Below are 55,504 nucleotides of genomic sequence, written 5' to 3' on the forward strand. Positions count from 1 at the left end.
GGGTGCGAAGCATCCATGATTGAACCAAATTGCGTTGGTGTAACATGAGGGCTACGCCCTCGGCGTCAGATTCGCTTCGCGAACCGTGACCTACAAATCACCCAAAATCCATGGCGATCATTTGCCGCCAATCGTAGGGCGCCGTTAGGCCGAAGGCCGTAATGCGCCGCTGGGTGCGAAGCGCCCATATAACCAACATTGGACGTATCGGTTGTGATTATCCATTAACCTGCGCCTGTCTCGTACCTCGACGCGTCGGCGCCTGCGTAAGTGCATAAACGCAACCTATTATATTTTACCGCATCCCCCAATGGTAATGCGCCGTGGATGCGAAGCACCCATGATTGAACCAAATTGCGTTGGTGTAACATGAGGACTACGCCCACGGCTGTAGGGCGCCGTTAGGCCGAAGGCCGTAATGCGCCGTGAGTGCGAAGCATCCATGATTGAACCAAATTGCGTTGGTGTAACATGAGGACTACGCCCACGGCTGTAGGGCGCCGTTAGGCCGAAGGCCGTAATGCGCCGCTGGATGCGAAGCACCCATGATTGAACCAAATTGCGTGGTGTAACACGAGGGCTGCGCCCTTGGCGTCAGATTCGCTTCGCGAACCGTGACCTACAAATTGCCCAAAATCCATGGAGATCATTTGCCGCCAATCGTAGGGCGCCGTTAGGCCGAAGGCCGTAATGCGCCGCTGGGTGCAAAGCGCCCATATAACCGATATTGAACATATCGGTTGTGGTTATCCATTTACTTGCGCCTGTCTCGTACCTCGACGCGTCAGCGTCAGCGTAAATAAATAACCGCAACCTATTATATTTTACCGCATCCCCAATCGTAGGGCGCCGTTAGGCCGAAGGCCGTAATGCGCGGCCGGGCGCACAACCCCCATGATTTAACTGTACTACCAAACCGATGGGATGTCTTTCCATTTTGTTGTATAAGCAGGGGAGAGGTACTCTCTTTTCATTGACCACTGAGGAGTGACACCTTGAGCGGCAAAGAAAACGTTACCTAAACCACTTTGGTTAATGGTATCTATGACTTGCATTAATTTGCTGGCACCAGAAGGGGGTGTGTTGTGAAAGAGATCTTCCTGTAACCTATTGCTAGCATAGAAATCACTCAACATGACACCAGCTTTAGCGTAACGAAATCCCGGCTGAAATATTTTTTCAAATAAGCTATTTGCAGCAGCTAGTAGTGTTCGCGTGTCGTTTGTAGGATAGGTTAGTTCTATACTCAATGCTTTGTTATAAGCGGGTTCATTGGGGTTAAATCCCCCCGTACGAATAAAAACTTGAATTACTTTTGCAAGTTGCTTCTCTTCTCTTAACTTTTCTGCTGCACGTGATACGTATTCGGCTATAGCCTCTCCTAACTCTGATTTAAGCGTAATTCTATGGCCAAACGAACGGCTGCAAATAATTTGTTTTTTAGTGGTTGGGATATTCTCTAGTTCAAGGCAAGAGGTGCCATTGAGCTCGTGGATTGTACGTTCTAGGACGATTGAGAATTGCCTTTTCAATTCCCGTGGGTCACTATCAGCAAGGTCTAAAGCGGTGTGAATACCCATTGTGCGAAGCTTTTCAGAGAGCCGTCTGCCTACGCCCCAAACTTCTTTTACATCCACTAAAGACATGAGCTTTCTTTGCCTGTGTGTTGCTAATAAGTCGACTACACCTTTAGTTGCCGGATAGGTCTTAGCAGCATGATTTGCGAGTTTGGCAAGAGTCTTAGTAGGAGCGATACCCACTCCTACTGTGATGCCTGTCCACGAGTCAATTTTTTGCTTCATATTGCGAGCAAAGCTTTCATAGTCTTTTAAAGATTCTACTCCTGTTAATTCTAGAAAAGCCTCATCAATAGAGTAAATCTCAACGTTTGGCGCTTCCTGTTCAAGTAAGTTCATAACGCGGTTCGACATGTCTGCATAGAGCGCATAATTTGAAGAAAAGCAGGTAATGTGATGTCGCCGAATCTGTTCGCGGATGGAAAATAAAGGAGCCCCCATTTTTAATCCTAGCGCTTTAACTTCTTGTGAGCGGGCGATCACACAGCCATCGTTATTCGATAACACTACAACTGGTTTGTGCTTAAGATCCGGGCGAAACAACTTTTCACAACTTGCATAAAAGTTGTTGCAATCGACCAGAGCAAAAACATGCTTCATTGCTGTACTCTTCTTACAATATTGGTTACCACGCCAAAGACTTCCAGACCACTTTCTTCAGAAATGGGGATAGCAGGGTACGCTTTGTTTTTAGGTCTTAATGCAACTTCGGGAGTCAGCTCCAATGATTTAACTGTCATTTCCCCGTATAAGCAGGCAATAACGATATCGCCATGTCTTGCTGTTAGTGAACGGTCGACAACTAATATGTCATCACTAAAAATGCCAGCGTCTATCATTGAGTCCCCCTGAGCTCGGACAAAAAACGTCGCACTAGGGTGCTGTATGCATAGCTCGTTTAAATCCAAGTTGCGTTCAATAAAGTCCTGAGCTGGAGAGGGAAAACCTGCTGAAACAGACTCTATGTACAGTGGAATCTTTATTGGGTGAGAAGATAAAAATGTTTGGGATTCGGCAGAACCTAAATATGTTACGCGCATGAAGCATACCTTATACTGTATATATATACAGTATAATTGATTTTCAATTCTTCTCAAGTGTGTTGATTCTATCAGCCTTATTGATAAGCCATGTTTAAATTGGTTTCTAAAGAATGGTGGTTGTGTAATTGCCTCTTTGTGTGGGTTTGTTGCAATGGAGTTTGCTCGGTTACCGAAAGAGAACCAAGGTGAATGGGAAGCTATGTTACGGAATAGTGCTCAAGACCTAACGGCTGAGCGCTATCCTAAACTCGCTAAATATCTACCTAATATGTTAAATCAAGCTTTTATTCTGCGGTGGCAAAATGGTTATGATAACCCATTAGATACAAGCTTTGCTGAATACGTAAACGTGTTCTTAGATGGGTTAAGAAAGCAGCGTAACTAAGTTTTAGTAATGTCACTGTAATTTAATAAAAGATATCGTTGAGATCGAATTAATTTCTGACTCGTATTGGGCTGCAGCGGGCTGAGGAAAGCTTGTTAAAGGAGTTGAAGAAATTTAACAAGCTCCTCAGAGTCGCGCTATGAATGTATGTTTTACGTTTATGGCTTTAAAAATTACTGGTTGAGTTACTTGCCGCGCTTTTTCCGCCTTTGCCCTGTACGGCTTTAAACCTTGGGTTTGACTTGCAAATTACAAATAGGTGGCCACGTCGTTTAACTACTTGGCAGTCTGGGTGGCGGCGTTTAGTTGTTTTTAAAGAAGAAAGAGCGTGCATAGAATACCCCCATAAATGATTTGTTATAGCATAACATTGTTACGTATAAATAAAATTGAGAATCATTATTAAATATATGTTTTTGGCGCCAGTGTTTTTCTGATTGAGCAAGGCTCATTATAATGAAATATCCATAGATACTAAGGCTTTAGAAAATGATACGAGTCGCAACCCTAGGCCCCGGCGGTAGTAATCACGAAATGGTGAGCCAGCAATATTTAGATTACATTGGTGTTGAGCATTACTGTATTGAATTAGTGCAAGGTTTTTCTGATGCGGTGCAAAAGATTAAAAGTGGCGCAGTAGATCATATTATACAATGCGCAGCACACCCAGAAGTAGCGCAAACATTGGGGCTAAATCAAGGCTTGCTGTATGTTATTGACACTTTTATTGCTCCTGGAAAGCCTCTTGGAATATTAACTCGTCGTGATATAGCGAGTCCTGTGTCAATTGCTTTTCATCCCGCGACACGTAGCTATGCCGATTTATCAGCTTGGCCAGAGCAGTTTGAAGAGCAGTCAACCGTAGCAGTAGCTCAAGGGCTTTTGTCTGGTCAGTATGATTCAGGAATTGCAGCATTAGAAGTGGCAGAACAAAACTCTGACCAGTTAAAAGTAGATGCAGTAATAGAAACCATTGATGATGCTTGGCTAGTTTATGGGACCACTAGAGTTTGCACCAATGGTGTACTTGCATGGCCGCATAGCCCAGGAGCTAAGATGCTTAGGCGCTAATATCCAAATGAGTTATTAGCGCCGAACTAATCTGCTCAGTCGTTAAAGCACTTTACTTGCTAGCAAATTGTCAATGGTGTCTACCAATTTTTTATTTTTACTGGAGTTCAAAGCATCTTGGTGAGGGGGCACAAAGCGACCTACGTCATTGTCAAAGTACTTACCCGATGCAGTAGAATATTCATCAGAAAGAGCGAGCCCAGACAAAATGTTTACTCCAATGCTTAGGTCTTTACCGGCCATACCGTAAGCCTCTTTTACCATTTTACTGCCTAGAAAAGAGGCAGGGTTTACGGCAATAAAAGCAGGGCCATTTTCTTTGTAGCGCTGAGCCATCTCGAATGTCCACATGGTGATAGCGAGTTTACTTTGGGCGTAAATAGCGCCATCTGAGGGACCTGCATTGGCGCTCGTAAGAGCAGCCAGTTCAACGCTCGCTTGGGCAGCGGAAGATAAATTGATAACACGGCCAGCCGTACCAAATAATGGCAAAAGGCGCTGTGTTAATAAGTAAGGCGCTATTGTATTGACAACGAAGCGGACGTCCAGTTGATCAACCGTTGTAACATTTGGAACAACATACACTCCAGCATTGTTAATCAGCACATCGAGTTTGCGGTGTTGCGCTGCGATAGCAACAGCCAGCGCCTCTACATCGGCAAGATTAGAAAGGTCGCACACATAGCCTTCAACACGACCACCACCTTGAATATCCCCCAATAAAGCCTCGACCTCTGCAAGTTTTTGCGGGTTACGGCCATGGATGAGAACGTAGTGGCCTTCACTTACGAGTTTTCTTGCGGTTGCCAAGCCAATACCATCTGTTGAACCTGTGATTAAAATTGTTTTCTGCATACTGTCCTCACCTACATGGAGTGAAATGTATTTATGGATGAATGTTCATCTTCGAATTTGACTACCATGTTATCACTCTTATTAAAATTGATAATAATGACTATTGGCGAATCAGTTTAAATAAAATGTTGATAATAAGGGGCCAATACGCTATGGCTGCTTGGCGCTATTTCGTACGGCGGTAATGCAAACGACCATAGTGTCAGGTCAAAAAATGGAGAGAAAACTTCCTCTTCTATTAGCATTACAAAATAATGGCAACCATAAATTACGGTAAGGACATTATTACAGCTAGCTAAGAACAGTCCGAAATGTTTTGTTTAGATTACAAATTGTATAAATGGGTATAGATCTTGCTTTTTTAGACTCATGTTTAAAGAAAATGAGGGAGTACAGATCTATGCCGCGAGACAACACTACGAATACAGGCTCTTCCCTGGGCACTCCAGAACAATTAAAAGATCCAAATTACACGCCACCGATTGGATTAGCTATCCCCCTCGGAATCCAACACGTGTTAGCCATGTTCATTGCTAACGTCACTCCAGCCATTATTATTTGTGGAGCCGCTGGCTTTGGTTTTGGTTCAAATTCACCCGAATTTGGCAATATGATCTACATGATGCAAATGTGTATGTTACTGGCGGGTGTGACGACTTTATTGCAAACCATTGGTTTTGGGCCAGTAGGGTCACGCCTGCCTATTGTGCAGGGTACTAGCTTCGCGTTCATTCCCATCTTAATTCCACTAGTCGCAGGGCAAGGTGTTGCGGCCATGGCCGTGGTGACAGGCGGTGTCTTAGTGGGAGGTTTGATTCAAGCTGCTATTGCTCCGTTTGTAGGCCGTTTACGTTTTGCTTTGCCTCCTCTTGTGACAGGTTTGATTGTACTCATGATTGGCCTATCTTTATTGCGAGTTGGTATTCAATATGCTGCAGGTGGTGTGCCAGCCATGAATACACCGGCATTCGGTAGTTTACAAAACTGGTTTGTTGCCGGCGTGGTGATCTTTACGACAATTGGGTTTAAGTTCTTTTGCCGAGGCATGTTGTCGGTTTCTTCTGTTTTGCTAGGGCTAATTGCTGGTTATATCGTTGCCTATATGCTTGGCATGGTAAGTTTTGGTAATGTGGCTCGTGCAAGCTATTTTGAGCTGCCTAAAGTGCTGCCTTTTGGAATTGAATTTACTGCCACTGCAATTATTGGTGTGACATTGATGTCGCTTATTTCAGCGATTGAAACCGTAGGTGATGTATCAGGTATTACCAAAGGTGGTGCCGACCGAGAAGCAACCGATAAAGAAATCAAAGGTGCCACTTATGCAGACGGTTTAGGGACTGCTTTTTCTTCATTTTTTGGCGCATTACCAAATACTTCATTTTCACAGAACGTTGGTCTTATTGCCATGACACGCGTGATGAGCCGTCATGTGGTGACCTTTGGCGGCTTATTCCTCATCCTTTGTGGGCTTATTCCAAAGATTGGGGCAGTGATCGCTAGTATTCCAATTACCGTACTCGGTGGAGGCGTGATTGTTATGTTTGGTATGGTGGTTTCCTCTGGCATAAAAATGTTAGCAGATGTGGAATGGACATCTCGTAATATGCTGATCTTTGCACTATCTGTATCAGTAGGCTTAGGCTTGATGCTCGAACCTAGTGCACTACAACATGCTAATCCGATTGTTAAATCCTTATTGGCAACAGGCTTACTGCCAGCAGCCATCATTTCAATTGTGCTAAACCTGTTGATCCCTGAAGAAATGGCAGAGGAAAAAGAGAAACAAGTAAAAGTAGAAGTCACACCTGAAATAAACGGCGAAGCAGCTAAAGCTTAAAAAAACGAGATAAAATACAGCAGTAAGCCCTTGAAGAAGACGTTAGGTCATACTTCAGGGGCTTTTTTAGTTGAGCATGTCGAATTTATTCAATATTTTCTACGGTTATCTTCGTATTCTGCCTTTTTATTAAAAAGGAGTAACCTTATGACGACAAGAGCAAATTATTTCCTATTGGCACCTCAAGCAATGACGATATTAATGGAACAAGAGAGCTACTTTAAAACCGCTTTTGCAGAAGACCAAGTAGTGAGTTTAAAAACCTGGGAGCTAGTCAAGCTACGAGTATCACAAATTAACCAGTGTGCATTCTGTATTGATATGCATCAAGCTGAGGCGTTGTCTGCAGGCGAGAGAGCAGAGCGCGTTATTGGCTTAAGCGCTTGGCAAGATATGCCATATTATTCGCAAACTGAGCGGTTGGCTTTGAAATGGGCTGAGATCTTGACATTAAACCAAACAATTGAAGAAGATACCTACCAACAGCTCGACAAACAGTTGGGGTCAGCAACCTTGGTGAATTTAACCTTGGCAGTGAATGCGATAAACAGCTGGAATCGTGTCGCCAGAGTTTTTAAACCAGAGGTAGGAAGTTATAAAGCCGCCCAGTGAACCTGAACTAAACCTTGCTTTGCAACTGACTGCGCCTAGCAGTCAGTTGTTTTTATTCGTACAGGCTGTTTGGTCAGCATGTTTACCTTTAAAAGGCTCGCAAAAACTCACTAAGCAACTGTTTTCTGATGCTGGTAGCGGCATCGTATTTCACCTTAATGGAAAGGTGGTTTTAAATGGTAATCTCGTACCAAAAGGGGCTATCTATTTACCAGCACAGTCTACATCCGATATGTTGGAAATATCACCGGGCGCTCAGTTTGCAGGTATTCGATTTCAGCCCGGGGTCGGGTATGAACTATTTGGCGAGCATTATCAAAAGCCTACTTTTTTAAGTGAGCAAATGGATCAGGAGTATAAGTTCAATGACCTTAACTCAGCCCTTAGCATAATGAGTGAAAATACTGATCGAGTAGCGTATATCGAGAGCTGGCTGCAAACGGACTTTAAACAGCACTATGGGATTCCAAAGCCCTTTGAAAAAGCTTTACAAGCGTTAAACCAAGACACGCCCATTATAGAACTAGCGGATCAAGTAAATTTAGGGCTACGACAAATAGAGCGTCAGTTTAAACAATGGCTAAATATGACGCCAAAAGAGTATCAAAGGCTACGTAGAGTGAAAAAGGCTGCTGAGCTTATTCGAACCAATGCGGGGCTAAGTTTAGTGGAAATAGCCATAGAGTGTGGTTTTAGCGATCAGGCTCATATGACCAGAGAATTTAAAATATTTGCTCAGACTACTCCTAAAAAAAGCTAACAGAGTGCTACTGTGCTTATGCGTTAATTAAGCCAATAGCCAGTTAGAGCTTTACTACTTATGGTTACTTTTCATTTCATACATTCTTTGATCAGCTAGAGAAATAAACTCTTGATCTGTTTTGGCTTCTTCGCGGCTTGAAACACCATAACTAATACTAGAGTGTTCAAAGCCCGATTGCTGGGTCTTTAACACGGCGTCTAGTATCCATTGTTCAATCACCTGAATAGAAATAGAGTGGGTGACTAGTATCGCAAACTCGTCTCCGCCAATACGAAATAATTTAGAGCGAGAGCCTCGAATGGCCGACAATAAATGGGAAGCATAAGTTTGTATTAACTCATCACCTTTAAGATGACCAAATTGGTCGTTGTAACGCTTTAAGCCATCAATGTCTGCAATGATTAGCTGGCTGTATTTAGGTTTGTTAAAGGTTTCGAGAAAAGCGTGTCGATTTCCAACGCCAGTCAGCTGATCACGGACAGCTAAATCATGAAGTTTAGCACTTTTGCTGCGTAGCTTTATCAGCATGAAAGAAATGAAAACAAGGATTAATGCAAGAGTAATCGAAGCCCAAATGAAGGTACGTGTTTTGAGGTGCGCTCGACTTTCGCTCACTTTGGCCAGCTCCAATTGCGCTTGAGACAAGGCTTGCTGCTGCTCTAGTTGCTGATTAACCTGCTGAAATTCAAGGTTGCGAATAATAATTTGGTTAATGTGTTTTTGTTCATCGACATAGGCTTTATGGAAACGCTCATAGTATTCTAGGGCTAAATCGTCTTTATCGAGATCTTTAAGCACAGTCACATAATCTAAATACGCCTCAGGTGAATTGCCTTCACGAATTCCTGAAGGAGATTCGATCGCCGATTTTAAGTAGCGTTCAGCTTCCTCAAGTTGTCCGTTTTCAGCCAATAAAAAGCCAAGTTGGCGTACTGAATCTTTTAAATAATCCTTATCACCCACTTCCAGTGCCAGCTGGTGTGTGTCATTTGCTAGTTGCAGTGCTTCGTCAAATCTATTTAGGCTGCGTAGCACGTCAATTTGCACTAAGCAAAAGAAGAGCAAGTAGTCACGACGAGGGTCAACAGGGTCCGCTAAATAGGTCTCAATCACTTCTAAAGCTTCATTATGCTTTTGTTGACGGTTTAGGGCTAGGGCAAGGTTGCCATATAAATAACTTATCGCGTCCACACGTCCTGCAGGAATAAGCTCAATGGCTTTACGTAAGAATTGTTCAGCTTTGACATAATCGTTGGCATGTAAGAACGCTTCTCCTAAAACGAGGTTAATAACAAAAATAGAAGGATGGTTTTGGTCAATAGATTTAAACCACGCTAGGGCTTCATAAAAGTAAGGTAAAGCGTCCGCAACACGTTTTTGGCGAACTAGCAATTGGCCGTAGATATGAAATAAATTTGCTTGGATATTAAGCTCAACAGGGCTTTGTGTTTGCCAAGCTTTGATAGAGTCTAGCTGGGGCTCTATCATTTCTTTTGCTGTTAAATAATGAGCAAAAAACATTAGATCGTAGCTATTAATCATCATCCAACGATAGCGAACAGGAGGATTTAATTCTTGAGCCTGTGAACTCGCTAACCAACGGGCTAAAGATACGCTCGCATCTAATTGCTTGTGTTCTCTTAAAATCAAGCTGGCTTTTGCACTGATGTCCATGAAATCGTTTTCAGATAAATTATTGCTTGCTAACACGAGTTCAGAAAGACGTTCTGGGACGTCGTTAGGGTTGGCAGAAAAGCTCTGGAACTGAAGCTCTTCAAGTAACTGAGTTGGGTGTTGAGCGAAGGTTTTTTCAATCATCGAAGAGTACAGGATGATTGAAAAAAGCAAAGAAAAAATGGCTTTAAAAACAGCCGGAAAGTTTAGTTTGTACATGACGCACTCTATCTTCGTACTTAAATCCATTTAAGAACAGCACATTACCGCAAACGATTTATGCGAACCTCGAACAACGTGTATCTAACCTAGATATTAACACATTAAGTTAAAGTTCCAGCTCGTTTTATGTATTAAACAAAGATTATTTGAGCATATCGTTAGGGGCGCCTGCGAAAACCGTATCTAAAAAGTCTCGAAAAGAAATGCGAGTGTCTTCGACAAAATGATTGTCGAGTAGACAGCAGGTTTGTATTTTATCGACTCGAAATGTTCGGTAATTTTGTCTAAGTTCACAATAGGCGGCTAACGTCCAAACCTTGCCCCAAAAGAAAAGCCCAAGGGGCCTTAATTCTCTTTGGCTAGCGACGGCTTTTAAACTCTGATACTCAATAAAAATCATCTGCTTTTTGTTAATGGCTTCTCTTAGTTCGTCTAACAAATGTGCTGTCGATGCCTGACTAAAAATGTCGGGGGTGTAAAGTCTAGGCTTGGATAATTCAGATTTTAGCGAGTCAGGGAGCACGGCTTCAATTTTAGCAAGAGCACTGTCAGTTGAACGGGCGAGCTTTGTACCAGCCCAAGTCTTGGACATACGGGCTGAAATCACTAAAGCTTCAATTTCTTCTTTACTAAACATGATAGGAGGGATATCGAAACCATGTCGTAAAACATAGCCAACACCCGCTTCACCTTCGATGGGTACACCCGATAACATGAGATCTTGAACATCTCGGTAAATGGTGCGCTCAGACACGTCTAACCTTTCAGCCAACCACCTTGCTGTCGTTAAACGCCTGTTACGTATATATTGAACAATTTGAAACAGTCGGTCTGCCCGGCGCACCGCGAACTCCTATAGCTTAGTTAGGGGAGTGAATACCAACACGATTCCCTTCACTGTCGATAAATAACGCAATATACCCTATCTCGTCTCCTAAATGTGTTTTCGGCATAATGATTTCACCACCAGCTGCAGGGACTTTGGAGAGGGCAACAGATAAATCTTCACCACCGTTTAAATAAACTAAACTGCCTGTTTGCGATGGGGTGTAGCCTTCACCAAAGACAATTGAGCCAGAGATCAAAGAACGGTCATCGTGGGGGAATAAACCGTGTGTGAGTCCTCCTAAGTCCATAGTCTCAATGTCAACCTCCAAGATGGTTTGATAAAAGGTCACCGCACGTTGTAAATCGGTGGCAGGTAGCTCGAACCATACTATGGTGTTGATCGGGGTTTTAGTATCCATATTTTGACTCCAATGTGTTTGTTTATTGACATATTGGAGTGTAATCCAGCCCTACTGACAGCATGGTGTCAGTAATGTTTAGTATTGTTATAAAAAAACACATCAGGCGGCTGAGGAATAAGTTGTGTATATCATTAATAAAGTAACTCTACCCCTTGGTAATTTAATAAACTTTCTAGAGCTTGACTGGGTTTTTGATCAGTAATAACACAATCGTAATCGCTCATTTTGCCCCACAAACAGCGAGACTCTTTGTCAAATTTGGTGCTATCAATTAATAAAATACGATAATGACAGTGTTCCACAAGTGCTTCTCTTGCCATGACTTCTTCGTCGGTGAAATCAAACAAATGCCCATGTTTATTGGTGGCCGCCACCGAAAACAAGCCAATGTCGGCGCGATACCGCTGGAAAAACCGCATGGCGTCTCCACCAATGACATCCTGGTCTCGCATGCGTACGCGTCCACCGGAAATGGTCAGCTCACAGTCAGGGTGCTCACACAAATTTCTGGCAGCATGTAAGTTTGTGGTCATGACTTGTAAGCCTTTATATTGGCTCAAGAGGCTCGCAACTTCAGCAACCGTTGACCCGCTGCCTAAAAACAGTGATTGGTAGTCCGCGACTTTCTCAATGCATAAATGAGCAATGCGCTGCTTTCCAGTGGCGTGGCGCATTCTGCGTTGGTCAAAGCTAATGTTTTCTCGGTGAGGAAAGGGGATCACTTCACCATGGCTACGCAGTACTAAGCCTTTTTCTGCCAACACTCGAATATCGGCACGAACAGTTTGAACCGAAACCGAAAAGTGATCAGCGACCGCTTGCAGGGACTGTCGGCCTGTTGAATTAACCCATTGCACGATTTCGTAGTGACGCTTATTCATATTAAATCGATTCCTTGCTTAGCGTTTCAGGTGTACTTTTTTCGAAACGAAAGAAAACTCCCAACAAACGAAAATGAATTGTCACTGTACTGTCAAAATATGTCGTTATTGTTTCAACTCCTAAACCCAAAAGAGAGTTCAAACCATGACTTTTAAGAAGACTTTGTTGTTATGCGCCGCAACACTTGCTTTTCCTCTGACGGCACAAGCACAAGAAACCTTGACCCTTTATACCAGCCAGCCAAACAAAGATGCGCAAATGACCGTTGATGCGTTTCAATCGGCCAACCCGGATATTAAGGTTGACTGGGTTCGCGATGGCACAACAAAGCTAATGACCAAACTTCGTGCAGAATTAGCATCTGGTGTGGTTAAGCCAGATGTTTTGTTAATTGCCGATTCCGTCACCATGGAGTCCATGGTAGCCGACGATTATCTATACCCTTACATGAGTGCTGAACGTGAACAGTACGATAGCGCTTTATACAGTAAAAATGGCTATTACTACGGTACTAAATTGATCACGACAGGTATTGTGCGCCATCAGAAAGCACCACAAAAGCCAATGGATTGGGCGGATCTAGCGAAGCCTGAGTATAAAAATCAAGTGGCGATGCCAAGTCCTTTATATTCAGGTGCGGCTTTAATTCACCTAGCGACTTTGACTGATGAAGCAAGCTTGGGTTGGAACCACTATGAGCAATTGCATAACAATCAGGTGAAGGCTCAAGGAGGTAATGGTGGTGTACTTAAAGCGGTTGCTTCCGGTACCAAGCCCTATGGTGTGATCGTCGATTTCTTAGCCATTCGTGAAGCAGCAAAAGGCTCCCCAATTGAGTTTGTTTTCCCGAAAACGGGCGTCAGTATGGTTACCGAACCTGTGGCCATAATGAAAGAAGCGAAAAACAAAGAAGCCGCTAAGCGCTTTGTTGACTTCTTATTATCTAAACAAGGACAGCAGCTGGTATTAGATCAAGGTTATTTACCCGCTCGTAGTGATATGCCAGTACCAACTGGGTTTCCAGCTCGTAAAGATATTCGTTTAATGCCTTTCGATGCAGAAAAAACACTGCAAAATAACGAAGCAAACAAAGCACGCTTCAGTGATATTTTTGAAGGCTAATCAGATGTTCATTGCTTTAAAAAATAGGCAACTGATCTCTCAAACCATGGATAGCCAGCTACGCTGGTTATCTGTGGGCTTGTGTGCTTTGATTGCCTTACTCAGCCTACTGCCCAGTTTGCGTTTACTGCTTGAAGCCTTATCGCATACAGGCGGTGTGCTTAGTTCTCCTATTATTGACGTGTTAGGGCGCGAGCGCACATGGCTTGCTATAAAAAACAGTTTTTACACTTCCGGTTTAGGGACGCTGATTGCTGTGGTTCTAGGCAGCGGTTTTGCCTTTCTTGTTACCCTGACTAATATTCGGGGGCGTGCTATTTGGGTATTTTGTTTCATGCTCCCCATGATGATACCACCCCAAGTAACAGCTCTTAGTTGGTTACAATTATTTGGCCCAGCGAGCCCAATTTTAAACACGTTTAATATTGCTCCAGGTTTAGGCAGCCCTCAGCCTATGTATTCTGCGAATGGCATCGCCTTATTACTGGGCATTCAAAGTGCGCCATTGGTATTTTTATCGCTTCGAACACAGCTTATTTCATTACCTCAAGATTTGCTTGAAGCGGCGCAGTTATCTCGAGCCTCTCAATGGCAGATTTGGTACGACATCATTTTGCCTTTATGCCGCGGTGCTATGATTGCAGGGGCTGCACTGGCTTTTGTTTCTTCTCTTGGTAATTTCGGTATTCCAGCCATGCTCGGCATCCCTGCTGGCTATATTGTGCTGCCAACCTTGATCTATCAGCAAATGGCAGGCTTTGGCAATGACATGCTCAGCCAGGTAGCGGGCCTTTCTATGATTATTGCCTTTTTAGTGCTAGTTGGGATGTTGCTGCAGCAATGGTTACAACAAAAAAGTCGTTTTGCTTTACTCGGTCATACAGCTCAATCGTTATCGTTTACATTGAAGCAGTGGCGACTGCCATTAGAAGTGTTGCTGGCTAGTATTTTGTGCTTCATTTTAGTGGTGCCACTATGTGCGTTATTAGTCAGCTCATTAGTGCCCGCTTTAGGCATGCCGTTGACCTCAGATACCGTCACCTTTACGGCTTTTTATGAAATGATTGCTCGCCAAGGAGTGACTTATCGAGCATTCGAGAACAGCACTTTATTAGCCAGTGTCAGTGCGCTGTTGTTAATGCTGATTTCTCTCCCTGTGGGTTATTGGCTAATGCGCATGCCACTGCAAAGGCGCGCCTTGATAGCAAGCTTAATTGAGGTCCCTTATGCCATTCCTGGTATCGTACTGGCCATCGCTTTTATTTTACTGTTTGCCAAGCCAATCCCCATTATTGAATACAGTTTATATGGCACCCTGGGCATTATTTTTTTGGCTTATTTGTCTTGTTTTTTAAGCGTGTGCCTGAAGCCTGTGCTCAGCGCCTTGTCTCAATTGGACCCTGCTTTAGAAGAAGCTGCGCAGCTTGCTGGGGCAAGGCCTATTCGCCGCTTAATCGACATTATTTTTCCGTTAACAGCGCCAGCGGTCTTTGCAGGTGGCTTACTGGTGTTCCTGATTGCTATCAATGAATTAACCGTTTCTGCTTTGTTATGGAGTGCAGGCAATGAAACCTTAGGTGTACTTATTTTTAACTTAGATGAAAGTGGTGACAGTGTGCTGGCCTCAGCCATTGCCGTGTTAGTGGTTTTATTAGTAGCTGGTCTAATGGGGTTACTCAGTATGTGTGCCTCCCGTTTACCTAAAGGAGTCATACCATGGCACGATTAGTATTAGATCAAATAGAAAAGTCTTTCGCGGGGCAACAGGTGATTAAAAACCTGAGCCTGACCATTGAGAAAGGGGAGTTTGTTGCCTTACTTGGGCCCAGTGGCTGTGGTAAGTCCACCATCCTTAGAATGTTAGCGGGTTTTGAAACTGTAACCGACGGGCAGATTTTACATGGCGAGCAATGCTTGTCGAGTAAGCAACAGCACATTGCCACAGAGCAGCGAAATTTCGGCATGGTGTTTCAGTCTTACGCTCTTTGGCCTCATATGACAGTAAAAGAAAACGTCGGTTATCCTTTAAAAGTTCAAAAGGTAGCAAAACACGCCTCAGCAGAGCGCATTAAAGAGGCCTTGGACGTGGTGCAGCTGGAAGAATACGCTGATCGTTTGCCATCTCAACTGAGCGGTGGTCAACGCCAGCGAGTGGCATTAGCAAGAAGTTTGGTTACAGAACCCGATGTGGTGTTATTTGATGAGCCCCTAGCCAACTTAGATCGACACCTAAGAGCCACAATGGAAGACACCTTCAGGGCATTCCATAAGCGAACCGGCGCTACCATAGTGTATGTCACCCATGACCAGTCAGAGGCAATGTCTTTGGCGGATAAAATTGCGGTTCTAAATAAGGGAGAGCTTGTTCAGTGGGGAACGCCTCAAACACTATATAAGAACCCGAAAAACACTTGGTTAGCCGATTTTATCGGCAGAGGCTCGGTACTTACAGTGCCTGAAGCGGCACCAGGTCAATATATAGGGCGAGCAGAGTTATTAGCATTATTAAATGCGACTGACCAAACGTCACAAGGGGCGGTCTTAGTGCGTCCTCAAGACGTTCGCTTTACTGAATCCCCTGATGGCCTAGCGGTTGAAGTTGAAAACTGTATTTTTCGTGGCGAACGTTACGACATCGAGTTGCGTACCGCTAACGGTCAGAGCTTACTTGCTTATAGTGAGCTTCCTTTAAGCCGCGGACAACATTGCTATGTGCAGGTGGATCAGGCTTGGAGCCTTGAGTGTCAATCATGAAACTGCAAATTGATATTTTAAGCGGAGCTGGGAAAAAAACGGCGGCAGCCATCTTAGTGACTTACTCTTCATTTGAAGGGGTAAAACCTGTGCGCTTATTGTTAGACGCGGGTGGCCCATTAGAAGAAGGGGAGGATAAAGGCTGGACGGTACCTGAGGGGCTGGATGCTATCTTGATCTCCCACGATCACCAGGATCATATAGGTGGTCTAGAGGATGTTAATGGTCAGACACCTGTTTATGCAACGAAGGCAGTACAACAGCAATTACCCACCCACCTAAATCTTCATGACTTACCGGTTTGTGGTGTGACTCAAATAGCAGGTATTGATGTGACAACAGGCAGTGCTGGTCACTCATTCGGTGGTGTCTGGCTACATTTAAACATAGCCAATGGGGTGTTCTACAGTGGTGATTTTAGCCTTGAATCGTGTCTTTACGCGTTTACAAACCCACCGCAAGCTGAGATCGCTTTGTTGGATGCTTCCTATGGCTTGTACAACAATTCTCAGGAACAGTGCAAGGCGTCGTTGTTAAGCTTTTTAACGGAAGAGCGGTCATTGCTAATGCCTGTACCACAAACAGGTAGAGCCTTAGAAATGGCTGCTTGGCTCAGTTCACAAGGTTTTTATGATTGGAGTCTGGCTGAGGATTGTATTATGCCAGCCACTATTCTAGCGGGGGAGGTCTCAGGGATTTGTCCGGCAATACTACCGGTTCTCGAAGCCATGCCTAAGTCAGAGTTTAACCCTGACTCAAAAGTCGTACTATGTGGCGAACCTGATGCTTTGGGGGGAGAAGCCGCTGAGTTACTGCCTCAAATAGAAAAATATCTAGCGGTTTATACAGGTCATCTGCCAGAGCATGCACGACAAGCAGTAAGTGAAGACCGAGCCTATTTTACTCGCTGGAATGTTCACCCTAGAAAACAAGACTTACAGAGGCTTATTGAACATTTGCAATGTCGAGTATGTGCCCCGTTATTTCACCCAATCAAAGACCCATATTTATGGCGCGAGGCGTTAGGTCCAAGCGTAACATTTGATTCTTACATAGAGCGAAACGATGAAATTATTACCTAAACCTTTTGTGTTTGTACGTCATGCCCAAAGCACTCTTAATGCCGCTTCAATCATAGCAGGATTTACTGACAGCCCATTAAGTGACGAAGGCATAGAGCAGGCTAAACGCGCCTCGTCAAAACTGAACCAGCAAAGCTGGAGTATCGTTGCGACCAGTACTTTAGTACGTACACATCAAACAGCACAATATGCCGTGCCAAGCCATAGCATTACACAGTTTGAAGGTCTTAAAGAGCGTTTTTGGGGAGACCTAGAAGGGTCCAACATGGAGCAAACTTTAAGATATGAAGATACGCCGCCAGGTGGCGAATCATGGCAGGCGTTTGAAGAACGCGTTATTAACACTCTAAACGATATTTTAACTCATTATGATTGGCCATTAATTGTTGCCCACTCTGGTGTTTATCGAGTGTTAAATCACCTTATCAATGGCACAGCCTATTGCCCTAGAGTAGAAAATGTTAGCCCTATTACTTTTCTGCCTAGCGAAAATCAACAAGATTGGATTATTACCCCATTTGAAGGAAAAACGGTATGACTGCACAAGCTGTAATTGTCGATCTAGATGGCACATTAGCGGAATTTGACCACACAAAAGTAGCTCATTGGGTATTAGGCCCTGAAAAACACTGGGACCCTTTTTTTGAATATATGAAGGAGGCCAATGTGATCGAAAATGTTTTGCACTTAGTTAACATCTTAAAACAGCAAGGGCAGAAAATTGTCATCTGCAGTGGTCGGCCAGAATCCCATAAAGCTCATTCATTAGCTTGGATAGAAAAACATAATATACCTTGTGATGGAATTTACCTTCGCCCAGAGGGCGCTGATGCCATGCCAGACGAAGCCGTAAAGCAAGCCTTATTAGCACAAATTAAAGAGGACGGTTTTGCACCATGGTTGGTCTTAGATGATCGCGATGCTGTTGTCCGCAGCTGGCGCAAACTTGGCATGACTTGCTTGCAATGTGCGCCAGGGGATTTTTAATCGTCAAACAGTAGGTTGACTGCGATACTAAATATCACCAAGCCAAGAATAGGGCCCAAAATGCCAAGAGGAGCCCGCTCGATATAGGGTGAGTTCTCAGCAATGAGTAGGCCCCATTCAGGCTCAGGTGGCTTAGCCCCTAAGCCTATAAAACTTAAGGCCGTCAAGCTTAATGTAATCACGGGCTCACTATGTACTTTTGATCAATGGATCCGTTCTTAAGAGCATTCACCAAAACAACATAAGGCTCCAAACTATGCTCGTTAATCAATAGTAGGAGCAAATATATGAAAGCATTTAATAAACCAGTTTTAATCACCGGTCATAAAGGTAAAACCGGCTCTAGAGTTGCTAGTTATTTAGCTAATCAAGGTATAGAGACCCGCTGTACTTCGCGCTCAAGCAGCACAACATTCGATTGGTAAGACCAAAGTACCTGGCCTAATGCACTGAATGGGGTGAAGTCGGCTTACATTACTTATCAGCCTGACTTGGCGGTCCCCCGCGCTGCTCGAGACTTAAAAGATCTAGTCACTCTAGCAAAAAAGCACGGGGTAGAGCACATGGTTTTATTGTCTGGTCGTGGTGAAGATGGCGCGCAGCAAGCAGAGCAAATATTAATAGACAGTGGGCTAGAGTGGAACGTGGTGAGGGCCTCTTGGTTTGCTCAAAATTTTAGCGAAAGTTTTATGGCGCAAGGTATCCAAAATGGCGAATTGATTTTACCAGCAAGTGCTATGCGCGAACCTTTTATTGATGTGGAAGATATTGCCAGGTAGTGGTTAAAACTTTGACAGATACGAGCCTTAGAAGTCAACTGTTTGAAGTAACAGGACCTGAATTATTAACATTCGGTGAGTGCGTTGAACTGATCGCTGAACGTATGGGTAAAAACATTTCTTTCACCTCAGTTAACATTAACGAGTACTTAATTATGCTGAATAACCAACATATCCCAAGTGACTTCCAGTGGCTTATTCATGAATTGTTCACTGAGGTGCTTGATGGTCGTAATGCCCATGTATGTGATGGTGTGCAACAAGCATTAGGGCGTCCAGCGACCCCATTTATAGATTATGTTACTCGGACAGTGAAAGCGGGTCATTGGCAATAATTGTCGCTTTTTAGACAAACCTTCTTGGTTAGCAAGAAGGTTTATTGTGCCTGTTTTTTGTGTCTGAGGGAGATTCATCAAACCTTGCTTTATAGGCCCGGCTGAAAGCAGCTTCGGATTGATAACCAACTTCTAGAGCAACACTAATAATGTGATCGTGACTTGCTTTTAATCGTTCCCTTGCCAAGGAAAGTCGCCAATCTGTTATGTATTTTTTAGGAGGTAGTCCAACAACTTGCTTAAAGTAATTAATAAAACTTGTTCGTGACATAAAGCAAAGCTTTGCCAAAGTTTCAATATCTATACTTTCTGCAGGCTGATTATGAATTTTGGATATTACAGGCGACAAGCGTGGATCGGAGTGAGCCATGAGCCACTTATTATTCTGCCCGGAAGACTGTTCAATCCAAAAGCGAACACATTGTATTAATAAGGCATCAGCTAACTTTTCAATGACTAGCTCTGCTCCGTAAAAGTTACTTGCCGCTGCTGATTTTATAGCTTTGATCAGGTTTGTGATTAACTCACTGGAAGCGTCCTCTTTTTTTATCAAAATATAGTCAGGCATGGAGCGCAAAATAGACTGGGTAACACTGCTTTCAAACAACACTGTACCGCAAAGAGTCGTCGTTGAGCCTGATCCCAAGCAAGTAAGAGTCTCATAGTGATCATTTACCTTAATGAGATTTTGCTCAAATAAATCGTTAGCAGGTGTGTTTAAGGTATCTATAATGTCATGGCCAAGCCCTTTGGGGAGTAAGATAAAGTCACCAGCAGATAACCTTAGGTTTTGCTCAGCGATTTTCACTTGAGCGACTCCCTCTAAAATAAGATGGAACATAGTGCTAGAGGGAATCGCAGGCATTCGTATTCCCCAAGGAGATTGAAGAGTGGAATGGGTATAAAACAAACAGCTCATTTTCAGTTGTTTGAGTGGTGCGGCTGTCTGTGCGGCCTGAGCTCTGGCAGCATCAAACTTTTCGAGTGAAACCATCTTCGGCGAATCTGGCATGTGTACTTCCTGCAAAGAGATCAAGACAAAAAAGCAATTATAGATTGGCTCAGACTGATTTAATACGTGTAAAGCAAGCGAAAAAGCTTATTAGCATTGAAGACAATCATATAAGAGGGTTCACCATGTCCTTTCAGATACAACCATTTCTAACCCTAATTTGTTTGATTACGACCAGCCTTTTAGCTGGACTGTATTTTATCTTTCACAACACCCTTATGCCGGTTCTCAAAGAGCAGGATGCTAGCCAAATAATGCACCGAGTCAATGAGGTCATTATTAATAAATATTTTTTAACTGTATTTATGATGTCGCCTATCTCAGCACTGTATTTGTTATTGGTGGAATTTTCCAAGCATGGACTGAATTTCATGTCCGTCAGTATGTATGGGGAAATTTGCGCGTTGTCAGCGTTTATTATCACCGCATTCAAAAATGTACCTTTAAATCACTGTTTGGCGCAAATGCTAGAACACGATTCAACTATATGGGGATTATATTTGAACGGATGGTCTAGATGGAACTCAGTGCGTTACTACTTATCGTTATCTGCAAGTACTTTCATGTTGACAGATCTTCTGTATGGATAAGAAAAGCTTCTGGTAAAAAACGGACTGATGCTTTTTTAACCACACTTTATTGGTTAAAATACACAAATAAAGTGCATGTTAGGAAAGGAGTATTCATGATGACTCGGTGTTTATTATTACTGGCTATAATGGTCAGTATCACAGGGTGTTCAACACTTTACTATCCATCACCGATGACGGAAGTAGAAGTGTTCGACAAAATGGCTAGCATTGAAGCTGTTCAACCTAAAGAAAAAATTTATCGCCAATACGTGAGTGATGGTATCTATTTTCAGTTCGAAAGGATGGATGAAAATAACGTTATTTATGGTTGGTATACCTGTACCACCTGTAGTTGGACACGCTCCAAAGTGTTAGCTCTTTACGATGGAAGTTATCTGTATGTTACTTATGGACATCATGAAGAGTTTTTCTTAGAGTCCCCAAAAACTGTGAGTCAGCACCCAGATTTCCCCCATTGGTCATGGAGTAGCATTGATCTGTTTCAAATTGAAGGGCGCAACTTGATTAAACGTCGTCAAATTCGAAAGTGTACCTATGATGACCCTTGGATTCAGGAATGGGTTAACCGACCATGGACAGATGGTGTAGATTATGATTGCCGCTTTAGAAAAACAGGCAACTATAGCAGTATTTTTGTGGCCACCATTGATGACACTATTGTCGGTGAACGTAGCTCTATAGTGGGTGAAGAAAAGGATGTCGTTTCTGAAGCAATTCGTTCTAAGCTTGAAACATTGAAAGAATTATTTGAAGAGGGTTTGATTGATAAATCAGACTATGAAACAAAGCGTACGCAAATGCTAGAAGACTTATAGCCGAATAAAACTTGATGAAAAAGGTCTCTCAGCGCCATGCCAAGAGGCCTTTTGGTTTTTAGGGGCTTTATTATTGAGCTGTATAGCCGCCGTCAATTACTATGGCTTGTCCCGTAATACCTTTTGCAGAAGGGCTGGTTAGATATAGACAATAATCTGAAATTTCCTCAACACTGAGTAAACGCTTTTGGGGAACAAGAGGCCAGATCACCTCTTCTAATACTTTGTCTAGTGGCACATTACGAGTACTGGCTAAATCCTGTAATTGGTTTTGTACCAAGGGAGTATCAACATAGCCGGGACAAAGGGCATTTACAGTAACGCCAAAAGGTGCGGCTTCAAGAGCAGCTACCTTAGTTAAGCCGATCACACCGTGCTTGGCTGAGTTGTATCCCGCCTTGCCTGAAAAACCAATAAGGCCATTAATAGAGGCCATGTTAATAACTCGGCCAAAGCCTTGCTCTTTCATTAAAGGTATTAGCTTTTTAATGGCGACAAAAGGAGCCACCAACATGATGTCAATTAACTGGCGATAGCGCTCAGTAGGAAAATCCTCAATAGGCGCTACATGTTGCAAGCCAGCATTATTAATCAGAATATCAATTTTGCCAAAATGGCTAATAGCTTCATCAATGGCGTTTAAAAAAGCGTTCTCGTCTGTTACATCGCACTGTAAAAGTTTTAATTGGCAACCATAATGAGCAAAGGCCAACTCAGTTTTGTCTATCGCTTCTTGGTTAAAGTCGATTAAGGCAACATTAGCGCCTTGTTTCAGGAATGCTAAGCCAATTTCTAAACCGATGCCGCTCGCCGCTCCAGTGATAAGTACAGTATTGTTATTCATAATAGTCTCACTCATTAGTTGCCATACATGCTAGTTGGTAGCCAAAGTACAATGTCAGGAATGAACAGCACCAAGCTGACGGCAAAAAGCTGAATTAAAATAAATGGAATAACTCCCTTATAAATATCCAATGTGGTAACCCCAGCAGGGGCAACGCCTTTTAGGTAAAAAAGTGAAAACCCAACCGGAGGGGTTAAGAAGGAAGTTTGCAGTGCCAGTGCAAATAGAACCACAAACCAAACAAGGTCGAACCCCAGAGCAACGACCACAGGGCCAACTAAAGGTAATAGAATTAGACTGATTTCAAGCCAGTCTAAAAAGAACCCTGCCACAAAAGTAATGCATAAAATAACAACTACAATTCCAAGCGGCGAAAGTGGAATGCTTTGTAAGGCTTCACTGATGAATTCATCCCCACCTAGATTCCTTAACACAACGGCAAAGGCTGTAGCACCTAAAAAAATACCGAACACGAAGGCTGTTGTGATGGTCGTGCGTCGGCACACATCGGCCAGCATGGCCATGTTAAAACGTTTGTTCATGATGGCTAGCAAAGTAGCGCCTAGTGCGCCAACACCAGCGGCTTCGGTGGGTGACACTATGCCCATGAAAATAGAACCTAACACAGCTAGAATCAACCCAAGCGGTGGCAAGACTGCCAGCAAGGTCTCTTTTATGAGAGCAAAGGTAACTGGCGGAAGGTCTTGAGCGGGCTGACATGCTTTAGGGTTTAAACAGGCATTGCCAATGACATACACAATGTATAAAAAGCCTAATAATAATCCGGGCATGAGGGCACCCATGAACAGACTACCCACTGATAGGGACAATTGATCAGCCATAATGATTAGCATGATACTAGGAGGAATCAAAATACCTAATGTGCCTGATGACGCGACAATACCACTAGCAAAAGACTTGGAATATTGTTGTTGCAGCATAACAGGCATAGACAGCATGGCCAGTAATACAACTGATGCGCCTACAATACCTGTAGAAGCAGCGAACAAGATGCCGATTAAAATAACCGAAACGCCTAAACCTCCACGAAAACGCCCAAACAGTCGGACAAAATTAAGCATAAGGCGTTCTGCAACACCGGAGCGTTCTAGCATCAGTCCCATGAAGATAAACATGGGTAAAGCCACCATGACCCAGTTACTCATTTGAGCATAAATACGCTGCACAAAAGTGCCGTAAATACGCCAGTTGGTCATATAATAAGTGTCCCAGTCGAGGTATTCGTAACTTAAAATACCCACGCAACTGAAGACCACAGCAAGCCCAGCTAAAATCCAGGCGACCGGAAAACCAGTAAAAATCAGAGCAATAAAGCTGCCAAGCATGGCAACCACTAAAAATTCATAGGTTTCTAACATATAAGCTCCTCAACCTTAGTTTGGTTTTTTGCGTTGACAAATAAATGCAAAGCAACGTAACCAGCGAGAAAGTGCGGCTAAGGTTAGCAAGACAAAGGCAAAAATGATGGTCGACTTAATGAGCCAACGTAATGGCAGACCGCCAGGGGCAGAAGAGACTTCATTTAATTTGTAAGCACGAGATACAAAGGGAATAGCATACTCGATCACAATTAAGCAAAAGGGCAGAAGTAATAAAGTAAGTCCTATGACTTCAATCCATGCTCTGGTGGTTAGGGAGCTTCGCTCCACAATTGCATCAACTCGAACATGGCCATCATGAATTAAGCAGTAGGAGAGCCCTACCATAAAACCAATTGCATATAAGTGCCATTGTAATTCCTCTAAAGCAATAAAGTTAATGCTAAAGAAATAACGCATTAAGGCATTGCCGACCACCAAAAGAACTAACAATACCCAAATATACGAAACGCCACGACCTATGGTCTCAATCAGACCTTCAATGGCGCTAGAGAGGCGCGTTTGAGGTAAGGCGGACCAAGAATGATCAGTTAATTTAGCTTCAATGGCATCTAAGTCAAGGCGATTTTCTGGATCAGACATAACAGCTTCCAATACAAAAGTGACGGAGTAGGCCGACAAAAAGTCGGCCTTATTAGATAAAAAGCTTACACAAAGCTAGGCAAGTACTTAGTTGTGGCCCCAGTCTCTAGGTAAGTAGCCGTACTTTTTCCAGGAACCGTGCTCAGATTGGAACTGCTTCATAGAAGCGTATATGTCAGCAAAGTTGTCATCAGTGGCGGAACGGCGTGCCATGACTTTTTGAGTCGCTTCTTCAAAAGCGGCCAGAATCTCTGGAGAGTATTGATGCAATTGCACACCCTTACTTTCAAAGTCGTTTAGTACCGCGCCCTGTAGCGCCTCTGCTTTGGCGATTGATAAGGTATTAGCCGCCACACAAGTGTTTTCAATCAAGGATTGAGTCTGCTTATTTAACCCATTCCAGCTATCTAGATTGATGTATAAAAACTGGTTTGTACTAGGCTGGTGCCAACCAGGTAAGTAATAATGTTTTGCCACCTGATAAAAACCTAACTGTTGGTCAACAGTCGGAATGGAAAACTCAGTGCCATCTAAAACACCAGTTTCAAGGGCTTGATATAGCTCACCACCTGGAAGAACGGTGACTGACATGCCCATTTCAGACATGATTTCACCGCCGACACCCGCAGCACGGAATTTTAACCCTTTCATGTCTTCTGGCGTGTTGACTTCCTTACTATACCAACCGGCAGCCTCAGGGCTGATAGTACCACATAGTATAGGGTAAACATTGTGGGGCTCGAACAACTCTTTGAGCATTTTATCGCCGCCGTGGAAGTACATCCAAGCGGTAAATTCATTTGATTCTAACCCAAATGGTGTGGCACCAAATAGGGCTGAAGCTGGCACTTGCCCCCATTCGTAACCCATCCAAGAGTAGCCAGCGTCGATGGTGCCCGAACTCACATTTTCGAAAACACCAAGAGCCGGTATGACGGTATTAGGCTCAAAAACCTGTAACTTTACACGGCCATCACTGGCATCACTGAGCATTTTAGACACTTCCGGCATAGTATCGCCCAGTGCCGTTAGCGCAGAAGAAAACGCCATGGGAACTTGCCAGCGAATTTTATTAAAGTCCGCAAAAGAAGGGGCAGAAACCGTTAAGGCGGTGGCGCATGAAACTGCTACGAAAGTCTTCTTCATAATCTAATCCTATTTATTGTTGTTTTTAGCGTTGAAATACCGGGTTCGAAAGGAGCGAGGTATTCCTCAATTTGCTATATCAAGAAAAGCGCCAAAAAATTAAAAACCTTAAAATACAAATACTTAGGTGGTCGCTTTAAATTTTTTTATTAAATGCAGAAAAGTAAATCCGAAAAATCGGACGCTTTTGGAAGAGTGTGTGCTTATAAAAATAAAATAATTGTCCGAAAAATCGGATAGTGACTGATTTTCCGGAATTATCTTTATGATTAACATACATTATGCTTGGTAAGCTTCTCATAAAAAGTAGATTTGCTGACATTAAGTTGCTTTGCTGCCTGCGTTTTATTGCCATGATTTTGAATAAGTGCTTGTTCTAAAGCTATTTTTTCAGCTCTATCTAGCTGCTCCCTGAGTGTTCCCGAAACAATTGTATGATTCAAGTTATCCGATTTTGGACCAACTTGAGAACTTGAGCCTGCAACGCTCTGTTTGGTAATGCTGCTAGGCAGTAGAGACAGTGGAATTTTTCTATCTGTGGCAGTGTAAAAAGCAGCCTCCATAACATTCTCTAGTTCGCGAATATTTCCAGGCCAGTGATACTCAAGCAAAGCAGTCATGGCCTGTGCCGTTAGCTTGGGAGCTCGTCGACCTGTCCGACGAGATAAGTTTTGTAAAAAATGTTCTGCAAGCTTGGTAATATCTTCAGGGCGCTCTCTTAAAGGTGGTAATGAAACATTGACGACATTAATACGGTAATAGAGGTCTTCTCGAAAATCACCACTTTCAATGAGTGATTCTAGGGGGCGGTGAGTAGCAGTAATTAAACGAATATCAACAGGGGTAGAGTGAGTGCTGCCAACGGCCTCGACTTCGCGATCTTGTAATACGCGCAACAACTTTGCCTGCATAGAAGAGGGCAAGTCACCGATCTCATCTAAAAACAGTGTTCCTCCATTGGCTAATTGAAATTTACCAGCTTTACCACCTTTACGTGCACCTGTAAAAGCGCCTTCCTCATAACCAAATAACTCACTTTCCAGCAGGTTCTCAGGGATCGCAGCGCAGTTTACTTTAATGAAGGGAGCATCGGCACGCTCAGAAAGCTGATGAATGGCGTGGGCATAAAGCTCTTTACCTGTACCGGACTCCCCTCGTAATAACACTGTTACATCTCCGGTTGCTACTTGGGTAATGGTCTTATGCAACGACTTAATGACCTTACTATCTCCTACGATATCGGCCAACCGGTAGTGGGCAGACGAACTTGATTGGGGCTTAGACTCAAGGTTTTTGTATTCTTGTTCCGTTAATAAGGCTTTAATGTGACTATTAATGCGTTTCCATTCGTAGGTGTCATGAAAAACAACAGTGCCTACCGCACCAATTACTTGCCCCTGTTCCATAATGGGAAAACGGCTGGCAATCATGTTGCTACCGCGAATGCGCTGAATGGTTAAACGCTCAGCGACACCATCGTGAATGGTAATGTGCATACGGGTGTTTTCGATTACGTCAGTGACTTTCTTGCCCTTTACCTCTTCGGCATTAACACCTAGGAAGCGCGCATAAGGTCGGTTCAAAAAGAAAATGCGTGCATTATGGTCGACGACCACAACCCATTCTTCTAAAGCGTCTAAAATCGAACGGTAAGAATCGGCGGCTTGGCGTAGCTTCAATGAAGATGTACTTTTATTTGCCATGTAACATCCTTATTCTGAGGGTCCGGCAACGGCTTAATTAACGGTTCAAACATCATCATAAAACAAATAGCGAGGTAAAACACATATATAGATCAAGGATATAGCAAGTTGTAAGGGAATATTGCACTGTGTTGCATGAGGCACATTACACTTCTTTCCCATTTAACAAGCCTTGATAACGCTCATCGAATCGATCACGGATCCATTGCATGAGTAGTTTGACTCGACTTAACTGGTAGCGATTGGGCGGGCACACTAAGGATATGGGAGTTTCCTCTGCCCAATCGGGTAATACTTCAACCAAATCACCTTTGTTTATGTTTGCTTGGCAATATACATCGGCTACGCGGGTTACCCCTAAGCCGTCTATAGCCGCCCTAGTCATAGTGCGACCACTGTTTATTCTTATGCCTTGATCTATATGAATAATACGCTGCTGCTGGTTTTTGCTCATGACCCAACTATTCACTGAGCCGTAAATGAGCGTAAGTCGCTTGAGGTCTTCTGGTTGTTCAATACGTGGGAACTGGCACAGGTAGCTAGGGCTGGCTACATAGCGTGTGGTTACAGTGTGTACCTTACGTGCAATTAGGCTAGAGTCCGGTAAGTCACCCATTCTAAGAACTAAGTCATATGGGCTGTCTAGTAGGTCCACTCTAAGGCTGGAGAAGTCCAAGTGCACCTGTACTTCGGGGTGAGCTTTCTGAAATGCTAGTACCATTGGAGCAACCAATTCTTCTCCGAACAAGCCTCCTACAGAGTTCATCTTGATGATGCCCTTTAAAGAGTCGGTTGATTGCATCGCCCACTCTGCGGCTGAGTCCAGCTCCAACATGGCGCGCTTGCAGCGTTGATAATATCCAGCACCAATTTCTGTTAAACGTAATTGCCGAGTTGTTCGGTGGAGTAACTGAACACTTAATGATTTTTCCAGCTCAGTAACTAATTGACTTAAATTGGCTTTCGAAAAGCCCGAGGCTTCTGCCGCTGAGGTAAAGCTTTGATATTCAGCTACTAATAAGAATGCACGAATGGCGCGCCAAGATATATTGTTCATTTAAACTTAACAATTTTTTAAAACTATTGGGGTTTATCAGTATAAAAGTAAAACCTATAGTGTGTCTAACTTAATCAAACACATAGGAAAAGGAAAGGAATAATGAGTAAACCACTTATTGTAATTACCGGTGCAAGCTCAGGAATTGGGGCTGCGATGGCAAAACGTTTTGCTGAACTAGGCCACCCACTTTTATTGATAGGCCGTCGCGTGGAAAAAATGGAAGCGTTAGGTCTACCCAATGCACTCTGCAAGCAAGTTGACATAACGGATGGCGCAGCGCTGGCCTTTGCAATCAAAGAAGCTGAAGGCGTGTATGGCCCTGTAGATTGTCTTATCAATAACGCTGGTGTCATGCTGCTAGGCCAGATCGACCAGCAAGACCCAGTCCAGTGGCAGACTATGTTTAATGTCAATGTCATGGGGTTGTTGCATGGAATGCAAGCGGTATTGGCAGATATGAAAGCACGTAATGGCGGTACCATCCTAAATGTAAGCTCTATAGCGGGTAAAAAATCATTCCCAAATCACGCCGCTTATGTTGGCACTAAGTTTGCTGTGTCCTCTATGACAGAAAATGTTCGTGAAGAGGTGGCAGATGCCAATGTTCGCGTAATGAGTATTTGCCCAGGCGCAGTTGACACTGAGCTACTGAGCCATACTACTGATCAAGCCATTATTGACGGATATAACGAGTGGAAAGAATCGATGGGAGGCGTGCTCGCGGCAGATGATATTGCTAAAACTGCTGTCTTTATGTATAGCCAACCTCAAAATGTCAACATACGCGATGTGGTTATGGCGGCTACCCGCCAACCAGCTTAAGGTGGTTTCTAAGCGTTGTGACTTCTTTTATTGTTCCAGCGCTTAAATATCAAAGCTGAAGATTAACCGATTGCTCCATAAGGTTTATGTCATTAAAGTACTTGGCTAGTTTACGCTGTCCATATTTAGGTGCAATCATATCTTCACCGCTCACTGTTAAAAGTGCTGATGTTAGCAGAACAGCATAGCTCTTTTAAACTCTATGAGATTCATGTGGCAGAACCTCTTCCTCAAGACTGGCAAGAAACTTTTTGTCATATAGAGGTAAGTGAGACACAGTTTGGCAGCCGAATTCTTGCTCAGTGCCGGGATCAATCTGAGTTACAGTGAGTGATCCGTCTAATTGCTGATTATGGTTTATCGCTTTTGGCTGTGGTAGATAAAGAGTACTTTAGTCTACATTAAGAGTGAAGCGAGCCTTTTGTTACCTCTGGTTAAGTCACGAAGTGAATAGGGTAATTTGATGGTGGTTTGGCTTGGTTGAAAGCGGCAAATTGAGCCAACTCCATTTCAAAAGCGCTGAGGAAGTCGTCCTCTTGAATGCTTGAGTCTTCGATAAAGAGTTGCAGTATTTCAAGATGTTGAACCTTTCTATGAACCTTACAATCAACTCGACCAATGAGCTTTCCTTGCCATAGGATCGGTAAGCAAAAATAACCGAATTGACGTTTGGCCTGCGGCACATAACATTCAATGGTGTAGTCATAATTGAACAGCTTTCTCATTCGTTCTCTTTGAATTAAAAGGTTATCAAAGGGGGAGAGTATTTTGGCGAATTGTCGAGAAATCCGTAAATCGAGTAAGCTCAGTGCTTCGGTGGTTGTATAGTATGGCTCACCAGCAATAATAACTTTAGTGATTTTCCTTTCATAACTTAACCGTTTCAGAGCCAACTCCACTTCTTGCTTAACTCCTTTGAGTAAGTAGCTAAACTCATTGGGCTGGCCGATGCCTTGGGCTCGAAGGTAAGCAAGGATTAAAAATTCAGCATGTTCTGCTGGGCTAGGGAGTTGGTTAGACACCTGCTCGGGAAGTACGCGCTCGGTGAGATCATAGACCTTATGAAACCCTTGTCGCTTGGCGATCATTAAGTCACCTTGCATAAATAAGTTCTCAAGAGCTTGTTTGGTTGGCTTAGCTTCCCAACCTGTTCGCTTGTTAACGTTGGAGTCAAAATCTTTTGCCATTAATGGCCCTTCAGCACGAATACGATCTAGCACATAACGCATTTGCTGAGGGTCTTTTTTAAACCAATGCTGTTGTGTGCCTGATTTTAAAGCCTGTTTGCGAGGTAAGCTAAATCGAAAGTTCTCCATGTCTAGGTAAGAAGCAGCGTGAGACCAATATTCAAAGGCATGCTTGTCCTCTACCATTCGATCAAGGTGATTAACTTGATAAAGCGAGTTGCGACTCCATAGTACGTGGTGGTGAGCTCTTTGCACGACGGAGATAGTATCAATTTGCACATAGCCTAACCGCTTTAACGATTGCAGGCTTTTGTGGTAGCTGTGGCCTTTCATCGGCTTATTAGCTAGCCCCTGCGATAGCAGAATGATTTTTTGTGCTTGTTGTAAAGTTAGAGTACGCATGCATGAATAATAAGCTGAAATAATGACTTGGCCTAGTCATTCAGTGTTTTTTGTTTGGCTTTCAAGCGAGTGAAAAAACGTATATCTTTGACAAAACAAGAAAATTAGCCGAAGGAGCTCAAATGACAAGATTACTACAAGGCAAATGTGCTGTGGTCACCGGAGCGGCATCAGGAATTGGTTTAGCCAGTGCTGAGGCCATGATCGAGCAGGGGGCGAAAGTAGTGCTGGTAGATTACGATGAGAAAGCATTAGGTAAAGTGGTGTCTCAGCTTGGCGAGTCGGCAATGCCATTAGTGTTGGATTTATTGGATATACAAGCTTGTAAGTCTTTAATTCCTAGTGTTTTAGAACTTGTTGATCATATTGATATCTTTCATGCTAATGCCGGTTTGTATGTTGGAGGAGACCTCATTGATGCAGAACCGGACGACATTGATCGAATGATGAATCTTAATGTGAACGTGGTTATGAAGAACGTTCGTGATGTAATAGTTCATATGATTCCAAGAGAAACAGGGGACATCTTAGTGACCAGTTCACTTGCAGCCCATTACCCAACCCCTTGGGAGCCAGTTTATGCTTCTTCAAAATGGGCAATAGATTGCTTTGTGCAAACTACCAGAAGGCAAGTTTTTAAGCATGGATTACGATTGGGTTCTGTGTCTCCAGGGCCTGTTGAAACGGCACTCATTGCTGATTGGCCAAAAGAAAAGCTTGAGCAAGCGAAACGAAATGGGAGCCTAGTTGAGGCAAAAGAAATAGCGGAAATTCTGATGTTTATGTTAACGAGGCCAAGGAATATGACAATTAGAGATGTCGTCGTGATGCCCAGCCAGTTTGATTTGTAGCATAAGGCACCATGACTATTTTAAGAGCAATGGCGCGATCTACTAAGTTACTTTTCTTTTTTACTTTGATCAAGTAAGCCTGCTTCACGTTGAACAGCAGCTAACACTCCGCGTAAGATGCCTAGCTCTTGCTTTTCAGGACGGGAGCGGTTGAAGAAGCGGTGAAGCTTATCAACGACCTTGCCTGGGTGATTACGCACAATAAAGTTAATGCCGTAAAGTGTTTCCTCAAGATGCTCATAGAATAAATCCATGTCTTTCTTGTGAGGATATTCGGGAGTGTCTTTTTGCGTGATTTGGCTGTTTTGGTCAGCCATCCAAATTTCGTAGGCTACAATTTGTACCGCTTGAGAAATATTTAGCACAGGGTATTCAGTATTTGCATCAATATAAACTTGGCGATGACATTGAGCGATTTCTTCATTAAGTAGGCCGGTGGTTTCTCGTCCGAAAACAATTGCTACCGAGTGGTGATGGGCTTCAGGGATCACTGTTTCAGCACATTCTCGGGCGTTCATTAAAGGCAATTGAAAAGTACGATGGCGCGCACTGGTACCAACTACCAAACTACAATCAGCAATAGCTTCTTCAAAAGTGTCGACAATGGTGGCATTTTCTAATACATCTACCGCCCCTGCAGCACGGCTGGTGGCTTCTTCAGAAGGGTAATCATTAGGGTCGACCAAATATAAATTTGTTAGCCCCATATTTTTCATGGCGCGTGCAATGGCGCCAACATTACCAGGGTGAAAGGTGTTGATTAGAACAATGCGAATATTACTTAACATGATGTATGAATAACTCAGCTGAAAACAAATTATTAAGGGGCAATAGAGAGTGTTTGCTCAGTACTAGCAAAATCGACACTGTCTAGAATCACCTTACTTTGATTATTAAAAAGAAATTGATGACAGGCGTGATGATACAGCGAACCTGTCTCTAATACCAAACGGTAGCGACCTTTTGGTATGAAATTCGCTGCAAAAGCTTGTTTAGGATACAGATATATCGAAAAACTGGGGCGACCATCAAAGGACTCAAATCTCAATAGGCTTGGTGTAGCATGTTGATTGAGAATGCGTAAGCGGCTGTTGCCATTAGCGGAGCCTATCAGGGCGCCATGTTGAGGTGCCGCACCTGGGTGACCAATACAAAGTCGACTATGTGTTTCTTGATAGGAACCAAAGCCTAGATTTTTTGCTTGTACCCAGCCGTTTGTATTTTGGTAGCGCACAGTAAGCCAGTCACCTTGAAGCTTAATGGCTTGTACGTCAGATTGGTTAGGGATGCTGATTAACTTGGCACTTGTTGTATTGGGTTCAGCATAAAGCTGAGTGGTTTGCAGTGTATGATTTACACCCGTTCTAAACTGAGGATAAAGACCTGACACATAGGCAGAACGAATCTCTTTGTTATCACTTTTTTGATCATGCTTTTGCCAATATAGGGTCGCGTAAATACCTGCGGCAAAACACACAATATAACTGACCGTTTGGAAGGCTGCCTTAGCAGCCGACAGTCGAATAGGTTTAGCTGCTGAAGTAAATTTAAGATCAGAAGCAGTTTGATGCGGTTGTTGTGGTTCGCTATAAAAAGGTTCTTTCTGATTCTGCTCAAAATGACTGTGTTGACGAGCTCCAGCTTTCGCTGTTTCTTCATATAAGGCTCGAAATCGCTTTTCATTCAGTGTGTTACGAGCCGCTTGAATAGCCTCATTGCGAGCCTTTTCTTGTTGTGCCGTGTTGCGCTTCATCTCCTCATAAACACGTTGCTGCTCTCGTATAAAGGCTTTTTGCTCTTCGTCAGAGTGGTTGTTAGTCTGTTTATGGAAGTTGTTTGAGCTATTGTGATGCTCTTCCTGTTGAAATTGATAGGGCTGCCAGTCACCTGCTTGTTGCGCTTTTTTAATGGCGTTAAGAATGTTCTGATAAGCAAGCTGTAAACGTTGAAAGTGCGCCGTTGTGTCGCTATTAGGGTTCTTGTCAGGGTGATAGCGCCGAGCAAGTCGACGAAACGCCGCCTTTGCTTCTTGCTCACTGGCATGGGTTGGAATTTCTAATAATCGATAATCATCGAGCAAACTCATGCTGTATCAGGTGGTCCATTAAACTAAACAAGAGCTTGGCATTATGCACCAAATGCTTGGTTGGTGAAATACATCAAGATCACAGAGTTAGGCAATTAATTCTAAATATTTATCGGGTGAAATCGGTCTGTGAAAAAGAAAGCCTTGACCAATTCTACACTGCCACTCTTTAAGTAAGGTGACTTCTTCCGGTTTTTCAATTCCTTCCGCCACACTTTGTATATTGAGTTCACGGCTCAGGCTAATCATAGATCGGCACAGAGTAGCGCCCTGAGGGTCTGAAGTGATTTTTTCGACAAAATATCGGTCAATTTTCAGTTCTTGAACTTGCAGATGAATGAGGTTTTGTAGGGAGCTATAACCAGAACCAAAGTCATCGATTGAAAGCTTAAAGCCCACAACTTGTAGTTGTTTTACATTGCTTCGCACGTTTTCGTTATCGTCAAATATGGTCGTTTCCGTAATTTCTATATTGATACTAGAGGGAGTAATTTCGTATTGTTCCATTTTCTCAATGACTTGCACTGCGAAGTTGGGTTGAAGTAAATCTAAGGCTGAAATATTAATGGATAAACTACGTTCATAGGTGGCTTGAGGGTGCTGAGATACCCAGCGAAATGTTTCATTAATGATAAAGCAAGTGAGTTTGTTTATTAGCCCAGTTTTTTCTGCTAACGGGATAAATAATCCGGGCGATACAAAGCCCAGTTGTTCACTGTTCCAGCGCATCAAAACCTCGCCACCGACAACTTGTAAAGTATTCAAGTCAACTTGCGGTTGAATGTCAAAATGAAGGCGGCCTTTTTCAATATCATCTGTCAGTAACCCCACCATATTAAGTTGTTTTGCGTGGGCGTTTTTTAAATCACTGGTGAAGGTGAGCCAGTGCATGTCATTGGCACTGGCTAGATCGCAAGCGACTAAGGCATTCTGATAAAGCGAATCTATCGTGTTGCCCTGAGAGGGGTAGATTGCGCTGCCTATGTTGTATTGATGTCTAATGTAGACCTTATCTACATTAGTGGTTAAATCCAATACCTTCTTAAGACTCGCTATTTGGTCGGGTAAAACTCGCGGATTAGTACTTACAAAAGCCACTCTAGTTGATGATACTCTCATAATAAAGGCGGACTGTTTGTTGGCGAGAGGAAGAGCTAGCACATCTTCTATTTGAATGAGCTGTCTATGTATGCGTACGATTATGTCGCACATTACTTTATCTGCTTTGGCCGGTCCAAATGCTTGGCTTAGTTTGGCGTAATTTGTGATATCAATCATGACAAGAGCATGATTGTAACGGTCAGCTAACAGTTGGCCTAACTGCTCAAAACAATACACGCGATTAGGGGTCTGTGTACTGCTGTCCATGTGCAATTGAAGTTGTCGACTGAGTTCAATATGGCGCGCTTTATCGACAAAAGCAAAGGAAATGCCCAATAGTTGAATGATGGAAGCAACCGGTAAGATGGCTTGAGTATAAAGGTTAACAGGTAATATTTGCCAATAAATACAAGTGTTTAACACGCTACCAATCATAAGGGTTAGCCACGAAAATAGGTAAAAGCGAGCGGCAGTAAAGCCCTTGCGGTAGGCTTTAACCCCCCAATAAAAGCAACATATAAACAAACAAATCTCTATAGCAGCAAATATGATGCCTGCAGTTTGTGTATGGAGGTAAAAGGTGGCGATAAAATACGTTGCAAAAAACCAATTCCCATAACGTTTTATGGGGCAATCTGCTTTAGGAATGTTCATTTCTGCAAGAAAACTAAGACTAAAGCGGTATAAAGACCAAGCCGCCAAGGCAAATACGCTAAACAAATTGGCCACTAGGAATTGAGTGAATTGCTCATTAAAGATCCAGCGGCTGAAACCCAAAATGGAAGATACTGAAATGAATAATAAAGCGTTAAGAGCAAGGTAGTAGCCGAATCCTGGGTTGCGAAGTAAACCGAAGACAAAGAGGTTATGTATTAACAATACCGCCATACCAGTAATGACGATAATCCAAAAAAAAACCTCGCTGTGAATGGCTTGGTTCGCGGAGTGAGTGTCGTACAGGCTTATTGGTGTCAGCAACTGGTGCTCACCTTGTTTGCGAATAAGTAAGGTGGTCGTGTGTTCTGTTGAAAGCTCTATAGGAATCCAAATGCCATTACCATTGCCATGTCCTCCTTCTTTAGTCCAGCTTTGCAGGGCACCTCTTTGCCAATGTTGCTTGAGCTCCTTGCCTTGAAAAGTATAAAAATCCAAATACTCAATGACATTGTAAGCAAGATTCAGGTGAATGACGTGATTATCGCCATAATCCTTAGGATCAAAGCTAAGTTTATGCCAGTAAGCATAAGCACTTGAGCCTTGCGAACTAGTGTATAAGTCAGTTTTAAAATCTTCTTGTAAGGCTTGCTCGGGGGGTAATTGCTTAGTATCGAGATAGGTAGGAATTTCGAGCAATGGGGTGTTGATAGGCCAGCTACTAATGGCGGCTTGAGAATATAAAAATATTAATGTAAAAATAGTAAATATATATTTCATTTACACTTTGCTCTGTGAAATATCCTATAAAAATTCGTTTGATCTTGCGTTTTATTGCTATGTTTTTAGCGTGAAAAAAGCAGTGATCAGACCTTAATTGATCCTTTTTAAATCTTGTACTAAAGATAGTAATAATTTCGTGCCAATAATATTGTATTCTTGTAATGAGTTATTAATTAGTACTTACTTAATGTTATCTTAAGTCTTATCTCCTAAAGAATGTATTGTATGAATGAATCTTTAACACACCTTGACTCTGATGGTCATGCGCACATGGTAGATGTGTCTGATAAATCTTTAACAAAGCGTATAGCGACCGCACAAGCGATTGTTGCAATGAAGAAAGCAACGTTAGAAAAAGTGATTAAAGGTGGGCTTCCTAAAGGTGATGTGCTTGCCACGGCCCGCATTGCAGGCATACAAGCCGCTAAAAAAACAGCCGATCTAATACCCTTGTGTCACCCCCTTATGCTGACTAAGGTTAAGCTTGATATCAATGTCATCAGCGATTGTGAATTAGAAGTTTTGTGTACCTGTGCACTAACGGGCAAAACAGGGGTTGAAATGGAAGCTCTAACAGGAGCGAGTGTGGCTGCTTTAACCTTGTATGATATGTGCAAGGCAGTGGATAAAGGCATAGTGGTCAAAAACATTGCTTTGTTGGAGAAGCAGGGGGGTAAAAGTGGAGACTGGCAGCGAGAAGCAAATGACAAAAGTTAATGTGGTATTTTTTGCTTCCCTAAGAGAATCTCTAGGGCTTGATAGCGCACAAATAGATGTTGAACTACCAATGAGCATGATGGATTTTAAGCAGGTAGTTGCAGCGCAATTGACAAACGGCGATGTTCTTTTGCAAGCTGGAGTTCAGTCATCTATCAATTTTGAATTTAGCCGCGATCAAGATGAAATTCCCTTGAATGTTCAAGAAGTGGCCTTGTTTCCACCCGTAACCGGAGGCTAAATGGTTCAAGTACAAAATGAAGATTTTGATGTGGCAACTTTGTATCAAAACTTGTTAGTAGCAAATCGCACAGGTGCTGTTGCCATGTTCGTCGGTTTGGTGCGAGATTTTACTCAAGAAGGTGAGGATACCGAAAGCGCAACGTTTGAACTTGAACATTACCCAGGAATGACAGAGCGAAATCTTGCTAACATTGTCGAACAGGCAAAACGCCGCTGGCCTTTGTTGCATGTGGCCTTGGTTCATCGAGTAGGTAAGCTCAAGGTGAACGATCAGATTGTTTTTGTGGGTGTCAGTTCTGCTCATCGCAGTGAAGCCTTGCAGGCCTGCGATTTTATTATGGACTATTTGAAAAGTCGCGCAGCATTTTGGAAAAAAGAAAGTAACGGCAATAAGCAGGCTTGGGTGCAAGCTAAACAAATTGATGAGGACAGCTTATCCCGCTGGGAGTAAAAGGCTCTAATCAGGTCTTAGTTGTTTTTTTCGTCCACTGGCATGGCGTTCGCGATACTCGGTATCAATGTATTTGTCTGTAGTGGCCATGCTGGCATGACCCGCGTCTTCACGCACATGCTCTTTAGGGCGGGTCTTTACGTCTTCAGATATGCCTGTATGTCTTAACCAGTGGACGGTTGCGACTCTTAGATCATCAGCGTCCTGTTGCATGCCATCCTCACACATGCGCAGGTAAGCTTGGTCAAAGCAGGCTTGGACTATGTTGCGAACTTGACGAGAGCTGGTCATGGCTCCTACACCTCGGGTTTTAGGGATCAAAGGTGTTGGCTCAGCGACAGTCGGCAAGTCAGGGAGGTCACGAAAGCGTCGATAACGAGTCAGTGCGCTCAGCATGTCGTCGGATACGGCAACCAGTCTTTCTTTGTTCCCTTTTGACAATACCTTAAACCACCAGTGTCCATCTGCATCTTTGATGAAGTCTCCCATGACGGGGGCCGAGCGTTCATCAGCCACCAGTTCTGAAATTCGTAAGTACATTCCGAGTAACGCATTCATGATGAACAGGGTGCGTTCATGAGTAACGGGGTCTTGCTCTGCTAACAATTCGGCCGTTTCGATAACATAATCCCATTGTAGGTTGGATATACGCCTTACTTGTTTTCGAGTGACCTCTTTTTTAACGAACTTGCTTTTTTGGCGAATTAAGGCAACCGGATTTTGCCCCACCGCGTCTTCCTGCATCAAAAAACCATAGTAAGAGGAAAGTATGGAAAAAGTGGCACGAATGGCGGCTTGGGATAAGGTGTGCTCTTTGGCTTTTGGGGCTTCGCCGTTTTTAAAATCTAACTTACTCACTTGGGCAACAAAAGGGCGCCACTCTTTATTTGGCTCTCTTCTTCCCATATGTAATTTAAAGCGCGCAACGTTTTTTATTCCGATCCAATCCTCTGGCGGCTGCATGCAAAAATGAATAAATTCCTCAATTTGATCTCTTTTGAGCGCCTGAGTGGTAGACGATTTAACATGCCAAGCCCAAAGCAACAATCGTTCTACTTCTCTTCGATAAGAGTTAAAAGTGGCTTTTGATCCGTTATAGCTATAGATAAAACATAACGCGAGTTGCAAGTCTCTAGAAAACTCAGTTTGTTCAATTAAAGGGGTATGTTGTGAAAGCTCATTGGCGATTTGATGGAACTGTGTAAAAGGGTTAGCTAAATGGTCAAGATTATCAATAAGTGGGCGAGGTGCCATAACATACACTCTATAGGTGAAACGATTTTGAGGTTATCAAAAAACAAGGTTCAGTGGAATATTACTCTGTAAACTAGCTTGATTCATGGTGTTTGTACCTAGGATTTAGGTTTTATTCCTAATGGGTATTAGCGCTATTCAAGGGCAGTTAAATGTGCATTCTTTTTGCTGTTTTGATCCTTCAATCAACACAATGTGACTCCTTTTGAAAAGTTTGTTCATGTTCGTTAAAAATATGTCTTATTTTTGTGAAAAGGTACGTATTTCGCCGATTTTTATGTTTGTACGGAACAAAAATGGAAGCCGCTCCCCACCTCTTTTTATTTAAATAAAACCCTTTAATATTCACTCCATCGAACGCAAACATGCATTTTAAAATTTACAAATAAGGTGAGTACACTTTATTTTAGGAGAGAAAATTATGAACACATTTACGAAATCTGCAATGGCCGCCTTTACTGCTGTATTAATGACATCGACTGCAATGGCAAGTGATGATGACAGCCAAAGAGAGCGTGTTCGCACAGCGCAAGCTGGCGTAGAAGCACTGGCTAAAACACTTTCTTTAAAAGGCGCGCAAGTTGATGCCCAAGTTGATGTTTCTAAAATCAGCGGTTTCTACCAAAAAGAGCAAGCATACCGTTTAAAGCACAAAGAGTTGCAAGCGCAATTTGATGCTCTAAATTCTTAATAGATCCCATGCTCTACTAAAAGCCAGACATTGTCTGGCTTTTGTGTATTTAGTCCTCTAAACCTGCTTGTTTTTCTGCTTCCATAATCAAATCAAATTGTTGTTGCGCTGCTTCCGGGAAGTGGCGGTTGGAAGACGGGATGTCTCGAATAGCACGTCGAATAAGTAATTGTGCTTCTTTATCTTTGCCTTGGCTAAAGTCTAATAGGGCTTTATAGCTAAGTGCTAAGTTAGGATTGAATTTTTGGTAGTGTTGGATGTTTGTGCGCCAAATTAAGCGTTTTTCATAAAGGTAGTCAGCGCTAGAAATTGGCGCTTTTTGTCGATTTATTTCAGCTTTTAACGTGCTGAACAGTAGATTTCTAGGGTTCAGTTTCAATACCGCATCCACAGCCTGCAGTGCACTGTCCTTTTCTTGTTGTTTATGAAAAATTAATGCCTTGAGATAAAGGGTAAACTCGTTGCTTTGATCAACTTGATTCAAAAAATCGAGCGCTTGCTCAGGCTGGTTCACGAGATAAGAAAATAATGCTCTAGCAAAGTAACTGGCGTTAAGGTTGGTTATTTGCTGAGCAAGATATTGCATTGGCTGGTCACTCAGTCCTGCGCGATAGGCCAATATGCTTGCTCGAAAGTAGTCGAAATCGGTTTTATGCTGTTGGCTCAATAGGCTTGCTGGCTGCTCAAAGCTCAGTGAGTCGGCTAGTCGTGTCTGCGGAGAAGGGTGAGTAGATAAAAACTCTAAAGAAGGTCGTCCTAGAGCACGCTTAAAAAAAGCATGAAACAACTGGCTCATGCTGTCAGCTGGAAACCCTGCCGCCGCAAGGTACTCTCTACCACGGCGATCAGCTTCTTGCTCCTGGTCCCGGCTGTAACTCAAGGTGTTTTCAGCTTGGTTAGCAATGCCCCCTAGCCATAATGCAGTGGTGGTATCACCGTCGGCCCCAGCGAGTGAAGCGGCGATGCCAGCGCCAATTAATAGCAGTGCTTTGCTAAGCTCCTGAGAGGATTGCTGTTTCTGACGTTCGTAATGCTGTAGCTCCAAATGGGCTAATTCGTGGGCTAGCAAGGCGAACAACATGTTTTCATTATTGATCATTTCCAAAATATCAGAATAAATGAATAAATGGTTCCCAGGAATAACAAAGGCGTTGCTTTGGCTACTATTAAGTAGAGTCATCTCTACCAATTTGTTGTTTAATCGAGTTTGCGGGGTAAGGGTGGCCACCGCATCTTTGAGGTAATCGTAAGCAGGCGGGAAGTCGATCAGAGCGCGACTACCATTTAACTTGCGAAACCAGTGCTGTCCTAATACATACCCCGGATTGGCTAGGCTGCGTTCATTCTTCACCGCCCCAATATCTGGTGTGTCCGCTTTCATGTGTGTACTAAAAACGATTGAGAAAACAAGCATTAAGCTTGTTGATATGGTTGTAACGTAAGGAAAAAGTCTCATAATAGAATACAACAACTAAGCAAGGTCGAAACGATGAATGACAATGACAGTCACCAGTATGACGCAATCTTGGATGCAAGAGAAGATCGCTGCCCTATGCCTCTATTAAAAACCAAATTGGCTTTAAGTAAAATGCAGGAAGGAGAAGTGTTGCGTGTTGAAACCTGCGATGCAGGCTCCTTAAAAGATATACCCCAATACATCGAAATGGTTGGCTTAACGCTAATGTCACAAAACCTCGATAATAATGTGTACGTTTACTTAATTCGTAAAGCACAGAAGTAGGCCTAATATGTTTAAGATTGTAGATTCCCTGATCAAACGCTATTTCTCGAACGAAGAAGTGGTGGTTTTTCTTCTGTTAATGATCAGTTGTTTAGCAGTACTCGCATTTTGGGGCGGCGTATTGGCTCCTGTATTGATTGCCATTGTCATTGCATTTCTTCTACAAGGTGTAGTGGGCAAATTATGCCGCCTTGGATTGAATCATACGGCTTCGGTTCTATTGGTTTTTATTGGCTTTATTGCAAGTTGTTCTGTCTTCATTGGGGTGATGGTGCCTATTATCTGGCACCAAGCGGTTCGCCTCGTCAATGATGCGCCGCGAATGTTTACCGTGATCCAGCAATCCATTGAACGCTTTGCCCGTGGCAATAAAGAATATGTCAGTCAAAATGCCATTGATGAAGCACTTAATACTGTAGCCACGGAAATGGCAAACCTGGGTCAATGGTTGGTGTCCTTTTCATTAAACAGTATTCCTTCTTTATTTTCTTTGATGATTTATTTGGTCCTTGTACCTTTGGTTATTTTCTTCTTGCTAAAAGACCAAGAAAAAATACTTGTTTATTTAACTTCTTGGTTGCCTAAAGAGCGTAAGATGATGCGTACCATAGCCAATGAAATGAATCAGCAGATTGCCAATTATGTGCGTGGTAAGTTTATCGAAATGATTGTGGTGGGCGTGGTGACCTATGTGGTATTCGCCGTTTTAGGACTAAGATACGCAGAACTGTTAGCCTTGTTAGTGGGAATGTCAGTTTTGATTCCTTTCATTGGAGCAGCAGCTGTTACCATTCCTGTTGTTTTGGTGGCGTTTTATCAATTTGGCACCCAAAATGAGTTTTGGTACGTGTTTGTAGCCTATCTGGTGGTACAAGCGTTAGATGGCAATGTACTGGTGCCACTGCTGTTCTCAGAAGCGGTGAACTTACACCCGGTGGCGATTATCGTCGCTGTACTTTTCTTTGGTGGTGTATGGGGTTTTTGGGGGGTCTTCTTTGCCATTCCGTTAGCTACTTTGGTTAAAGCCATTATTAATGCATGGCCGGATCAATCACACTAGCGTGTATTGCGTGATCAATATCGAGAAAAAACTGTAAATAGGGCGGCTTGAGAAAGCCGCCCTATTTATTTAAAAGGAAGTTAAGACTGATAACCAAGGTACAGGCTACAGCCTGGTAATTCTATACTGTGATTTGTTTTCTTACCTGCCTTAAGGCTGCTAGGGAGAGCGACTTCGGTTAAGTCGTCATCACAGGGGATTGCAACAGACTGCTGGTCCGTGTTTAAAGCGACAATTAGGTTTTCGCCTTGGTAGGAACGGCTAAAGCAGAGGCTGGTATCTGAGTGTTGTAAAAACGTAATGTCTCCAAAGATTAGCGCAGGATGTTGCTTCCGTAGGTGTAGAAAGGCTCTATAGGCGTTTAGTACAGAATGCTTATCGTCTTCTTGTATATTAACCGCGCTAGCCCGTTGAGTGGCATCAATTGGTAGCCAAGGGTTGGGGTGCTCTGTGAATCCAGCAAGCTCAGAGTCTTTCCAAGGAATAGGGGTTCGACAGCCATCTCGGCCTTTAAATTCGGGCCAAAAGTTGATACCGAAAGGGTCTACCAGCTGTTCAAAACTGAGTTCAGCTTCGTGTAAGCCGAGCTCTTCACCTTGATACAAGCAAACGCTGCCGCGTAAGGTCAGCAGCAGAGCCATGTGTATCTTGCTGAGTTCTGGGCTAGCTTGCGTGCCACCCCAACGACTAGCAACTCGTTCTACGTCATGATTGCTAATGGCCCAGCAAGGCCAGCCATCACCAAGTTCATTTTCAATATCTTCTATGGTTTTTCGTACATGGGTCATGCTGGCATCATGAGTTAGAAAATCAAAGGAGTAACACATGTGCAGTTTGTCGTTGCCTTGAGTGTATTCCGCCATGGTTTTCAAAGAAAAGTCACAGCCGACTTCGCCCACCGTTGTGGTGCCAGGATAGCGGTCTAATAGTGCCCGCAAACGCCTTAAAAAAAGCACATTCTCAGGGCGTGATTTGTCATAAAGGTGGAGTTGATAGGCGTAGGGGTTGTCGGGGCGAACGCCAATGCTTCCCTCTACGACTTCTTGCTTAGGTGGGTTATCTCGTAAGGCAAGATCATGATAATAATAATTAGCCGTGTCTAGTCGAAAACCATCTACGCCACGTTTGAGCCAAAACTCAACGGTATCCAATACGGCTTGTACGACCTCTTCATTATGAAAGTTAAGATCCGGTTGGCTATCTAGGAAGTTGTGTAAATAGTACTGTCTACGACGACTGTCCCAATGCCAAGCTGGCCCACCAAATACTGACAACCAATTGTTAGGGACGGTGCCGTCGGGCTTACCGTCTTGCCAAATGTACCAATCTGCCTTGTCATTATCTAAGCTCTGGCGTGATTCTTTAAACCATGGATGTTGATCAGAGGTGTGGTTTAAAACCTGGTCAATCATCACCTTAATGCCATGCTGGTGAGCGTTTTCAATTAATTCATCAAAGTCTGACAAGGTGCCAAAAATAGGATCAACGTCGCAATAGTCAGACACATCGTAACCAAAATCTTTCATCGGGGAGGTGAAGAAGGGTGATAACCAAATGGCATCAACGCCTAGTGAGGCAATATAAGGTATTTTCCCATTGACACCAGCAAGGTCGCCAATTCCGTCGTTATTTGCATCGAAAAAACTACGCGGGTAAACCTGATATATGACGGCGCCACGCCACCAAGGCTCTTGTTGTACAGACATGGTTCAAGCTCCTTATGAATAGAAACCAATTAAGGCTGAAGTTAGATTGTTAGTGACTAGTGCGTAAAACGTGAAAGTGGTAATTTTCTTACAAAATTGAGTGCTTTTTATTCTGTAATGTCGCATAATTTATGTACAAAAATAATCATAATGAACCGTCCCCAGCCATTATTTTTATCGACTATTTTCTCTGGATAAACCATGTTCTCAAAAAAAGCCCGCCCAGTAGCTTGGCCCTTATTTGTGTATTATTTTTTCTTTTGTAGTCTCATTGGGGTCATGATGCCCTATATTTCGGTGTACTACAAAAGTATTGGCTTAACCGCTTCAGAAATTGGCCGGTTAATGTCAACCTTTACGTTATCCGGTATTTTGATTCCGTATGTTTGGGGCTGGTTAACATCTAAACTTGGTGTGCCTAAGCGCTTATTGCAAGTTGCCACAATCGGTTGTTTTTTATCTGTGTTGCCTTTTAATTGGTACACGGATTTTACCAGTTTATTAATCATTACTTGCGCCATGGCGTTGTTCTATTCGGCCCTTTTACCCATGACCGATGCCTTAGCCGTGCGAAGTATTCGTCATACCGACGTGCCATACACAAGAATTCGTGTTGGCGGCTCTATGGGGTATGTATTTGCGGTGGCTTTGGCGGGCTTTTTAATTGGCGAATTCGGCCCCAAAGTGGTGATTCCTGCGATGTGTACCAGTATGTTGCTGGCCGTTATTACCATCTTTTTTGTTCGCGAGCAGGCATTTGAAAAAAGCGCAGAGAAAGAAAGTGTGTCTTTTATCACCTTATTGAAAGCACCAGAATCTTTGTTATTTTTTGGATTGGCGTTTTTGGCATTTATGTCTCATGCGCCGTTTAATGTTTTTTTCGCGGTTCATTTAGAAAATAACGGCTACTTAGGTCAACACATTGGCTTAATTATGGCACTGGGTGTCATTATTGAAATCCTCCTGTTTTTGTTCTTTGGCAATCTTATATATCGCTTTCATGTGGTTCATCTTGTCATTTTGTGTTTCATTTGCGGTATTGTAAGGTGGCTCCTTGTGGGCTGGTTTGCCGATGTGCTATGGATACTTTTACTGACACAAATGCTCCACAGTATTACCTTCGCACTGTTTCATATGGTGTCTATTGAACAGATCAGGCGCCTCTTTCCTGAGCGTTTTGCCAGTCAAGGGCAAGCTATGTACAGTGCCTTTGCAATCGGCTTAGGAGGTGGTTTGGGTATGGTGCTAACAGGATACCTGTGGGAATGGCTGGGTGGTGCCTGGTCTTTTACCTTTGCAGCCTTTACCAGTTTATTGGCTTTGGGCTTATTGTTAGTAAGCCAACGTCGTTAATTGAGCTGTGTTATTTATTATGAAATGTACTTACCGAAAGACCATCTGAGTCTTGCTGGACTAAGTCTATAAAGGCGAGTGCAGCGCGGCTCAAAGTGCGTTGCTTATGATGAATAATGCCGAGTTTTCTTTCCACGTTTAAGTCTTCAATTTTAAGAGTATGCAGATTGTCACCGACTAAGGTTGAGGGTAAGAGGGACCACCCCCAGCCGATAGACACTAACATAGCAAGGGTCTCTAGGTTGTTGCTGCTCATCCGCACATTGAGCTTGAGCTGATGCTTAGCAAAAGCCCCCTCAGCAATGTGTCGGGTAAAGGTGTTCTTTTGTGGCAATATACAAGGGTGCTTTGCTAATTGCTGTAATGAGATATTTCGCTCTTGGGCAAGGGGGTGGTCTTGGCTTACCACACAGGTGAGCGGGTCGGACCAAATAGCATGAGACTCAAGCAATGGGTTGTCAGTATTGGCTAATGTGATAACAGCCAGCTCAGCTTGTCCCTTTAGAATTTTTGAATAAGCTTCTTCAGATTCAGTGAAGTCAATTTCCAATTGGGCATTAGGGTAAAGTGCTTGGAACTGTTTTAGTGAATTTGGTAAGCGGCGTAAGCCAATGTGGTGACTTGTGGATATTTTGAGCTCGCCACTTACTCCCTCCATTTGCAGTGTCATGCTGCGTTTTATATCTTGCAAATCTTCTGCAATCTTTTGTGCTTTCGGGAGTAATCGAGCTCCGGCTTCTGTGAGTTGCACCTGACGGCCTATACGGTCGAACAGTTTTATGCCAAGACTAGACTCAAGGGCTGATATTCGCTTACTGGCTGCAGGCTGAGTAATAAATAGACGGTTAGCCGCTTCTGAAAATGAGGCGGTTTCAGCCACTTTTATAAAGGTAAGTAATTCGCCTATATCTAGCATTCCAAATAATTATCCAAAATATGAAAAATATGAATTTGAGTTATTTAAGCGGAAGATTTAGGATAACGCAACTGGAGATTTAGGAGAGAGAATATGTCAGGTAAAACCCTTTACGACAAGTTGTGGGACAGCCACTTAGTGCAACAGCGCGATGACGGTAGCGCATTGATTTATATAGATTTACAGTTGCTTCACGAAGTGACTTCACCACAAGCATTCGAAGGCCTAAGAATGGCAGGGCGTAAACCTTGGCGTATTTCTTCGAGCCTTGCCACACCGGATCACAATGTACCGACGACTAAAAAAGAGCGTATTGACGGTGTAGAGGGTATTGAAGACCCAGTTTCTAAGATTCAAGTGACCACCCTTGATGACAACTGTAATGAATTTGGTATTACCGAATTTGACATGAACGACATTCGCCAAGGTATTGTGCACGTTGTTGGGCCCGAACAAGGTGCAACTTTACCTGGAATGACGGTTGTATGCGGTGATTCTCATACTTCTACTCATGGTGCTTTTGGCGCATTGGCTCATGGCATTGGTACTTCTGAAGTTGAGCACGTGCTTGCGACTCAATGTTTGGTACAAAAGAAAAACCGCAACATGTTGGTTCGTGTTGATGGAGAGTTGTCTCCTTGGGTGTCAGCTAAAGATGTTGTGTTGGCCATTATTGGTGCCATTGGCACGGCGGGCGGTACAGGTTTTGCCATTGAATTCGGCGGTACAGGTATTCAATCTCTATCTATGGAAGGTCGTATGACCGTATGTAACATGGCCATTGAAGCGGGTGCACGTGTCGGCTTGATTGCAGTAGATGATACGACTCTTGAGTATGTGAAAGACCGACCATATGCACCGAAAGGTGAACAGTGGGACCAAGCCGTTGCTGCATGGAAAGACCTTGTATCAGATGATGATGCGAAATTTGATGAGGTTGTGGTAATCAAGGCCGAAGACATCAAACCCCAAGTTACCTGGGGAACTTCTCCTGAAATGGTGATTGCAATCGATCAGCCTATTCCAAAAGCGGAAGACCAAAAAGACCCAGTTAAGAAAGAAGGGTATGCGCGCGCATGGAAATACATGGGACTTGAGGGCAAAACAACATTAGCGGAAGTGGTATTAGATAGAGTCTTTATTGGCTCTTGCACTAACTCTCGTATTGAAGATCTGCGCATTGCTGCAGAAGTCGTGAAAGGGCGAAAAGTGGCGTCAACATTAAAGCAAGCCATTGTTGTTCCTGGTTCTGGTTTAGTTAAAGCGCAAGCAGAAAAAGAAGGCTTACACACCATTTTTGAAGAGGCTGGACTTGAATGGCGCGAACCAGGTTGCTCAATGTGTTTGGCTATGAATGCCGACAAATTAGGTAATGGTGAGCACTGTGCGTCTACCTCAAACCGTAACTTTGAAGGGCGTCAGGGCTTTGGTGGGCGAACTCACCTAGTTAGCCCCGCCATGGCCGCAGCAGCAGCCATTGCAGGACATTTTGTAGATGTTAACGAGTTAGTGAAGCACTAGGAGAGAAAACATGCGACCTTTTACAACACACACAGGTATAGCGGCTCCTCTAGATTTGGCCAACGTTGATACCGACATGATTATCCCCAAGCAATTTTTGAAATCCATCAAACGAACTGGCTTTGGAAAGAACTTATTTGATGAATTGCGCTACCAAGACGAAGGCCAGCCAGATCAAGACTGCACTGGACGCCCTTTACGAGATGAGTTTGTTTTAAACCAGCCTCGTTATGCAGGAGCGAGTGTCCTGCTAGCTCGTCAAAACTTTGGTTGTGGCTCTAGCCGTGAACATGCACCTTGGGCATTAGACGATTACGGTTTTCGTGCGGTTATTGCCCCTAGTTTTGCCGACATATTTTTTAACAACTGTTTCAAAAATGGCTTGCTTCCGATTGTGCTACAAGCTGATGAAGTCGATCAGTTGTTTGCAGAAGTGAACGCTAAAGAAGGTGCGCAAATTCAAGTCGACCTTGAACAACAAACGGTGACCTCACCTCGGGGTACAGTCTTTGAATTTAGTGTCGACAGTTTCCGTAAGCACTGCTTGTTAAATGGTTTAGATGACATTGGGTTAACCCTACAACATGAGTCTGCCATTCGACGTTACGAAGAAAAGCGTATGCAAGAAGCACCTTGGTTGTTTGCTTCTCGTAATAAATAAATTAAAAAATAGCAAAGGTTTCCCATGACACAAAAAGTATTGATTCTACCGGGCGATGGTATTGGCCCAGAAATTGTTGAACAAGCCACACGCGTATTAGACGTAGTTACGCAAAAATTTTCTTTGGATATTGAACACGAAAACGCTTTAGTAGGTGGTTCGGCTTATGACGAAACAGGGTCTCCGTTACCTGATACTACTCTTGAAAAAGCGAAACAAGCTGACGCAATCTTACTGGGTGCGGTTGGTGGACCTAAGTGGGATGGCTTAGACATGTCTGTTCGACCTGAGAAAGGCTTGTTGGGGCTGCGCTCGAATTTAGAGCTTTTCTCTAACTTGCGTCCTGCTATTTTGTACCCGCAACTCGCAGAGGCTTCAAGCCTTAAGCCAGAGATTGTGGCAGGCTTAGATATTCTGATTGTACGAGAATTAACGGGTGGTATTTATTTTGGTCAACCGCGCGGAATTCGTACCTTAGAAAGTGGTGAGCGTGAAGGTTTTAACACCTATGTTTATAACGAAACTGAAATTCGTCGTATTGCCCGTTCAGCCTTTGAAGCGGCTCGTCAACGTGGTAAGCGTGTTTGTTCCATCGACAAGTCGAATGTTTTGGAAGTGACGGTTCTATGGAAAGAAGTCATGGAAGAGGTCGCGAAAGAGTACCCAGACGTCGAATTGACCCATATGCTAATAGATAATGCTGCTATGCAGCTTGTTAGAGCACCAAAACAGTTTGATGTAATGGTTACTGGCAACATGTTTGGTGATATCCTATCTGATGCTGCGGCAATGTTAACGGGCTCTATTGGTATGCTGCCTTCCGCTTCTCTGAATGCGCAAGGTCGAGGTATGTACGAGCCATGTCATGGTTCTGCGCCTGATATCGCAGGCCAAGGTATTGCCAACCCACTAGCAACTATTTTGTCAGTGGCAATGATGTTACGATACTCATTAGACAGTAAAGAAGCTGCCGATGCTATTGAAGCAGCGGTAAGCAAGGTGCTAGATCAAGGCTTAAGAACTTCTGATATCGCATCACAAGGGTGCGAAACAGTCAGTACGCAAGCCATGGGCGATGCGGTACTTGCTGCATTATAAGCTTAATCATTAAGGTATTAAGCGTTCATTCGGGACATTGCTCTTGGTATGAGTGACCCCACAATAAAAGGTAGATAAACGATGTCAAAACAAACTGTAGGATTAGTCGGCTGGCGCGGAATGGTTGGTTCCGTGCTTATGCAACGTATGCGTGAAGAACAGGACTTTGATCATATTGATCCAGTTTTTTTCACCACATCACAAACGGGTCAAAAAGGCCCAGATATTGGTAAAGATATTCCACTTTTACAAGATGCGACGGATATTGAGTCACTTAAGAAGATGGATATTATTATTACTTGCCAAGGCGGTGATTATACTAAGTCGATTTTTCCTCAGTTACGTCAAGCGGGTTGGCAAGGTTACTGGATCGATGCTGCGTCTTCTTTACGTATGGAGAAAGACGCGATCATCGTTCTGGACCCTGTGAACCGTGATGTGATTAAACAAGGCTTGAAAGACGGCGTTAAAACCTTTGCCGGTGGTAACTGTACCGTGAGCCTGATGCTATTAGCGTTAGGTGGCTTGTTCGAGAAAGGCCACATTGAATGGATGACGTCCATGACCTACCAAGCGGCCTCTGGTGGCGGTGCGCGCCATATGAAAGAGCTGATTACCCAAATGGGAATGCTTCATGGCACGGTTGCAAACGAACTAGCAGACCCTGCTAGTGCTATTTTGGATATAGACCGTAAAGTGGCTGAGCAAATGCGTTCAAGCAACATGCCCGTCGATCAGTTTGGCGTGCCATTGGCTGGGAGCTTAATCCCATACATTGATTCGCAACTTGATAACGGCCAGAGCCGTGAAGAGTGGAAAGCTCAAGCAGAGACCAACAAAATTTTGGGTAACACGGGTATTGCGATCCCTGTAGACGGTTTGTGTGTGCGTATTGGTGCAATGCGCTGCCATAGCCAAGCGTTTACTATCAAGTTAAACAAAGACATCCCTGTTGCTGATATCGAAGGCATGCTAGCAGAGCATAACCAGTGGGTTGATGTGGTACCAAATGATAAAGAAGCTACTATGGAACGTTTAACACCAACTGTTGCGACAGGTACGCTGAAAATTCCAGTAGGGCGCATTCGTAAACTGAACATGGGGCCTGAGTACATCAGTGCTTTCTCAGTGGGTGACCAGCTACTATGGGGGGCTGCTGAGCCTCTACGCCGCATGCTACGTATTCTATTAGAAGACTAGTCTTTTAATCAGAGCAGACAACGCCAGCTTAGCTGGCGTTTTTTTTTGCCTAAAATTATGTTTTAAGCAAAGGATTGTCTGATTTTATCTGCCATTATTTTGTCTATTTGTAGTGACCCTTTTCATATACAGCATTGCCATGACAAGTTTATTTCATGATTGTGAACAAGTATTTACGCTTTAGGCGTTGAAATCCTTTGCGAATGTCCATAGATTAGTAATAGAAGCAAAACAAAAGGAGACCTGCACATAGTATAAGAACGACAACCGAACTTAATATAAGGAACAATTTCTATGTATACATTGAATATTAGCGGTCACCATGTACAGTCTGGTGAAGAAGTTCAAGCTTTAGTTAAAGAAAGAATGGATCGTTTGGCGCGGATTAATAATCAAATTACTAGCATCAAAGTGATTTTAAATACAGAGAAACATGGCATTCATGAATTGATAGTAGAAGCCAGTGTGCATATTCCTGGCCATGAACTTTTTGCCACGGTAAAAACAGATAAACAATTAAAACCAGCAGTTGACTTATTGGTTGGTAAGTTAGAAAAACAACTGGTGAAATACAAAGCTAAACATACTGGGCGTCAGCATCATTTAAATGCCAGTGATGTAGAAAGCGCTAGCGAACGTCAGCAACAAGAAGAGTTTGATGAGCTGGTAGAAAGAGAAGTTATTTAAACCTTTTTGCTTTATATAGCCTCGTATTTGTAAAGTGCCCCCATGAGGTTGGGCTCATTTCTAAACGACAACTTAGGCCTGATTACGATATGCTATCGGACTCAGGCCTTTTAGTTGCAGAATCAATCTTAAGCAATTAATACAACCTAATCATTATAATGATCAACTATTAGCTAGCTCATAGGTTAAACTCTTGGTTTATCATGTTAAATGGATAGCGCTCATGACTGGCAAGTACACACCCACTTTAAAAGACTGGTTTTTTTTGCTGTTACTGATTTTTTTGTGGGGAACATCTTTCATGTTCACCGCGGTTTCACTGCAAAGCTTTACTCCTTTGGCGATTGTCTCACTTAGAGTCTTGATTGCTGCGATTATTCTTACGCTTTTCATGTATGCCAAGGGGTGGCGCTTGCCAAAGGAGCCGTTGGCTTGGGGAGTGTTTTTACTGCTAGGAACTATGGGTAACCTGTTGCCATTTTTTCTAATCTCCACTGGCCAGAAGGATGTAAGCTCAGGTATTACGGGCTTGTTAATGGCGTTTATGCCACTAGCGACCATGGTTTTAGCTCATTACTTTGTGTCAGGCGAAAGCCTTAATCGCTTTAAGGTATTAGGCTTTATGCTCGGTATTTCTGGGGTAGTGATTGTGCTTTGGCCGTCCCTAGCTGGTGCCCACAGTAACTTACTTGGTGGTTTGTTGATTCTACTTGCCACGTTAAGTTATGCGGTAAATGCCATTTTGGCGAGACGCTTACCTTCCTTTAACCCCGTGGTGACAGCGGCAGGTGTGATGATCATTTCCACTATGGTGATCGTGCCATTATGGCTGTGGCAAGAGTTACCCTGGCAGCAGAGTTATTCTTTAAAAGCCAGCGTCTCCATGATGTGGTTAGGGGTTGGGCCGACAGCGCTTGCCACTATTCTGCTCTTTGCCGTGATAGGTACGGCAGGCCCAACGTTTCTCTCCTACATTAATTATGTGATTCCGGTGGTGGCGTATTTTACTGGCGCGCTTCTGTTGGGTGAGATGATTGAATGGCGTAGCCTAGGGGCCATGCTGTTAATCATTCTAGGCATAGCGTTAAGCCGTAAGCGGCTGGCTGATTGAGCAGGGCGATAACTCTAAATTTATATAATTCAGCCATTATGTAAAGAGTCGGGGCTGATTAGGCTTTAGCAAGTGTTCTCGTTAAAGCCTTTAGGTAGTTATCAGTGCGCTTGCTATCTTAGCCCGTGCTTTTCTTTTTTAGGAGAGTACAAATAACTTCACTAACAGTGCCGAAAGAAACAGTCCTAAGCCGAATACTGCGTGATTAATCAGGCTGTGTAACCTTGTTGAGTTGGGGGTAGGTGTTCGTGAAGCGGCAATGCCAGCGCCCATACCCGGCTGCAAAATAAAGAAGGGTGCGACAACGGTGAGTATACCCAGCATAAGTGCTGGTGCCAGTGTTGGCTTGTTGATCCAAGGTTGCCCGCAAACGGCAATGAGTAGCACGGCATAGCCAATGCCGATGACATAATGGGACAACCATCCAATCAGTTGTTCGCCGTGAATAGGCTTAGCGTCTTTTATCGTTTTATGATGGAATTTCCCTGCTTTCATATAGGCGATCCAACGCCCGACCAACCGCCAATTGGTTGGAGGAAGGCCGAAGAGAGAGTTTCTCAATAAAGACCATAAGTCCATTACTAGGGTGGCGCCAATACCGATTAATATTGTAAAAATTATGCTACTCATGACTGCTCCATACCTGGTGTTAATTTCAATAGGGTGCTAGGTTACAACTTTAAGTTAACTTTAAGTCAAGAGTGGTTATGGAAATATCTCAGGTAGCCAAACAATCTGGCGTCCCTGCTTCAACGCTGCGTTTTTATGAAGAAAAGGGCTTAATTCATTCAATCGGCCGACGTGGCATACGCCGAGTTTTTGGGGCAAATGTTTTTGAGCGCCTTGAGCTGATTGCGCTAGGGCGCGCGGCTGGGTTCTCGCTGGAAGAAATTGCCAGAATATTAGGTTCACAAGGTAAGCCAAGTATTGATCGTGATTTGTTACTAAACAAAGCCGATGAACTGGACGCGACTATTAAGCAGTTAACTGCCATGCGCGATGGGCTTAAACATGCGGCGGCTTGTACTGCCCCCAGTCATTTAGAGTGCCCAAGGTTTCGGCGCTTAATGAGTCTTGCTGCTTCGGGTGCTGTAAAAGCCACTGCATCAAATAAAGCGATTAAGCCAAAGAAAGCCAGTAATTCTTAACTAGGGAAGGTAGGAACAAGTCCACTGGCTTCAGCGTGTGGATAAAACTTTTTTATTTGAGGCTGGCTTCTCAGTCCAATGTTGAACATATTGGTAAGAAGCTTTCCCTAGAAATATTATTAAGGGGTCGCTCAGTTCTATTCTCTCCACTATATTTAGCTTTACGTGTTTTATTAGGTTAACTCGTACCGAAAAGTGCAGGAGAGATAAATTATGCAAACCAAAGCAAGCTGCCTATGTGGCTCTGTAACATTCGATATTGAATTGTCTAGCTCTGATCTTGAAATGGCTGTTTGTCATTGTAGTATGTGTCGAAAATGGCTCGGTAGTCCCATGATGGCGATAGACAGTGGCAAACTGAAAAACATCACTGGCGAGTCGTTTGTCTCACGCTATGCGTCTTCGGAATGGGCTCAGCGCGGCTTTTGTAATAAATGTGGTACTAGCTTGTTTTATTATCTAGCGCCCGCAGAGCAATATCATTTCCCAGTAGGGTTACTGGACGAGAGTTTAGAGTTCACATTCAGTCACCAGATCTTTATTGATGAAAAGCCCGACTATTATGAGTTCAAGAACAAGACTTATAACATGACAGGTGAAGAAGTGTTTGCGCACTTTTCAGGTGAAAGTGATACCTAATTAATCCCATTTAACTGTTTTTCTCCCTTTAGCCAGTTTGCCTTTAATCAGGCTGGCGTTTTCTTCCTTGTTAGAAACAGGATTTAAGGAAACAAAAAATACTTCATCGGCTTCTTTATTCATCAAGCGGGCTACTGTTAGATGTCATTAAGCTTGGCTTAATTGCGCACTAAATTGATGGCATCTAAAGGCTTCCCGCTGATATTTTGTGATTTCTCCGCCTCTGGAAATCGGAATATCCAACTATTAGGGGGGGGACTTCATTTAGCGGCTTTTTTCTTTTTCTTTCTAATTGGACGGGAGCGTACTTTAGTCTTGGGCTCTAAACCTTCAACGCGGCCAAACTTAATGTTGGTTTGCATAAAGCGTTGAATTTTCTCAATCATTGGCAGGTCGTTAATGTCAATAAGTGATACACACAGGCCCGGCTCACCTTCACGAGAAGCGCGTCCCGCTCGGTGAATATAGGTGTCGGCTTTACGTGGTAAGCGCAGGTTAATCACAGTGTTTATTTCTGGCAGGTCAATACCACGAGCTGCTACGTCGGTGGCGACTAAGACCTGCAAGCGTCCGCGTTTCATTTGCTTCATGTGTTCACTACGGTCGCCTTGTTTCATTTCACCGTGTAAGCCATCACACATAAAGCCAAGTTTGCGAATGGCCTGCACCCACACATCGACATGCTCACGATTCGATACAAACAATACCGCTTGCTTCATGCGATCTTGGTTTAGAAGGTGTTTTACAAAATCAAGCTTATGCTCGTCACTATCAACACGATAAGCTACCTGGCTAATTTGTAGCGGAACAGTACGAGAGGAATCCCCAAGCCGAATATTAATGGCTTCAGGGTCTAGTAACTTGGCCGCAAAGCGACCCATTTTCTCGCCTTCTAACGTCGCAGAAAACATCATAGTTTGATGAGTCGTAATGAGCTCTTTAGCAATGTGGTTAATGGCGTTAGAAAAGCCCATATCTAACATGCGATCTGCTTCGTCGATGACAAAATAGGTGACATCGGTAAGATCGAGCCACT

61 protein-coding genes (1 of these 61 running past the window's edge) are annotated in these 55,504 nt (G+C 43.4%); 34 read left to right on the forward strand and 27 right to left on the reverse strand.

The features are described 5' to 3' along the window. Positions 1-908 precede the first annotated feature (908 nt). Positions 909-2,177: a translesion error-prone DNA polymerase V subunit UmuC gene (gene umuC, locus ACYVGZ_RS09265; protein WP_460754365.1), complete on the reverse strand. Its 1,269-nt coding sequence runs from the start codon at positions 2,175-2,177 to the stop codon at positions 909-911. After that, positions 2,174-2,617, reverse strand: a complete 444-nt coding sequence (gene umuD / locus ACYVGZ_RS09270; protein ID WP_460754368.1) for a translesion error-prone DNA polymerase V autoproteolytic subunit — start codon at positions 2,615-2,617, stop codon at positions 2,174-2,176. The genes umuC and umuD overlap by 4 nt, the downstream gene beginning before the upstream one ends. A 154-nt stretch (positions 2,618-2,771) precedes the next feature. Here umuD and ACYVGZ_RS09275 point away from each other — a divergent pair, with 154 nt between their 5' ends. Continuing rightward, complete coding sequence (locus ACYVGZ_RS09275) at positions 2,772-3,005, forward strand: hypothetical protein (RefSeq protein WP_460754370.1); 234 nt, start codon at positions 2,772-2,774, stop codon at positions 3,003-3,005. Positions 3,006-3,171: 166 nt separating this feature from the next. On the opposite strand, the gene ykgO is transcribed toward ACYVGZ_RS09275, so the two are convergent. Next, positions 3,172-3,339 (reverse strand): type B 50S ribosomal protein L36, encoded by a 168-nt coding sequence (gene ykgO, locus ACYVGZ_RS09280; RefSeq protein ID WP_460754373.1) that lies wholly within the window; start codon positions 3,337-3,339, stop codon positions 3,172-3,174. A 155-nt stretch (positions 3,340-3,494) separates the two neighbouring features. On the opposite strand from ykgO, the gene ACYVGZ_RS09285 reads away from it, so the two are divergent. After that, on the forward strand, positions 3,495-4,076 hold the full coding sequence (locus ACYVGZ_RS09285; protein ID WP_460754376.1) for a hypothetical protein: 582 nt from the start codon (positions 3,495-3,497) through the stop codon (positions 4,074-4,076). A 42-nt stretch (positions 4,077-4,118) separates the two neighbouring features. Here ACYVGZ_RS09285 and ACYVGZ_RS09290 read toward each other — a convergent pair whose 3' ends face one another. Beyond that, positions 4,119-4,931 (reverse strand): SDR family NAD(P)-dependent oxidoreductase, encoded by an 813-nt coding sequence (locus ACYVGZ_RS09290; RefSeq protein WP_460754378.1) that lies wholly within the window; start codon positions 4,929-4,931, stop codon positions 4,119-4,121. A 400-nt stretch (positions 4,932-5,331) separates the two neighbouring features. Here ACYVGZ_RS09290 and ACYVGZ_RS09295 point away from each other — a divergent pair, with 400 nt between their 5' ends. The 3 genes from ACYVGZ_RS09295 (at position 5,332) to ACYVGZ_RS09305 (ending at position 8,140) form a co-directional block, all read left to right on the forward strand. After that, on the forward strand, positions 5,332-6,768 hold the full coding sequence (locus tag ACYVGZ_RS09295) for a uracil-xanthine permease family protein (RefSeq protein WP_460754381.1): 1,437 nt from the start codon (positions 5,332-5,334) through the stop codon (positions 6,766-6,768). A gap of 147 nt (positions 6,769-6,915) precedes the next feature. Beyond that, a complete protein-coding gene (locus ACYVGZ_RS09300; protein WP_460754383.1) occupies positions 6,916-7,380 on the forward strand; it encodes a carboxymuconolactone decarboxylase family protein in 465 nt (154 codons plus the stop codon). A 46-nt stretch (positions 7,381-7,426) separates the two neighbouring features. Continuing rightward, complete coding sequence (locus tag ACYVGZ_RS09305; RefSeq protein ID WP_460754386.1) at positions 7,427-8,140, forward strand: helix-turn-helix domain-containing protein; 714 nt, start codon at positions 7,427-7,429, stop codon at positions 8,138-8,140. Between the two features lie 54 nt (positions 8,141-8,194). On the opposite strand, the gene ACYVGZ_RS09310 is transcribed toward ACYVGZ_RS09305, so the two are convergent. The 4 genes from ACYVGZ_RS09310 to ACYVGZ_RS09325 form a co-directional block, all read right to left on the reverse strand. Further along, a complete protein-coding gene (locus tag ACYVGZ_RS09310; protein WP_460754389.1) occupies positions 8,195-10,036 on the reverse strand; it encodes a sensor domain-containing diguanylate cyclase in 1,842 nt (613 codons plus the stop codon). Positions 10,037-10,181: 145 nt separating this feature from the next. Further along, positions 10,182-10,883 carry a helix-turn-helix transcriptional regulator gene (locus tag ACYVGZ_RS09315; RefSeq protein ID WP_460754391.1) on the reverse strand — a complete coding sequence of 234 codons (702 nt, stop codon included), beginning with the start codon at positions 10,881-10,883 and terminating at the stop codon, positions 10,182-10,184. A gap of 16 nt (positions 10,884-10,899) precedes the next feature. Beyond that, positions 10,900-11,286, reverse strand: coding sequence for a VOC family protein (locus ACYVGZ_RS09320; RefSeq protein ID WP_460754393.1), 387 nt, complete (start codon positions 11,284-11,286; stop codon positions 10,900-10,902). Between the two features lie 134 nt (positions 11,287-11,420). Further along, positions 11,421-12,170 carry a DeoR/GlpR family DNA-binding transcription regulator gene (locus ACYVGZ_RS09325; protein ID WP_460754396.1) on the reverse strand — a complete coding sequence of 250 codons (750 nt, stop codon included), beginning with the start codon at positions 12,168-12,170 and terminating at the stop codon, positions 11,421-11,423. A gap of 145 nt (positions 12,171-12,315) precedes the next feature. On the opposite strand from ACYVGZ_RS09325, the gene ACYVGZ_RS09330 reads away from it, so the two are divergent. The 6 genes from ACYVGZ_RS09330 to ACYVGZ_RS09355 are packed head-to-tail and all read left to right on the forward strand — an operon-like array spanning position 12,316 to position 18,116. Beyond that, entirely contained in the window at positions 12,316-13,293 is a 978-nt protein-coding gene (locus ACYVGZ_RS09330; RefSeq protein ID WP_460754400.1) for an ABC transporter substrate-binding protein, read from the forward strand. 46 nt (positions 13,294-13,339) lie between these two features. After that, entirely contained in the window at positions 13,340-15,022 is a 1,683-nt protein-coding gene (locus ACYVGZ_RS09335; RefSeq protein WP_460754573.1) for an ABC transporter permease, read from the forward strand. Next, complete coding sequence (locus ACYVGZ_RS09340) at positions 15,010-16,047, forward strand: ABC transporter ATP-binding protein (RefSeq protein WP_460754402.1); 1,038 nt, start codon at positions 15,010-15,012, stop codon at positions 16,045-16,047. The genes ACYVGZ_RS09335 and ACYVGZ_RS09340 overlap by 13 nt, the downstream gene beginning before the upstream one ends. Continuing rightward, positions 16,044-17,129: an MBL fold metallo-hydrolase gene (locus tag ACYVGZ_RS09345; RefSeq protein WP_460754576.1), complete on the forward strand. Its 1,086-nt coding sequence runs from the start codon at positions 16,044-16,046 to the stop codon at positions 17,127-17,129. Before ACYVGZ_RS09340 ends, ACYVGZ_RS09345 begins: the two co-directional genes overlap by 4 nt. Continuing rightward, the gene (locus tag ACYVGZ_RS09350; protein WP_460754405.1) at positions 17,113-17,667 is read left to right on the forward strand and encodes a histidine phosphatase family protein; all 555 of its coding nucleotides are present in this window, start codon (positions 17,113-17,115) and stop codon (positions 17,665-17,667) included. Before ACYVGZ_RS09345 ends, ACYVGZ_RS09350 begins: the two co-directional genes overlap by 17 nt. Continuing rightward, the gene (locus tag ACYVGZ_RS09355) at positions 17,664-18,116 is read left to right on the forward strand and encodes a phosphatase domain-containing protein (RefSeq protein ID WP_460754407.1); all 453 of its coding nucleotides are present in this window, start codon (positions 17,664-17,666) and stop codon (positions 18,114-18,116) included. The genes ACYVGZ_RS09350 and ACYVGZ_RS09355 overlap by 4 nt, the downstream gene beginning before the upstream one ends. On the opposite strand, the gene ACYVGZ_RS09360 is transcribed toward ACYVGZ_RS09355, so the two are convergent. Then, positions 18,113-18,298: a hypothetical protein gene (locus ACYVGZ_RS09360; RefSeq protein WP_460754410.1), complete on the reverse strand. Its 186-nt coding sequence runs from the start codon at positions 18,296-18,298 to the stop codon at positions 18,113-18,115. The two genes, ACYVGZ_RS09355 and ACYVGZ_RS09360, sit on opposite strands and share 4 nt — an antisense overlap. A 105-nt stretch (positions 18,299-18,403) precedes the next feature. Between ACYVGZ_RS09360 and ACYVGZ_RS09365 the strand changes: the two genes are divergently transcribed. From ACYVGZ_RS09365 to ACYVGZ_RS09375, 3 genes are read left to right on the forward strand one after another with little or no spacing between them, the layout of a single operon-like run. Beyond that, positions 18,404-18,541, forward strand: coding sequence for an NAD-dependent epimerase/dehydratase family protein (locus tag ACYVGZ_RS09365; RefSeq protein WP_460754412.1), 138 nt, complete (start codon positions 18,404-18,406; stop codon positions 18,539-18,541). 33 nt (positions 18,542-18,574) lie between these two features. Continuing rightward, entirely contained in the window at positions 18,575-18,895 is a 321-nt protein-coding gene (locus ACYVGZ_RS09370; RefSeq protein ID WP_460754416.1) for an SDR family oxidoreductase, read from the forward strand. An 11-nt stretch (positions 18,896-18,906) separates the two neighbouring features. After that, on the forward strand, positions 18,907-19,230 hold the full coding sequence (locus ACYVGZ_RS09375; RefSeq protein WP_460754419.1) for a hypothetical protein: 324 nt from the start codon (positions 18,907-18,909) through the stop codon (positions 19,228-19,230). Between the two features lie 28 nt (positions 19,231-19,258). Here the strand turns inward: ACYVGZ_RS09375 and ACYVGZ_RS09380 are convergent, their stop codons facing one another. Then, entirely contained in the window at positions 19,259-20,242 is a 984-nt protein-coding gene (locus tag ACYVGZ_RS09380) for an AraC family transcriptional regulator (RefSeq protein WP_460754421.1), read from the reverse strand. 125 nt (positions 20,243-20,367) lie between these two features. Here ACYVGZ_RS09380 and ACYVGZ_RS09385 point away from each other — a divergent pair, with 125 nt between their 5' ends. Continuing rightward, positions 20,368-20,832, forward strand: coding sequence for an anthrone oxygenase family protein (locus ACYVGZ_RS09385; RefSeq protein ID WP_460754424.1), 465 nt, complete (start codon positions 20,368-20,370; stop codon positions 20,830-20,832). A gap of 95 nt (positions 20,833-20,927) precedes the next feature. Continuing rightward, the gene (locus ACYVGZ_RS09390) at positions 20,928-21,650 is read left to right on the forward strand and encodes an SHOCT domain-containing protein (protein ID WP_460754427.1); all 723 of its coding nucleotides are present in this window, start codon (positions 20,928-20,930) and stop codon (positions 21,648-21,650) included. A 70-nt stretch (positions 21,651-21,720) separates the two neighbouring features. Here the strand turns inward: ACYVGZ_RS09390 and ACYVGZ_RS09395 are convergent, their stop codons facing one another. From ACYVGZ_RS09395 to ACYVGZ_RS09420, 6 genes are all read right to left on the reverse strand, one after another. After that, positions 21,721-22,494, reverse strand: coding sequence for a 3-hydroxybutyrate dehydrogenase (locus ACYVGZ_RS09395; RefSeq protein ID WP_460754429.1), 774 nt, complete (start codon positions 22,492-22,494; stop codon positions 21,721-21,723). A 14-nt stretch (positions 22,495-22,508) separates the two neighbouring features. Next, positions 22,509-23,873, reverse strand: coding sequence for a TRAP transporter large permease (locus ACYVGZ_RS09400; protein ID WP_460754433.1), 1,365 nt, complete (start codon positions 23,871-23,873; stop codon positions 22,509-22,511). A 15-nt stretch (positions 23,874-23,888) separates the two neighbouring features. Then, a complete protein-coding gene (locus ACYVGZ_RS09405; RefSeq protein WP_460754436.1) occupies positions 23,889-24,476 on the reverse strand; it encodes a TRAP transporter small permease subunit in 588 nt (195 codons plus the stop codon). An 87-nt stretch (positions 24,477-24,563) separates the two neighbouring features. Beyond that, positions 24,564-25,622 carry a TRAP transporter substrate-binding protein gene (locus tag ACYVGZ_RS09410; RefSeq protein ID WP_460754439.1) on the reverse strand — a complete coding sequence of 353 codons (1,059 nt, stop codon included), beginning with the start codon at positions 25,620-25,622 and terminating at the stop codon, positions 24,564-24,566. A gap of 269 nt (positions 25,623-25,891) precedes the next feature. After that, positions 25,892-27,325 (reverse strand): sigma-54 interaction domain-containing protein, encoded by a 1,434-nt coding sequence (locus ACYVGZ_RS09415; protein ID WP_460754442.1) that lies wholly within the window; start codon positions 27,323-27,325, stop codon positions 25,892-25,894. Between the two features lie 145 nt (positions 27,326-27,470). Next, positions 27,471-28,382 (reverse strand): LysR family transcriptional regulator, encoded by a 912-nt coding sequence (locus ACYVGZ_RS09420; RefSeq protein WP_460754445.1) that lies wholly within the window; start codon positions 28,380-28,382, stop codon positions 27,471-27,473. Positions 28,383-28,484: 102 nt separating this feature from the next. On the opposite strand from ACYVGZ_RS09420, the gene ACYVGZ_RS09425 reads away from it, so the two are divergent. Together ACYVGZ_RS09425 and ACYVGZ_RS09430 are read left to right on the forward strand one after the other, a co-directional pair. Beyond that, positions 28,485-29,207, forward strand: a complete 723-nt coding sequence (locus ACYVGZ_RS09425; RefSeq protein ID WP_460754448.1) for an SDR family oxidoreductase — start codon at positions 28,485-28,487, stop codon at positions 29,205-29,207. Positions 29,208-29,375: 168 nt separating this feature from the next. Next, a complete protein-coding gene (locus ACYVGZ_RS09430; RefSeq protein ID WP_460754451.1) occupies positions 29,376-29,537 on the forward strand; it encodes a hypothetical protein in 162 nt (53 codons plus the stop codon). 104 nt (positions 29,538-29,641) lie between these two features. On the opposite strand, the gene ACYVGZ_RS09435 is transcribed toward ACYVGZ_RS09430, so the two are convergent. Continuing rightward, positions 29,642-30,796: a winged helix-turn-helix domain-containing protein gene (locus ACYVGZ_RS09435; RefSeq protein ID WP_460754454.1), complete on the reverse strand. Its 1,155-nt coding sequence runs from the start codon at positions 30,794-30,796 to the stop codon at positions 29,642-29,644. A gap of 122 nt (positions 30,797-30,918) precedes the next feature. On the opposite strand from ACYVGZ_RS09435, the gene ACYVGZ_RS09440 reads away from it, so the two are divergent. Beyond that, on the forward strand, positions 30,919-31,647 hold the full coding sequence (locus tag ACYVGZ_RS09440; protein WP_460754457.1) for an SDR family oxidoreductase: 729 nt from the start codon (positions 30,919-30,921) through the stop codon (positions 31,645-31,647). Positions 31,648-31,694: 47 nt separating this feature from the next. Here ACYVGZ_RS09440 and trmJ read toward each other — a convergent pair whose 3' ends face one another. The 3 genes from trmJ to ACYVGZ_RS09455 all read right to left on the reverse strand — a co-directional run bounded on the left by trmJ (position 31,695) and on the right by ACYVGZ_RS09455 (position 36,268). After that, entirely contained in the window at positions 31,695-32,435 is a 741-nt protein-coding gene (gene trmJ, locus ACYVGZ_RS09445; RefSeq protein WP_460754460.1) for a tRNA (cytosine(32)/uridine(32)-2'-O)-methyltransferase TrmJ, read from the reverse strand. A gap of 32 nt (positions 32,436-32,467) precedes the next feature. Then, positions 32,468-33,733 (reverse strand): DnaJ domain-containing protein, encoded by a 1,266-nt coding sequence (locus ACYVGZ_RS09450; protein ID WP_460754463.1) that lies wholly within the window; start codon positions 33,731-33,733, stop codon positions 32,468-32,470. Positions 33,734-33,820: 87 nt separating this feature from the next. Then, a complete protein-coding gene (locus tag ACYVGZ_RS09455; protein ID WP_460754466.1) occupies positions 33,821-36,268 on the reverse strand; it encodes an EAL domain-containing protein in 2,448 nt (815 codons plus the stop codon). A gap of 228 nt (positions 36,269-36,496) precedes the next feature. Between ACYVGZ_RS09455 and moaC the strand changes: the two genes are divergently transcribed. The 3 genes from moaC to ACYVGZ_RS09470 are packed head-to-tail and all read left to right on the forward strand — an operon-like array spanning position 36,497 to position 37,682. After that, the gene (moaC, locus tag ACYVGZ_RS09460) at positions 36,497-36,988 is read left to right on the forward strand and encodes a cyclic pyranopterin monophosphate synthase MoaC (RefSeq protein WP_460754469.1); all 492 of its coding nucleotides are present in this window, start codon (positions 36,497-36,499) and stop codon (positions 36,986-36,988) included. Further along, entirely contained in the window at positions 36,975-37,229 is a 255-nt protein-coding gene (locus ACYVGZ_RS09465; RefSeq protein ID WP_460754472.1) for a MoaD/ThiS family protein, read from the forward strand. The genes moaC and ACYVGZ_RS09465 overlap by 14 nt, the downstream gene beginning before the upstream one ends. Beyond that, positions 37,230-37,682, forward strand: coding sequence for a molybdenum cofactor biosynthesis protein MoaE (locus tag ACYVGZ_RS09470; RefSeq protein WP_460754474.1), 453 nt, complete (start codon positions 37,230-37,232; stop codon positions 37,680-37,682). It begins immediately after the preceding gene. Between the two features lie 6 nt (positions 37,683-37,688). On the opposite strand, the gene ACYVGZ_RS09475 is transcribed toward ACYVGZ_RS09470, so the two are convergent. Continuing rightward, entirely contained in the window at positions 37,689-38,936 is a 1,248-nt protein-coding gene (locus tag ACYVGZ_RS09475) for a tyrosine-type recombinase/integrase (protein WP_460754477.1), read from the reverse strand. Between the two features lie 421 nt (positions 38,937-39,357). Here ACYVGZ_RS09475 and ACYVGZ_RS09480 point away from each other — a divergent pair, with 421 nt between their 5' ends. Next, positions 39,358-39,627, forward strand: a complete 270-nt coding sequence (locus tag ACYVGZ_RS09480) for a hypothetical protein (protein WP_460754480.1) — start codon at positions 39,358-39,360, stop codon at positions 39,625-39,627. 49 nt (positions 39,628-39,676) lie between these two features. Here the strand turns inward: ACYVGZ_RS09480 and ACYVGZ_RS09485 are convergent, their stop codons facing one another. Then, positions 39,677-41,008, reverse strand: a complete 1,332-nt coding sequence (locus ACYVGZ_RS09485; protein ID WP_460754483.1) for a M48 family metalloprotease — start codon at positions 41,006-41,008, stop codon at positions 39,677-39,679. Between the two features lie 108 nt (positions 41,009-41,116). Here ACYVGZ_RS09485 and ACYVGZ_RS09490 point away from each other — a divergent pair, with 108 nt between their 5' ends. Both ACYVGZ_RS09490 and ACYVGZ_RS09495 read left to right on the forward strand, forming a co-directional pair. Continuing rightward, positions 41,117-41,368: a sulfurtransferase TusA family protein gene (locus ACYVGZ_RS09490; RefSeq protein WP_460754486.1), complete on the forward strand. Its 252-nt coding sequence runs from the start codon at positions 41,117-41,119 to the stop codon at positions 41,366-41,368. Positions 41,369-41,375: 7 nt separating this feature from the next. Continuing rightward, positions 41,376-42,428, forward strand: a complete 1,053-nt coding sequence (locus ACYVGZ_RS09495) for an AI-2E family transporter (protein WP_460754488.1) — start codon at positions 41,376-41,378, stop codon at positions 42,426-42,428. Between the two features lie 80 nt (positions 42,429-42,508). On the opposite strand, the gene ACYVGZ_RS09500 is transcribed toward ACYVGZ_RS09495, so the two are convergent. Beyond that, on the reverse strand, positions 42,509-44,134 hold the full coding sequence (locus ACYVGZ_RS09500) for an alpha-glucosidase (protein ID WP_460754491.1): 1,626 nt from the start codon (positions 44,132-44,134) through the stop codon (positions 42,509-42,511). A 201-nt stretch (positions 44,135-44,335) separates the two neighbouring features. On the opposite strand from ACYVGZ_RS09500, the gene ACYVGZ_RS09505 reads away from it, so the two are divergent. Next, complete coding sequence (locus tag ACYVGZ_RS09505) at positions 44,336-45,487, forward strand: MFS transporter (protein WP_460754493.1); 1,152 nt, start codon at positions 44,336-44,338, stop codon at positions 45,485-45,487. A 10-nt stretch (positions 45,488-45,497) separates the two neighbouring features. On the opposite strand, the gene ACYVGZ_RS09510 is transcribed toward ACYVGZ_RS09505, so the two are convergent. Next, positions 45,498-46,403: a LysR family transcriptional regulator gene (locus ACYVGZ_RS09510; RefSeq protein ID WP_460754496.1), complete on the reverse strand. Its 906-nt coding sequence runs from the start codon at positions 46,401-46,403 to the stop codon at positions 45,498-45,500. Between the two features lie 93 nt (positions 46,404-46,496). Here ACYVGZ_RS09510 and leuC point away from each other — a divergent pair, with 93 nt between their 5' ends. The 6 genes from leuC (at position 46,497) to ACYVGZ_RS09540 (ending at position 52,681) form a co-directional block, all read left to right on the forward strand. Further along, positions 46,497-47,924 (forward strand): 3-isopropylmalate dehydratase large subunit, encoded by a 1,428-nt coding sequence (leuC, locus tag ACYVGZ_RS09515; protein ID WP_460754499.1) that lies wholly within the window; start codon positions 46,497-46,499, stop codon positions 47,922-47,924. A gap of 10 nt (positions 47,925-47,934) precedes the next feature. After that, positions 47,935-48,585: a 3-isopropylmalate dehydratase small subunit gene (gene leuD / locus ACYVGZ_RS09520; RefSeq protein ID WP_460754501.1), complete on the forward strand. Its 651-nt coding sequence runs from the start codon at positions 47,935-47,937 to the stop codon at positions 48,583-48,585. A 24-nt stretch (positions 48,586-48,609) separates the two neighbouring features. Then, positions 48,610-49,683 (forward strand): 3-isopropylmalate dehydrogenase, encoded by a 1,074-nt coding sequence (gene leuB / locus ACYVGZ_RS09525; RefSeq protein WP_460754503.1) that lies wholly within the window; start codon positions 48,610-48,612, stop codon positions 49,681-49,683. Positions 49,684-49,764: 81 nt separating this feature from the next. After that, positions 49,765-50,883, forward strand: a complete 1,119-nt coding sequence (gene asd / locus ACYVGZ_RS09530; protein ID WP_460754506.1) for an aspartate-semialdehyde dehydrogenase — start codon at positions 49,765-49,767, stop codon at positions 50,881-50,883. Positions 50,884-51,177: 294 nt separating this feature from the next. Continuing rightward, complete coding sequence (gene hpf / locus ACYVGZ_RS09535; protein ID WP_460754508.1) at positions 51,178-51,570, forward strand: ribosome hibernation-promoting factor, HPF/YfiA family; 393 nt, start codon at positions 51,178-51,180, stop codon at positions 51,568-51,570. A gap of 223 nt (positions 51,571-51,793) precedes the next feature. Continuing rightward, the gene (locus ACYVGZ_RS09540) at positions 51,794-52,681 is read left to right on the forward strand and encodes a DMT family transporter (protein WP_460754511.1); all 888 of its coding nucleotides are present in this window, start codon (positions 51,794-51,796) and stop codon (positions 52,679-52,681) included. Between the two features lie 138 nt (positions 52,682-52,819). Here ACYVGZ_RS09540 and ACYVGZ_RS09545 read toward each other — a convergent pair whose 3' ends face one another. After that, the gene (locus tag ACYVGZ_RS09545) at positions 52,820-53,311 is read right to left on the reverse strand and encodes a DUF2938 domain-containing protein (RefSeq protein WP_460754513.1); all 492 of its coding nucleotides are present in this window, start codon (positions 53,309-53,311) and stop codon (positions 52,820-52,822) included. 77 nt (positions 53,312-53,388) lie between these two features. Here ACYVGZ_RS09545 and ACYVGZ_RS09550 point away from each other — a divergent pair, with 77 nt between their 5' ends. Further along, positions 53,389-53,829, forward strand: a complete 441-nt coding sequence (locus ACYVGZ_RS09550; RefSeq protein WP_460754516.1) for a helix-turn-helix domain-containing protein — start codon at positions 53,389-53,391, stop codon at positions 53,827-53,829. A gap of 213 nt (positions 53,830-54,042) precedes the next feature. Then, on the forward strand, positions 54,043-54,468 hold the full coding sequence (locus tag ACYVGZ_RS09555; RefSeq protein ID WP_460754519.1) for a GFA family protein: 426 nt from the start codon (positions 54,043-54,045) through the stop codon (positions 54,466-54,468). Here the strand turns inward: ACYVGZ_RS09555 and ACYVGZ_RS09560 are convergent, their stop codons facing one another. Both ACYVGZ_RS09560 and ACYVGZ_RS09565 read right to left on the reverse strand, forming a co-directional pair. Further along, positions 54,469-54,591 (reverse strand): hypothetical protein, encoded by a 123-nt coding sequence (locus ACYVGZ_RS09560; RefSeq protein ID WP_460754522.1) that lies wholly within the window; start codon positions 54,589-54,591, stop codon positions 54,469-54,471. A gap of 137 nt (positions 54,592-54,728) precedes the next feature. Beyond that, positions 54,729-55,504, reverse strand: the 3' portion of a protein-coding gene (locus ACYVGZ_RS09565; protein ID WP_460754525.1) for a DEAD/DEAH box helicase. Its footprint extends 421 nt past the window's final position; the window shows 776 of its 1,197 coding nt (coding positions 422-1,197); the start codon falls outside the window, past its right edge; it ends in the stop codon at positions 54,729-54,731.

The organism is Marinomonas epiphytica, assembly GCF_054780655.1.

Coding starts and splice junctions, on each gene's coding strand:
- ACYVGZ_RS09340 (WP_460754402.1), top strand. CDS start 15,010: ATGGCACGATTAGTATTAGATCAAATAGAAAAGTCTTTCGCGGGGCAA.
- ACYVGZ_RS09285 (WP_460754376.1), top strand. CDS start 3,495: ATGATACGAGTCGCAACCCTAGGCCCCGGCGGTAGTAATCACGAAATG.
- ACYVGZ_RS09550 (WP_460754516.1), top strand. CDS start 53,389: ATGGAAATATCTCAGGTAGCCAAACAATCTGGCGTCCCTGCTTCAACG.
- ACYVGZ_RS09545 (WP_460754513.1), bottom strand. CDS start 53,311: ATGAGTAGCATAATTTTTACAATATTAATCGGTATTGGCGCCACCCTA.
- leuB (WP_460754503.1), top strand. CDS start 48,610: ATGACACAAAAAGTATTGATTCTACCGGGCGATGGTATTGGCCCAGAA.
- asd (WP_460754506.1), top strand. CDS start 49,765: ATGTCAAAACAAACTGTAGGATTAGTCGGCTGGCGCGGAATGGTTGGT.
- ACYVGZ_RS09475 (WP_460754477.1), bottom strand. CDS start 38,936: ATGGCACCTCGCCCACTTATTGATAATCTTGACCATTTAGCTAACCCT.
- ACYVGZ_RS09500 (WP_460754491.1), bottom strand. CDS start 44,134: ATGTCTGTACAACAAGAGCCTTGGTGGCGTGGCGCCGTCATATATCAG.
- ACYVGZ_RS09400 (WP_460754433.1), bottom strand. CDS start 23,873: ATGTTAGAAACCTATGAATTTTTAGTGGTTGCCATGCTTGGCAGCTTT.
- ACYVGZ_RS09420 (WP_460754445.1), bottom strand. CDS start 28,382: ATGAACAATATATCTTGGCGCGCCATTCGTGCATTCTTATTAGTAGCT.
- ACYVGZ_RS09490 (WP_460754486.1), top strand. CDS start 41,117: ATGAATGACAATGACAGTCACCAGTATGACGCAATCTTGGATGCAAGA.
- trmJ (WP_460754460.1), bottom strand. CDS start 32,435: ATGTTAAGTAATATTCGCATTGTTCTAATCAACACCTTTCACCCTGGT.
- ACYVGZ_RS09330 (WP_460754400.1), top strand. CDS start 12,316: ATGACTTTTAAGAAGACTTTGTTGTTATGCGCCGCAACACTTGCTTTT.
- ACYVGZ_RS09385 (WP_460754424.1), top strand. CDS start 20,368: ATGTCCTTTCAGATACAACCATTTCTAACCCTAATTTGTTTGATTACG.
- hpf (WP_460754508.1), top strand. CDS start 51,178: ATGTATACATTGAATATTAGCGGTCACCATGTACAGTCTGGTGAAGAA.
- ACYVGZ_RS09410 (WP_460754439.1), bottom strand. CDS start 25,622: ATGAAGAAGACTTTCGTAGCAGTTTCATGCGCCACCGCCTTAACGGTT.
- ykgO (WP_460754373.1), bottom strand. CDS start 3,339: ATGCACGCTCTTTCTTCTTTAAAAACAACTAAACGCCGCCACCCAGAC.
- ACYVGZ_RS09350 (WP_460754405.1), top strand. CDS start 17,113: ATGAAATTATTACCTAAACCTTTTGTGTTTGTACGTCATGCCCAAAGC.
- ACYVGZ_RS09480 (WP_460754480.1), top strand. CDS start 39,358: ATGAACACATTTACGAAATCTGCAATGGCCGCCTTTACTGCTGTATTA.
- moaC (WP_460754469.1), top strand. CDS start 36,497: ATGAATGAATCTTTAACACACCTTGACTCTGATGGTCATGCGCACATG.
- ACYVGZ_RS09560 (WP_460754522.1), bottom strand. CDS start 54,591: ATGAATAAAGAAGCCGATGAAGTATTTTTTGTTTCCTTAAATCCTGTT.
- leuD (WP_460754501.1), top strand. CDS start 47,935: ATGCGACCTTTTACAACACACACAGGTATAGCGGCTCCTCTAGATTTG.
- ACYVGZ_RS09325 (WP_460754396.1), bottom strand. CDS start 12,170: ATGAATAAGCGTCACTACGAAATCGTGCAATGGGTTAATTCAACAGGC.
- ACYVGZ_RS09335 (WP_460754573.1), top strand. CDS start 13,340: ATGGATAGCCAGCTACGCTGGTTATCTGTGGGCTTGTGTGCTTTGATT.
- ACYVGZ_RS09425 (WP_460754448.1), top strand. CDS start 28,485: ATGAGTAAACCACTTATTGTAATTACCGGTGCAAGCTCAGGAATTGGG.
- ACYVGZ_RS09495 (WP_460754488.1), top strand. CDS start 41,376: ATGTTTAAGATTGTAGATTCCCTGATCAAACGCTATTTCTCGAACGAA.
- ACYVGZ_RS09455 (WP_460754466.1), bottom strand. CDS start 36,268: ATGAAATATATATTTACTATTTTTACATTAATATTTTTATATTCTCAA.
- ACYVGZ_RS09450 (WP_460754463.1), bottom strand. CDS start 33,733: ATGAGTTTGCTCGATGATTATCGATTATTAGAAATTCCAACCCATGCC.
- umuC (WP_460754365.1), bottom strand. CDS start 2,177: ATGAAGCATGTTTTTGCTCTGGTCGATTGCAACAACTTTTATGCAAGT.
- ACYVGZ_RS09415 (WP_460754442.1), bottom strand. CDS start 27,325: ATGGCAAATAAAAGTACATCTTCATTGAAGCTACGCCAAGCCGCCGAT.
- umuD (WP_460754368.1), bottom strand. CDS start 2,617: ATGCGCGTAACATATTTAGGTTCTGCCGAATCCCAAACATTTTTATCT.
- ACYVGZ_RS09345 (WP_460754576.1), top strand. CDS start 16,044: ATGAAACTGCAAATTGATATTTTAAGCGGAGCTGGGAAAAAAACGGCG.
- ACYVGZ_RS09470 (WP_460754474.1), top strand. CDS start 37,230: ATGGTTCAAGTACAAAATGAAGATTTTGATGTGGCAACTTTGTATCAA.
- ACYVGZ_RS09485 (WP_460754483.1), bottom strand. CDS start 41,008: ATGAAAGCGGACACACCAGATATTGGGGCGGTGAAGAATGAACGCAGC.
- ACYVGZ_RS09510 (WP_460754496.1), bottom strand. CDS start 46,403: ATGCTAGATATAGGCGAATTACTTACCTTTATAAAAGTGGCTGAAACC.
- ACYVGZ_RS09275 (WP_460754370.1), top strand. CDS start 2,772: ATGGAGTTTGCTCGGTTACCGAAAGAGAACCAAGGTGAATGGGAAGCT.
- ACYVGZ_RS09405 (WP_460754436.1), bottom strand. CDS start 24,476: ATGTCTGATCCAGAAAATCGCCTTGACTTAGATGCCATTGAAGCTAAA.
- ACYVGZ_RS09310 (WP_460754389.1), bottom strand. CDS start 10,036: ATGTACAAACTAAACTTTCCGGCTGTTTTTAAAGCCATTTTTTCTTTG.
- ACYVGZ_RS09365 (WP_460754412.1), top strand. CDS start 18,404: ATGAAAGCATTTAATAAACCAGTTTTAATCACCGGTCATAAAGGTAAA.
- ACYVGZ_RS09380 (WP_460754421.1), bottom strand. CDS start 20,242: ATGCCAGATTCGCCGAAGATGGTTTCACTCGAAAAGTTTGATGCTGCC.
- ACYVGZ_RS09300 (WP_460754383.1), top strand. CDS start 6,916: ATGACGACAAGAGCAAATTATTTCCTATTGGCACCTCAAGCAATGACG.
- ACYVGZ_RS09390 (WP_460754427.1), top strand. CDS start 20,928: ATGATGACTCGGTGTTTATTATTACTGGCTATAATGGTCAGTATCACA.
- ACYVGZ_RS09320 (WP_460754393.1), bottom strand. CDS start 11,286: ATGGATACTAAAACCCCGATCAACACCATAGTATGGTTCGAGCTACCT.
- ACYVGZ_RS09295 (WP_460754381.1), top strand. CDS start 5,332: ATGCCGCGAGACAACACTACGAATACAGGCTCTTCCCTGGGCACTCCA.
- ACYVGZ_RS09505 (WP_460754493.1), top strand. CDS start 44,336: ATGTTCTCAAAAAAAGCCCGCCCAGTAGCTTGGCCCTTATTTGTGTAT.
- ACYVGZ_RS09395 (WP_460754429.1), bottom strand. CDS start 22,494: ATGAATAACAATACTGTACTTATCACTGGAGCGGCGAGCGGCATCGGT.
- ACYVGZ_RS09555 (WP_460754519.1), top strand. CDS start 54,043: ATGCAAACCAAAGCAAGCTGCCTATGTGGCTCTGTAACATTCGATATT.
- ACYVGZ_RS09440 (WP_460754457.1), top strand. CDS start 30,919: ATGACAAGATTACTACAAGGCAAATGTGCTGTGGTCACCGGAGCGGCA.
- ACYVGZ_RS09290 (WP_460754378.1), bottom strand. CDS start 4,931: ATGCAGAAAACAATTTTAATCACAGGTTCAACAGATGGTATTGGCTTG.
- ACYVGZ_RS09465 (WP_460754472.1), top strand. CDS start 36,975: ATGACAAAAGTTAATGTGGTATTTTTTGCTTCCCTAAGAGAATCTCTA.
- ACYVGZ_RS09540 (WP_460754511.1), top strand. CDS start 51,794: ATGACTGGCAAGTACACACCCACTTTAAAAGACTGGTTTTTTTTGCTG.
- leuC (WP_460754499.1), top strand. CDS start 46,497: ATGTCAGGTAAAACCCTTTACGACAAGTTGTGGGACAGCCACTTAGTG.
- ACYVGZ_RS09430 (WP_460754451.1), top strand. CDS start 29,376: ATGTTAGCAGAACAGCATAGCTCTTTTAAACTCTATGAGATTCATGTG.
- ACYVGZ_RS09355 (WP_460754407.1), top strand. CDS start 17,664: ATGACTGCACAAGCTGTAATTGTCGATCTAGATGGCACATTAGCGGAA.
- ACYVGZ_RS09435 (WP_460754454.1), bottom strand. CDS start 30,796: ATGCGTACTCTAACTTTACAACAAGCACAAAAAATCATTCTGCTATCG.